Below are 49,427 nucleotides of genomic sequence, written 5' to 3' on the forward strand. Positions count from 1 at the left end.
GGACCAGGGTGCTGCTGTGCGCCAGCAGCGAGGCCAGGCCGCCATGCGGACGTGCCAGGCGGATGCGCACGGTGCGCTCGTCATCCACCTCGATGGCGTCCACCGGCGCCAGGCTCAGCATCGCCGGCGGGGTACAGGCCAGCTTCAGGCAGCGCACCACGGCCGCCGCATCGACCGCGGTGCCGTCATGGAAGCGCGCCCGCGGCCGCAGCACGAAACGCCAGGTGCGACCGTCGGCCGACACCGTCCAGCGCTCGGCCAGTCCGGGCAGCGGGGTGCCGTCGTCCTGCGCATCGGTCAGTGTCTCGGTGATCTGCAGCCGGGTGAACACGTGGCCGCTCTTGGCGGGTGCCAGGCCGGCCAGTTCCCACGGGCCGACGATCTGCAACGGCCGTTCGGGCTGGGCAGCGGTGGCCTGCGCCGTCCAGGCAGCGGCTGCCATCACAGCGCCGGTCTGCAGCAGACGCCGGCGACGGACAGGGACGGCGCCGGTGGTGGTGTCGAAAGAGGATGTGTCGGGCAAAGGGGGGATTCCGATCTCGTTGATGCGTGTCGCGTGTCCATCAGGGCCACCCGCCTCGGCGCGGCTGCGGGTGGCCTTGGCAGGGTCAGAACTTGGCCTGCAGCCCGACGGTGACCGAGCGTGCCGCGCCCGGCGTCACCCACACGCGGCTGTACGAGCTGCTGTAGTAGGTGGTGTCGAACAGGTTGTCCACGTCCAGCGTCAGGCGCAGGCGCGGGTTGAGGCGCCAGTAGGCCACCAGCTTGGCGGTGGTGTAGCTCGGCAGCTCGAATGCCGGTGCGCCGGCATTGGCCTCGGCCTGGGTGCGCGCTTGGCCCAGCCGGCGGCCGACATGGGTCAGCCCGCCGCCGATGCCATAGCGCTGCCCATTGGCCAAGGCGTCCTCGTAGACCGCCAGCACGCTGCCGTTGACCTTGGGCACGTTGAGCAGGCGACCGCCCACCTCCAGCGTGTTGTCGCGCGTGACCTCCACATCGCTCAGCACCAGGCTGGCATTGAGGCGCCAGTGGCGGCTCACCTGGCCGGTGAAGTCGAACTCGAGGCCGCGGCTGCGGATCTCGCCCGCCGCCACCGAGAAGCCGGTGTTCACCGGATCATTGGTCAGCACGTTGCGCTTGCGGATGTCGAACAGCGCGGCCGTCGCGCCCATGCGCCTGTCTTCGCTTTCCCACTTGGCGCCCAGTTCGGCGGCGCGGCCCGTCTCGGGCTCGAAGGCGCGCGAGGCCACGTCGGTGCCGGTGTTGGGCCGGAAGGAGCGGCCGACGTTGGCATAGACCGTCCACTGCGGCGACGGCAGCCAGGCGAGGCCGACGCGCGGCGAGGTCGCGCTCGGCGTCTGGGCGGTTGTCAGCCCCGTGCGGCGGTTGAGCAGCGACTGGTCGTAGCGATCGGCGCGCAGGCCGGCCACCAGGCGCCATTGCGGCGCCAGCCGGATGGCGTCCTGCACATAGACGGCGGTGTTGCGCTGGTGCTCCAGCGTGTCGGTGTTGGCCGTGGGCACCGGCGGCACCTGCCCGTACACCGGGGCGAAGATGTTGATCGCGTAGGGTCGTGCGGCGCTCGGATTGGCGCGCAGCATCAGGGTGTCCATGTCGAAGCGGTAGCGCTCCAGCCCGAACAGCAGTTCGTGCTCCACCGCGCCCGTGCGTACCGTTCCCTGCAGTTCGGCCTGCAGGGCCAGGTCGTTCGAGTCGTAATCGCGGAAGCGCCGCTGGCGGGTCAGCGTGCCATCGCTGCGCAAGGCCGTCGGCTCGGTCGAGAAGCCTTCGATGCCGGTGCCGCGATACGACAGGCCGATGCGGCTGCGCCAGTCCGCACTCCATTCGTGGGTCAGCATCAGCTGATGGGTGCTGTTGCGCACGGTCACGTCGCCATCGGCCGGCTCGCCCAGGAAGCGGCTGCGCGGGATGACGCCCAGCCGGTTGTCGACCGCCACCACGCCACGGTCCAGCGGCGTGCGGTGGCGCAGGTACTCGCCCACGTACTCCAACACCGTGTCGCGGCCCAGCTTCCAGGTGAAGGCCGGCGCCAGCACCTCGCGGCGCGCCTGCACGACGTCGCGGAAGCTGTCGCGGTCTTCCACCGCCACGTTCAGCCGGTATGCAAAGCGGTCGGTGAGCGGCCCGGTGATGTCGAAGGCGCCGCGGCGCAGGCCGTAGCTGCCCACATAGCCTTCGACCGCATGGGCAGGCTTCCACAGCGGCCGCTTGGACACGATGTTGAGCGTGCCGCCGGGCTCGCTGCTGCCATACAGCGAGGCGGCCGTTCCCTTGAGGAACTCGATGCGCTCCACCCCGGCCAGATCGCGCGGCGCATTGAAGCCGCGGTTGGAAGAGAAGCCGTTGAGCAGCGTCGCCATGCCCGTGTTCTCGTTGCCGGGCAGGCCACGGATGGCGATGTTGTCCCACAGCCCGCCGAAGTTGTTCTGGCGCGAGACGCCGCCCACGTAGTCGAGCACGTCGTCCAGCTTGGTGGCGCCCAGATCGTCGATGGCCTGGCGGGTGACGATGCGCACGGACTGCGGCAGCTCGCGCAAGGGCAGCTCGGTCTTGGCGCCCGCCGCTTCGTCGGCGTGGTAGGCGCCGGACTCGGTGCGGCCGACCACCTCGACCGCGTCGAGTTCGCCCACGGCGGGGCCAGTGGAGACCTGCGCATGCGCCGCGCCCAGGCCCAGCAGGGCCAGAGCCGCTGCGACAGGCCTCAGGGCGCGCGACGGCGAAACAGGGAAGACAGGCGCACGACGGGCGGCGGCGAAAGGAAAGTGCGAATGCATGGCGGAAAAAAAGGATCGCGGCCGCCGCAAGCAAAGCGGAAAGGCGCGCAACGAGACGTCGGGCAGGACAGCCGAACGCCGGGAACAGGAAAGTGAGAAGCCAGGACGACCCAGCTCCGCCGCCCGGCCGATGGCCGGGGGAGCGAGCGGGCAATGGCGCGAAGAGCGATCAGCCCCGCACGGGTGGATCGCGTGCGCTGTAACGCCAGGCGTTCGGCGCCGGCCTGGGCGGGTGAATGCGCAGCAGCGGCTGCGCCGTGCCGACAACGGCCACGCCCAGGATGGCCGGAGGCGGCCAGATCGCACTGGCCAGTTGCGCCCCGAGATGGCACCAGGCACAGACGGCGTCGGTCCTGGCCTCGCCGGGTTCATCGGCATCGCCCAGGTCGGCGGCCGAGGACAGCGCGGCACCGCCCTCCCGCAGATGCACGCCCTCATGCAGCCCATGGCCCACGGCCGTGTTGAACAACACGGCAATCAGCAGGAGGCGGAGAACGGCAAGCAGGCGCATGGCGGACGGCATTCTATTGAGAATGAAATCTCAAAGACGGCTTTTTTGTTTGACGCCTTGCCCCGCTACCCTCCTAACAGCCAAAGGCGGTACTGACGCCGCCTTCTGTCAGGGCGCTACCGAACCCACTCCTCCCCAATCCTCTCAGCCTGCTCCAGCACCAGCTCCACCGCCGAATCGGCCAGGTCGGGCGGGTACTTGTACTTGCGCAATATCCGCTTGACCATCAGCCGCAACCTGGCCCGGACGCTCTCGCGGTGTGCCCAGTCCACGCTGATGTTCTGGCGCAGGCTTTCGGTCAGCTCATGGGCGATCTTCTTCAGCGTCTCGTCGCTCAGTTCGCGCGCAGCCGATTCGTTGAGGAGCAGCGCGTCGTAGAACTTCACCTCGTCATCGCTCAGGCCCAGGCTCTCGCCGCGTGAGGCCGCCTCACGGAACTTCCTGGCCATCTCCACCAGCTCCTCCATCACCTGCGCGGTTTCGATGGATCGGTTCTGGTAGCGCCTGATCACGTTGCCCAGCAGTTCGGAGAACTTGCGCTCCTGCACCACGTTGGTGGCAAAGCGGCTCTTGATTTCGCCTTCCAGCAGGCGCTCCAGCAGTTCCACCGCCAGGTTGCGCTCGGGCAGGTTCTTCACCTGGGCCAGGAACTCGTCGTCCAGCAGGCCGATGTTGGGCTTGTCCAGGCCCACCGCATCGAAGATGTCCACCACGCTGTCGGACACTACGGCCGAGCCGATGATCTGACGGATGGCCAGCTCGCGTTGCTCATCGGTCTTCTTCTGCTGGGTGATGTCCTTCTTGGTCAGGATCACCTTCACCGCCTGCATGAAGGCCACTTCTTCGCGCACGGCCATGGCTTCGTCCAGCGTGCAGCACAGGGTGAAGGCCTTGCTCAGGGCCAAGGCCGTGTCGGCGAAGCGCTTCTTGCCGTCGCGCTGTCCTTCTCCCTTCAAGCCCAGCACGTGGTTGGCCGCGCCGGCCAGCACCTTGTGTCCGCCCGTGAGAAAGCCGCTGTAGTCGAAGCCGTGCAGCATGGCGCGAAGCACGTCGAGCTTTTCCTCCAGCACGGCGTAGGCCTCGTGGGCGTCCACCGTGGGCTTGCCCCGGCCCTTGCTGGCCGTGTACTCCTTCATCGCGGCCTTGAGCTCGTTGCCGATGCCGATGTAATCGACCACGAGGCCGCCCTGCTTGTCCTTGAACACGCGGTTCACGCGGGCGATGGCCTGCATGAGGTTGTGGCCCTTCATGGGCTTGTCCACATACAGGGTGTGCACGCAAGGGGCGTCGAAGCCGGTCAGCCACATATCGCGCACGATCACTAGGCGCAGCGGGTCCACCGGGTCCTTGAAGCGCTTCTCCAGCCGCTTCCTGACCTGGCCGTTGTAGATGTGCTGGCGCAGCAGGGCCTTGTCACTGGCCGAACCCGTCATCACGATCTTGACGGCGCCCTTCTCCGGATCCGCGTCGTGCCAGTCGGGGCGCAACCGGATGATCTCGTCGTACAGATGAACGCAGATGTCGCGGCTCATGGCCACGACCATGGCCTTGCCGTTCTGCGCCTTGTTGCGCTCTTCGAAGTGCCTGACCAGGTCCGCCGCCACGGCGGCCACGCGGGGCTCGGCGCCCACCACTTTTTCCAGCGCGGCCCAGCGGCTCTTGAGCCTGGCCTGGGCGCTCTCTTCTTCATCTTCGGCCAGCTCGTCCACCTCTTCGTCGAGGTGCGGCAGTTGGTCTTCCTTCAGGCTGAGCTTGGCCAGGCGGCTCTCGTAGTAGATGGCCACGGTGGCGCCATCTTCCTTGGCCTGCTGCATGTCATAGACATGGATGTAGTCGCCGAACACGGCGCGCGTGTCGCGGTCTTCGCTGGACACGGGCGTGCCGGTGAAGGCCACGAAGGTGGCATTGGGCAAGGCGTCGCGCAGGTGCTGGGCGTAGCCGGCCTGGTATTTGTGTTTGACCTCGTACGCCGGCGGAACAAAGTTGGCAGGCAGGGCCGAACTGACTTCGTCACCCGTGGTCAGAGCAGTCGCTGCGCCCTCCGGCGGGTCCGCCTTGCGCTTGACGGTCTTGAGCTTCGCCTCGAAGCCGTACTGCGTGCGATGCGCTTCGTCGGCGATCACGACGATGTTGCTGCGGCCCGATAGCACCGGGAAGGCGTCCTCATCCTCGCCCGGCATGAACTTCTGGATGGTGGCGAACACGATGCCGCCCGAGGGTCGGTTGGCGAGCTTGGCGCGCAGGTCCTGCCGCGACTCCACCTGCACGGGCTGCTCGCGCAGCAGGTCTTGCGCCAGGCTGAACACACCGAAGAGCTGGCCGTCCAGATCGTTGCGGTCGGTGATGACCACGATGGTCGGGTTCTGCATGGCGGGCTCTTGCATCACCCGTGCGGCAAAGCAGGTCATGGTGATGCTCTTGCCGCTGCCCTGGGTGTGCCACACCACCCCGCCCTTGTGCGAACCGCCCGGACGGGACGCGGCCACCACCTGCTCGATGGCCGCGCGCACGGCGTGGAACTGGTGGTAGCCGGCGATCTTCTTGATCAGCCCGCCGTCGTCCTCGAACAGCACGAAGTAGCGCAGGTAATCCAGCAGGCAGGCCGGTGCCAGCGCACCGCGCACCAGGGTCTCCAATTCGTTGAACTGGCCCAGCGGGTCGAGCGTGACACCGTCGATGGTGCGCCAGGCCATGTAGCGCTCGGCATCGCTGGAGAGCGAGCCCATCAGCGCCTCGGAGCCGTCCGACACCACCAGCACCTCGTTGTACTGGAATACGTCGGGGATCTGCGCCTTGTACGTCTGGATCTGCTCGTAGGCCTTCCAGATGTTGGCCTTCTCATCGGCCGGGTTCTTCAGCTCCAGCAGCACCACGGGCAGGCCGTTGAGGAACAGGATGATGTCGGGGCGGCGGGTGTGGTGCGGTCCCTTGAGCGAGAACTGGTTGATGGCCAGCCATTCGTTGGCCGCTGCATCGCCCCAGTCCACCAGGCGCACGAAGTCGCCTCGCGTCTCGCCATCCTGCTGGTACTGCACGGGCACGCCGCCCACCAGCAGCCGGTGGAAGTGCAGGTTGGCCGACAGCAGCACCGGGGTGCCCAGGTCTTGCACCTGCCTGAAGGCGTCTTCGCGCGCCGCGACGGGAAGGTGCGGGTTCAGACGGGCGATGGCATCGCGCAGGCGTTGGGCCAGCAGCACCTGGCGGAAGTTGTCGCGCGCCGGCGCCGGGCCATCGGGAGCGATGTCGTGGCCGCTCAGGTGGGTGTAGCCGACCTCCACGAGCCAGCTGAGCGCTTCCTGTTCGAGTTGATCTTCGGTCATGCCCTGCCCTGTACCTGGTCAAAGCGCCAGCAGCGCCACATAGGGTTGGTAGCTGAAGCTGCGGTTCGTCTTCTGGCCCGTCAATTCCGTCACGATGCCCAGTTCTTCCAACACCTTTACCGCCGCGGTGGCCGTAGGAAAGGTGGTGCCCAATGCCTGCCGCGCGCGCTCGATGGTGAAGCGCGGCATCATGGGCAGCATCTCGAACAGGCGGTAGCTGGCCGGGCCGGCCTTGGGCGCGGCCAGCAGGCGGCGCCTGTCCGCCGCGATCAAGCTCGCAAGAGCGACCACGCCCCGTTCGGCTTCAGCGGCGGCACTGGCCACTCCCTCCAGAAAGAAGGCCAGCCAGCCCTCCCAGTCGCCATCGGTGCGGATGGCGGACAGACGGCGGTAGTAGTCGGTCTGGTGCTGCTTGAGGTAGCCGCTGAGGTACATCAGCGGCTCGGGCAGCAGCCCCCAGTGCTCCAGCAAGGCGGCGATCAGCAGCCGTCCGATGCGCCCATTGCCGTCCAGAAATGGGTGAATGATTTCGAACTGGGCATGCACCAGGGCCACCTTCACCAAGGGCGGCAAGCCGGAATCCACGCCATGGATGAAGCGTTCCATGTCGGCCAGCAGGCCGGGCACCTGCTCCGGTGGGGGCGGCACAAACGCCGCATTGCCGGGGCGCGTGCCACCGATCCAGTTCTGCGAGCGGCGCAGTTCGCCCGGCTGCTTGCCTGCGCCCCGCACACCGTCCAGCAGCAGGCGGTGCGCGTCGCACAGCAGGCGCACGCTGATGGGCAAGCCTTGGGGGTCGCGCAACTGCCCCTGAACCAGACGGAAGGCACGCAGGTAGTTGGTGACTTCTTCGACGTCGTCGGTGTTGCTGATGGCAAGCCCTGCCTCGTCGTCGAACAGATCCACCAGCGTGGCCTGCGTGCCCTCGATCTGAGAAGTCAGCAAGGCCTCCTTACGGATGGCGCTGTAGAGCAGCCAGTCCACGGAAGGCGCCAGACCCGACACCCCCGACAGCCGCGCCAACGCCAACTCGGCCGCGTGGTTGAACCCGGCGAAAGCGTCCGGCGCCAAGGGCGGGTTGCCAGGCGGCAGCGCATGCGGCACGAATGCCCGGACGGATTCGCCCAGGGTCGTGGACATGGCGTAGGCGCCTGTGCTGCGCATCGTGTGAAAGCCCGCTTGAATGATTGCTCGGGGCATTAAAGCGCTCTTTAATGGCTGGAGCAAGGATGAAAGCAGGTGGTCATCCAGTTCAACGCAATGACTTGATCAGGGGCCCGCCAGACGTGAGACACGCCCAAGGACTCCAGCGCGCGGCCATGTGCTCGTGCGGAAGGCTTCGGCCGGCCAGATCACCTTGCGCGCGCCCACCTCTGCGGCATCGGTCCGGATCTCCAGTTCACGGAGACTCAAGGCTTCGGCCAGCAGCATGAGGTTGTCGGCCTGCGCTTGCCAGGGCGTGAACTCGCCGGCCTCGCTGGCTCAAGCCTGGCGCTGGGGTATGCGTTCGAATTTGCCGAGCGGGAATTTCAGGCGAGGGCTTCTTCTAGTTGACCTCGGGCTTCGGGCAGGCGGAGCTGGCCGGAGATCAGGCGGGGGAGCAATGTATCGCGTAGATTGGAGAGGGTCTGCACCATATCGGAGTTGTGACGCACCCGTGTGAATAACGGTCGCAGCATCTCCCCAAAAGCCACGCAAATCGAAGGCGGCGGCAACAAAAACTGGATGCGCCACATGTTTGACTGACTCAGCTTTGCCTGAACAGCACCAGTAATGAACGGTTGGATATTCGTATGCCGGAGCGACAACATCACGTGTTCAGTGGCCACGCCATTGCGCCCTTGCAATACATGAGCATGGTTGTTAACCCAGAACTTTCCCCACACATACTGTGTGATTGGAAAGCCCGCTTCGTCTGCAACTGAACCGTCCTCTCCCGTCAGCAGATAGACGCCGTTGAAGAGGTAATCATCAACATGGTCCATCAGCGCAGCTGCGCCGTAGTACGGATACGGTCCTCGTCGCTTTAATCGCTCTGCGCCGGACAATGGCACGCGCTTAGAGTCAAAAATTTCCACAACTTCTTTAAGGCTGCGATAGCGCCACCCCTCCGGCACAACCTGCAAATCCATTTCTTCCAACGCATCAGGGAACAGCCCGGCCGTGGCCTCGTCCATGCCTTCGGGGGCGCGGCCTGCCATCTTGGCGCGCACGGGGTCGAAATCGACGAACCATGACTTGAACAGCGCCTGGGCGATGGCTTCGAGGGTGGCGTTGGTATCGTGCAGGAGGGTGATGCGGTCGTCCAATGCCGACAACACGTCGGCCACTGCTCGCTGAGTATCTAAGTCCGGCAAAGCTGCGTGAAAGGCTTTGACCTCGGGGAAATAAATGGTCTGGTGAGTGGTCCCTGACGCGAAGCGCAAGAAACTGCTCCGCTCGCCCAACAGGATGTACTTGAGGAAGCGGTAGTCAAGCTCCGGCCCACAGACCCAGTTGACGAAGTCCTGGCTAGTCGCCATGGGGACACCCATGACCACAACATAGCCCACCGATGCTGTGCGAGACAGGCAGACGGTATGGGCCGGCAGGATGCGCGCGGACGAATTGCGGATACCAAGCTCATTGGTGTACTGGGCTGTCTTACGGATGGTTTGCCCATGGTTACCAGTAGCGTCCCGAATTCCAACCCAAGGCACATTTCCGCCCCAATACTCGGGGTGCTTACGGCTAGGGGTGTGTCCAGTTTCTAAGCGCGCAACATCCGTCAACAAAGTCCATGTCCAACCCTCAGCAAGAGCGGTTCCTGGATTACCGACAGAGATCGCGAAATCCCCGGGAATCACTCCAGTCGTCGCCGCACGACCGCCTGTCCTGGATTCAAGCGGCCGTTCAGAACTCATACCCCAGCCCCCTCAGCTTCTGCCGAATCAGCGCATCCAGCTCTGCCCCCTTCGCCATCTGCTCGCCCAACTTCTCGGTGAGCTTCTGCATCTTCTCGGCAAAGGCCTCGTCGTCGTCTTCCACTTCTTCGGCGCCCACATAGCGGCCCGGAGTCAGCACATGGCCGTGCTGGGCAATTTCGGCCAGGGGCACGCTGCGGCAGAAGCCCGGCACGTCGGCATAGGTGGTGATGGTGGCGCCCTCCTCCACCTCGCCACGCCAGGCGGCGACGGTCTCGGCAATGCGGGCAATGGCGGCATCGTCCAGCTCGGCCTGCACGCGTGAAATCATCTTGCCGAGCTTGCGGGCGTCGATGAACAGCACTTCGCCCTTGCGCTGCTTCTGCTTGGCCAGAAACCACAGACAGGCCGGGATCTGGGTGTTGAAGAACAGCTGCCCCGGCAGGGCCACCATGACCTCGACCACGTCGGCATCGACCATGGCGGCGCGGATCACGCCTTCGTTGTTCTGGCTGCTGGACATCGAGCCATTGGCCAGCACGATGCCGGCGCGGCCGGTGGGCTTCATGTGGTGCAGCATGTGCTGCAGCCAGGCGTAGTTGGCATTGCCCTGCGGCGGGTCGCCGTACTGCCAGCGGGCATCGCCTTCCAGGCTGCCGTGCCACCAGTCGCTGATGTTGAACGGCGGGTTGGCCAGGATGTAGTCGGCCCGCAGGTCGGGGTGCTGGTTGTGGGTGAAGGTGTCGGCGGGCTCGCGGCCCAGGTTGAAGTCGATGCCGCGAATGGCCAGGTTCATCGCCGCCAGGCGCCAGGTGGTGGGGTTGGCCTCCTGCCCGTAGATGGACACGTCGCCTTTTCTGCCACCGTGGGCTTCAATGAACTTCTCGCTCTGAACGAACATGCCGCCCGAGCCGCAGCAGGGGTCGTACACCTTGCCTTGGTGCGGGGCCAGCACGGCCACCAGGGTCTTGACGATGCTGGCGGGCGTGTAGAACTGCCCGCCCCGCTTGCCTTCGGCGCTGGCGAACATGCCCAGGAAGTATTCGTACACCTGCCCCAGCACGTCGCGGGCCACGGCGGGGTCGGTGCCGAAGCCGATGGTCGAAACCAGGTCCACCAATTCGCCCAGCTTGCCGCTGGGCAACTGCGCGCGGGCATAGCGCTTGTCGAGGATGCCTTTGAGCTTGGGGTTCTCGGCTTCGATCAGACCCAGGGCGTCGTCGATGTGCTTGCCGATGGCGGGCTGCTTGGCGGCGGCGCGGATGGCCTCCCATCGGGCGGCTTCGGGCACCCAGAACACGTTGGCCGAGGTGTAGTAGTCGCGGTCTTCCAGTTCGGCGGCAATGTCTTCGTCGCTGGCGTCGGCGTAGAAATATTCGTCGTCGGGGTCACGCAGACGCGCGGCCAGCTCGGCAGTGCGGGCGGTGAAGGTGTCCGAGATGTACTTGAGGAAGATGAGGCCGAGCACCAGGTGCTTGTATTCGGCCGCGTCCATGTTGGCGCGCAGCTTGTCGGCCGTGGCCCAGAGGGTCTTCTTGATGTCGTCGAGCATGGGTCCCGTGAGCTGGATCTTTTGTTGACTGCTGGGGAAGCGCCTCAGGCATCGCGCAGCGACTGGGCGCTGCGCAAGGGCACCGTTGCCGAGGACCCCGGTTTCACTCCCACTCGATCGTCGCCGGCGGCTTGCTCGACACGTCGTAGGTGACGCGGTTGATGCCACGCACCTCGTTGATGATCCGGCTCGACACCTTCTTGAGCAGCGCATAGGGCAGCTCGGCCCAGTCGGCGGTCATGAAGTCGCTGGTCTGCACGGCACGCAGGGCCACGACGTAGTCGTAGGTGCGGCCATCGCCCATCACGCCCACGCTCTTGACCGGCAGGAAGACGGTGAAGGCCTGGCTGGTGAGGTCGTACCAGCTCTTGCCTGTCGACTCGTCGCGGAAGTTGCGCAGTTCCTCGATGAAGATGGCATCGGCTCGGCGCAGCAGGTCGGCGTAGTCCTTCTTCACCTCGCCCAGGATGCGCACGCCCAGGCCTGGGCCCGGGAAGGGATGGCGGTACACCATCTCGGGCGGCAGGCCCAGGGCCACGCCCAGTTCGCGCACCTCGTCCTTGAACAGGTCGCGCAGCGGCTCCAGCAGCTTCAGGCCCAGCTGTTCGGGCAGGCCGCCCACGTTGTGGTGGCTCTTGATGGTGACGGCCTTCTTGCTCTTGGCGCCGCCGGACTCGATCACGTCGGGATAGATGGTGCCCTGGGCCAGAAAGGTGGCGCCCTTGTGGCCGCCGGTGCCGGCCTTGAGCTTGGCGGCCTCGGCCTTGAACACCTCGACGAACTCACGGCCGATGATCTTGCGCTTCTGCTCGGGGTCGCTCACGCCCTTCAGATGACCGAGGAACTGCTCGCTGGCGTCGACATGGATGACGCGCGCATGCAGCTTGCCGGCAAACATCTCCATCACCATCTTGCCCTCGTCCAGGCGCAGCAGGCCGTGGTCGACGAACACGCAGGTCAGCTGGTCGCCGATGGCGCGGTGGATCAGGGCCGCGGCCACGGACGAATCGACACCGCCCGACAGGCCGAGGATCACCTCTTCGTCGCCGACCTGCTGGCGGATGGCCTCCACCGCCTCGGCGATGTGATCCTTCATGACCCAGTCGGGCTGGGCCTGGCAGATGCCGAGCACGAAGCGCTCGAGGATGGCCTTGCCCTGCTGCGTGTGCGTGACTTCGGGGTGGAACTGCACGGCGTAGAACTTGCGCGCCTCGTCGGCCATGCCGGCAATGGGGCAGCTGTCGGTGCTGGCCATCAGCTTGAAGCCGGGCGGCAGCTCGCTCACCTTGTCGCCGTGGCTCATCCAGACGTTGAGCATGCCGTGGCCTTCGTCAGTCGTGAAGTCGGCGATGTCGCGCAGCAGCTCGGTGTGGCCGCGGGCACGCACGGACGCGAAGCCGAACTCGCGCTTGTGGCCACTCTCGACCTTGCCGCCCAGCTGGTGCGCCATGGTCTGCATGCCGTAGCAGATGCCCAGCACCGGCACGCCCAGCTCGAAGACGGCCTGGGGCGCCTTGTCGGTGCTCTCCTCGTACACGCTGGCATGGCTGCCGGACAGGATCACGCCCTTGAGCGACCCATCGGCCGCGTATTGACGAACCCAGTCATCGGTCACGTCGCAGGGATGCACTTCGCTCAGCACATGGGCTTCGCGCACGCGGCGGGCAATCAGCTGCGTGACCTGCGAGCCGAAGTCGAGGATGAGGATCTTGTCGTGTTGCATGGAGGGCTCCGAAAGAATGAAGACAGGGACCGCTCAGCACCGTCTCAGGCGAGATCGGTGATCACGGGATGGTCCAGTTGAAGACAGGCACGGTGCAGCGCGGGCGCCATGGTCACCAGCGGCGCCTTGAGGTCGACGGCCAGCTTGAGGTAGGCCGCGTCATGTGGACCGAGCTGCAGCGACCGCGCCCAGGTCCAGAACTCCAGCGGCGAGATGCGCATGGGCGCCAGGGCCACCGGCAAGCGGCTCAGCAGCCGCAGCACATGCTGGTGGACGGCGGTGGTGAAGCGGCCGGTGGCCAGCGCGCAGCCGGTGGCATGGAGCACGTCCAGCGGAAAGGTCGCGGCACTGGTCGCGCTCTCTTCTTCGGTCATGACGCGGATCAGCGCCTGCGACACGCGGTCGCTGCCTTCGGCCGGGAAGGCCCAGCGCGTGAAGGCAGAGGCGTCAATGACCAGCATCGTCTCGCTCCGGGTACACGGCTGCTGGGCCATCGCTCGTCACCCATGCCTCCGTCCGCCCCGCCTGGGCGGCCTCGTGCTGCTGCCACAGCAGGTCGAAGCCCCCACCCTGCTCCGCGGCCGTCGCGGCGACCTTGGCGCGCAGGGCCTGCAACTCCGCCACGATGGCCTGCCGACGCGCCTCGATGCTGGGTTGCACCGACTCGGGCTCCTTGATCAGCCGGATCACCCGTTTGCCGTGGCGCGTCAGCACGACCTCTTCGCCGTTTTCGACGGCGCGGATCAGTTCGGACAACTGGCTCTTGGCTTGGTGGATGGGGACGGTGTGCATCGGAAATCTGGCCCGTCTGTTGGCGATTCGGACCATATTCTAGTCCAGCATAAAAAAATGGCCAGAAGAATCTGGCCATTTTTAGTCTGATGAGGATCACTCGGCCCGATAGTTGGGCGCTTCCTTGGTGATCTGCACATCGTGGACGTGGCTTTCGCGGATGCCTGCTGCCGTGATTTCCACGAACTCGGCATTCGCCTTCATCTCTTCGATGGTGGCGCAGCCGCAATAGCCCATGGACGCGCGCAGGCCGCCGGCCATCTGGTACACGATGGAGATCATCGAGCCCTTGTACGGCACGCGGCCTTCGATGCCCTCGGGCACCAGCTTGTCGGCATTGGGGTTGCCGGTGCTCGACTCCTGGAAGTAGCGGTCCGCGCTGCCCTGCTGCATCGCTCCGATGGAACCCATGCCCCGGTAGCTCTTGTAGCTGCGGCCCTGGTACAGGATGACCTCGCCGGGCGCCTCTTCGGTGCCGGCGAACATGCCGCCCATCATGACCGTGCTCGCGCCCGCAGCGATGGCCTTGGCGATGTCGCCCGAGTAACGGATGCCGCCGTCGGCAATCAGCGGAATCGTGCCGCCCAGCGCGGTGGCCACGTTGTCGATCGCCATGATCTGCGGCACACCCACGCCCGCCACGATCCGGGTGGTGCAGATGGAGCCTGGTCCGATGCCCACCTTGACCGCATCCGCGCCCACGTCCGCCAGGGCCTTGGCGGCCGCACCTGTGGCGATGTTGCCGCCGATCACGTCGACCTGCGGATAGTGCTGCTTGACCCAACGCACGCGCTCGATCACCCCCCTGCTGTGGCCGTGGGCGGTGTCCACCACGATGGCGTCGACACCGGCCTTGACCAGCGCCTCGACCCGCTCTTCGGTGCCGTCGCCCACCCCCACCGCCGCGCCCACGCGCAGCCGGCCGGCAGCATCGCGCGCGGCATTCGGAAAGCTCGTCTGCTTGGTGATGTCCTTGACGGTGATCAGGCCCTTGAGCTCGAACTCGTCATCGACCACGAGCAAGCGCTCCAGCTTGTGCTTGTTGAGCAGCGCCTTCGCCTCGGCCGGGGAGGTGCCTTCGCTCACGGTGATCAACTTGGCGCGCGGCGTCATGATCTCGGTGACCGGCACGTCGTAGCGGGTCTCGAAGCGCAGATCACGGCCGGTGACGATGCCGACGACCTTGCCGCCATCGATCACGGGGAATCCGGAAATGCCCAGCTCTTCCGAGAGTTGCAGGACTTGCAGCACCGTGTGCTGCGGCGTGATGACGACCGGGTCGCGCAGCACGCCGGATTCGTAACGCTTGACCTTCGCCACCTCGGCTGCCTGCTGCTGGGCGGTGAGGTTCTTGTGCACGATGCCGATGCCGCCTTCCTGGGCGATGGCGATCGCCAGGCGGGCTTCGGTCACGGTGTCCATCGCCGCCGAAACCAGGGGAAGATTCAGCTCGATGTTGCGGGAAAGGCGGGTCTTGAGGGAGGCGTCCTTGGGCAGGACCTGGGAGAACGCAGGCACCAGCAACACATCGTCGAAGGTGAGCGCTTTGCCGAGAAGGCGCATGGTGAAGCTCCAAAAGATGGATTGTAACGAGCTGCCACGGCAGCCACTACACTGGGCGGATGAGACCCGCAACCTGCGTCCTGTTGGCCTTGCTGGCACTGCCGCTGGCCGCCCAAGCCCAGTGGCAATGGATCGATGGCAACGGCCGCAAGGTGTTCAGCGACCGCCCGCCACCCACGGACGTTCCGGCGCGCAACATCATTGGCCGCCCCAACGGCAGCACGGTACCTCCGCCTGCAGCGCCAGCGCCAGCGCCGACGCCGGCAGTTGCCGCATCCGCGCCTCGCGTGGACAAGGCTCTGGAAGAGAAGGCGCGCCAGGCCGAAGACGCCGAAAAGGCCAAGCGGGCCGAGGCGGAAGCCAAGGCCGCCAAGGCCAAACAGGAGAACTGCGCACGCGCCCGTCAGGGCCTGGCCACACTGGACAGCGGCATCCGGATCGCCCGGGTCAATGGCCAAGGCGAGCGCGAGATCATGGATGATGGCGCACGTGCGGCCGAGCAGCGGCGGCTGCAGGGTGTCGTCCAGAGCGATTGCGCGGCGCGTTGAAGCCCGCGTGAAAGCGTTAACTCGCTGGCCGCTCCGCCAGACCCGCTCACCCGCGAATCAATAGCCCGCCTTGGCGCCCTGACGACGCTTGGCGAACAGCCCCGCCGTTCGCGATCCCTGCCGCTGGAAGCGCTCCCTGCGCGCCACCTTGGGATCGACCTTCAACGGGCGACACAACTCGATCCGATCGCCGTCGTGAACCGGCGCGTCCCACGCAACAGCACGCCCCCACACACCGGGGCTCGCTTCTTCGGCCCAGGCCGGCCACTGCTCGCACACGCCACTCGCCTGCACTGCCTGGCGGACGCTGGATCCCTCTGCGAGCTGAATCGCCTGCTCGCCGACCTGTCGCGGCGCTATCGACCAGCACACGACGACCCCGATCATGCGGCGGGACCGCCCTCGCCGTAGACCTGCTCGGCCCGCTTGACGAAAGCTTCGACCAGCGAAGAGGCCACTTTGTCGAAGACGGGGCCGACCAGGGCCTGCAGTGCGAAGTTGTCGAAGCCGTAGTTCAGGTCCAGCGTTACGCGGCAGGCGCGTTCGCCCTCCTGGCCGACGGGGGCGAACTTCCAGATGCCCTCCAACTGCGAGAACGGCCCCTTCACGAGCTTGAGCTGCACCTCGCGGCCGGGCACATGCGTGTTGCGCGTGGTGGAGCTCTGGCGCATGCCGCCGAACGCCAGGCCGACTTCCGCGGTCATGCCGGCATCGTCCTGCTCGATCACCTGGGCCCGGTCACACCATGGAAGGAACTCGGGATAGCGGGCCACATCGGTCACCAGGTCATACATCTCGGTGGCGCTGTACCAGATCAGGACGGACTTATGGACACTTTTCATAGAATCTGCACGTGTGTGCGAGCCGATTGTAGGAATGCCATGCGCCCCCAAATGGAATCCACATGGCCAACAAAAAGCAGGACAACACCAACCCCCGCATCGCCGACAACAAGAAGGCGGCATTCAACTATTTCTTCGAGGAACGTTACGAGGCCGGCATGGTGCTCGAGGGCTGGGAGGTCAAGGCACTGCGCGAGGGCAAGGTGCAGCTGACCGACGGCTACGTGATGATCCGCGACGGCGAGATGTTCATCGTCGGCTGTCAGATCAACCCGCTCAAGAGCGCGTCGACCCACGTCAACCCCGACGCCATCCGGACCAAGAAGCTCCTGCTGCACAAGGAAGAGATCCGGCGCCTGATCGGCAAGGTGGAGCAGAAGGGCTACACCCTGGTGCCGCTCAACCTGCACTGGAAGGCCGGCAAGGTCAAATGCGAGATCGCCTTGGCCAAGGGCAAGGCCGAGCACGACAAGCGCGACACCATCAAGGACCGCGAGGGCAAGCGCGAGGTCGAGCGCGCGCTCAAGACCCACAACCGCTGAGCCTGTCGGAGAGGGCGCCTTTCTTTGCCTGTTGCGCGGAAGTCTGCGCATGCTGGCCACGGCGCTTGTAGCGGACCGCCCCGGTTTTTTTGGCGATGCGTGGAATAAATCGCCACGCCCAGGCGTTCATCCAATCAATGAGCGCTTCCCACGCCATCGTCGGCCACATCCCCGCACTGCGACGCTACGCGCGGGCGTTGACGGGCGACGCCTGGGCGGCGGACGATCTGGTGCAGGACACGCTGGAGCGTGCCTGCCACAAATGGTCGCTGTGGACACCGGGGACCGACCTGCGGGCCTGGCTGTTCACGCTCATGCACAACCTCCATGCCAGTCAGGTGCGCAGGACGCCGACGCCTGCCGAGGACATCGACACGCTGGATGCAGAGCCGACGGCCCGCGTCGCCACGCCTGACGGCCACCTCGACCTTCAGCGCTGCCTGCTTCTGCTGCCGGAAGAGCAGCGCGCCGTGCTGCTGCTGGCCGCGCTGGAAGACCTCTCCTATGCCGAGATCGCCCGCGTGCTCGGCGTACCCCTCGGGACGGTGATGTCGCGCCTGTCCCGCGCGCGCGACCGGCTGCGCCAGTTGATGGACGGCGCACCGCCGCAACGCACGGGCAGCGGCAGCCGGCCTGCCCTGCGCCGCCTCAAGTGAGCCAGCCCCGCGCCATGAACCGCCCACCCTCCCCGCCGTCGCACCCCGCCTCCGATGAGAACTGGGAACGCCTGCGTCAGCAGTTGCGCCAATTGCACGCGCATGTGCTCGACGAACCCGCGCCCCCCGGTCTGCAGGCAGCGGCCCTGGCGCTGGCAACGGCGCTGCGACGCAAGCGCCGGCAGGCGCTCGCTCTTCGCTGGATGGGCATGGCTGCTGCGGTGGTGCTGGCATTCGGCACGGGCTGGTGGACCAGCGGTCTGCATGGCAGCAGCGGTCGCGGGATGGCCAGAGTGCAGGCGCCGCCCTTGCATGGCTTCGTCCGCGAAGCCGCCGTGGCGTACAGCCTTTACGCGCCCGAGAAGCGCCATCCGGTGGAGGTCGGCGCTTCCGAGGAACAGCACCTGGTCCAATGGCTGTCGCGACGGCTGGATCGGCCGCTCAAGCTGCCGGATCTGGCGTCGCAAGGCTACGCGCTGGTCGGTGGCCGCCTGCTGCCGGGTTCGGCAGGTGCACGGGCGCAGTTCATGTACCAGAACGCCGAGGGCCAGCGCCTGACGCTCTACCTTGGGCAACTCGATGCCAACACACCCGAAGCCAGGGGCGCCGCCTTCCGGTTCGAAGCCGGCCCGCAACTGTCGACCTTCTACTGGGTGGACGACGGCTTCGGCTACGCACTGAGCGCCCCCCTGGGCCGCGAACGCCTGCTTGCCCTGGCGCAAACCGTCCATGGGCAGCTGTGAGGCACGACACCGAATTCGCCCTGCGCCTACGTGGCCGGCCCCGACCCTCTTCCTACACTCGTCCCGCTGTCTTTCGTTCAACCAGGAGAACCGCATGATTGCCATGAAAAAGACCACCCTGATCGGCGTCCCCGCCCTCGCACTCGCTGCGTTGATGGCCGGCTGTGCCACCACGCCCGCGCCCGATGCGCCCACGCGCACCGTCGATGGCGTGCTGATCGGCCCGAACGGCAAGACGCTCTACACCTTCGCCCGCGATGCGCAGAACAGCGGCAAGTCGATGTGCAATGGCCAGTGCGCCACGAACTGGCCGCCGCTGATGGCGCCCGCCAACCCCAAGCCCATGGGAGGCTACACCATCGTGACGCGCGATGACGGCAGCAAGCAGTGGGCCTACAACGGCTGGCCGCTGTACTACTGGTCCAAGGATGCCAAGGCGGGCGACCGCACTGGCGAGGGCATGCTCAACGGCGCCTGGAAGGTCGCCCGTCCCTGAGCGTTCCGAGGCAGGGACCTCGGCCCGCCTTGTGCGTGGCACCGGTCTCACAAGCACCAAGGGGGCGTAACGCCCCCTTTTAGTTTTTTCGCCACCGGGCGCCTGCCCCGCGGGTCAGGTTGGTGGACGAGCCGCGCGCCACCCCAGCCATTCGTTGGCCACGAGCGCACCGATCACCAGCAGACCGCCGCTGAACACCGTCGACGCCGGAACCTCACCCGCTCCGACCCAGGCGAGCGCGATGCCGAACAGCACTTCCAGCAGGGCCAGCAGCGCCACCTCGGGCGCCTTGAGCACGCCTGCGGCGACCATCGACAGCATGCAGGGAATGGCGAGCTGGAACACGCCCAGGAAGCCCAGCAGCGCCAGGTCCCGTCCGCTGGCCGTGAACGGCCACGCGAGCGGCAGCATGCAGGCCGCCGACACGGCCGCTCCGATGAGCACGGCAGGCAGGAGATCGACCTCGGCCCCGCTGGCATGCGCCTGCTGCACGTTCGTCCAGTGGCAGGCGCCCGCAATGGGCACACACAGGGCCACCAGCGTGCCCGCCAGGGCGCCCTGGTCGCCAATCAGCGCGCCATACATCCAGGCGATGCCAGCGCCGGCCACGGCGATGGCCGCCCAGGTGCGCGGTGGCAGACGGTGACCGATGAAGAGGCGAGCGGCCAGGGCCGCCAGCAGCGGTCCGGTGGCCAGTGTGACCAGCACGTTGGCCGTCGTGGTCAGGGTGAGCGCCACCATGAAGGCGGTGAACATCACGCTCCAGCACAAGCCGGAAACCCAGAGATGAAGCCCACCTTCGCGCAGGCTGCGCCAGAGGCCGCGGCCGCGTAGGACGCCGAGGATCAGCACCATCGCCAGCAGCGTGAAGAAGCTGCGCCAGAAGGTGACCTCGAAGCTGGCGGCCCGCTCCAGCTGGCGGGTGACGACGCCGGCCGTCGCCCACATGAGCGTGACCAGCACCATCAATGCGACGGCGCGGCCATGCGTCAGGCCGCGCCGCGCCGGGGGCGCAGGATCAGGCTTCGCGGCTGGCGCGCTTGCGCTCATGTTCCTTCAGGAAGCGCTTGCGCAGGCGGATGCTCTTGGGCGTGATCTCGACCAGCTCGTCGTCCTCGATGAACTCGACGCCGTATTCCAGCGTGAGGTCGATGGGCGGCGTGATCTTGATCGCGTCTTCCTTGCCGCTGACGCGGAAGTTGGTCAGCTGCTTGGTGCGCGTGGCGTTGACCACGAGGTCGTTGTCGCGGCTGTGGATGCCGACGATCATGCCTTCGTACACCGGGTCGTTCGCCTTCACGAACATGCGGCCGCGGTCGTCGAGCTTGCCCAGGGCGTAGGTGAAGATTTCACCGTCGTCCATGGAGATCAGAACGCCGTTCTTGCGGCCACCGATGTCGCCCTTGTGCGGCTCGTAGCTGTCGAAGATGTTGCTGATGAGGCCCGAGCCGCGGGTCAGGTTCAGGAACTCGTTGGTGAAGCCGATCAGGCCGCGCGCCGGGATGCGGTACTCCAGGCGCACGCGGCCGCGACCGTCCGGTTCCATGTTGACCAGCTCGCCCTTGCGCTCACCCAGGGCCTGCATCACGCCGCCCTGGTGCTGTTCCTCGATGTCGGCCGTCACCAGCTCGATCGGCTCGTGCTTCTCGCCGTCGACGGTGCGGAACACCACGCGCGGCTTGGACACGGCCATTTCATAGCCTTCGCGGCGCATGTTCTCCAGCAGGATGGTCAGGTGCAGTTCGCCGCGGCCCATGACCTCGAACACGCCTTCCTCGTCCGTCTCGTTCACGCGCAGCGCAACGTTGTGCTGCAGTTCCTTCTGCAGTCGGTCCCAGATCTGGCGGCTGGTCACGAACTTGCCTTCGCGGCCGGCCAGCGGGCTGGTGTTGACGCAGAAGTTCATGGTCAGGGTGGGCTCGTCCACCTTGAGCATCGGCAGCGGCATCGGGTTGGCCGGGTCGGTCACCGTGACGCCGATGCCGATGTCGGCGATGCCGTTGATCAGCACGATGTCGCCGGGGCCGGCTTCGGTGGCCTGCACGCGGTCCAGGCCCTGGAAGGTCAGCACCTGGTTGACGCGGCCCTTGTAGGTCTTGCCCTCCGGGCCTTCGCACACCAGCACGTCCTGCATGGGCTTGAGCGTGCCCTGGCTGATGCGGCCGACGCCGATGCGGCCCACGAAAGTGGAGAAGTCCAGCGCCGAGATCTGCAGCTGCAGCGGTGCGGCGGGGTCGCCCTTCTGCGAGGGCACGTACTTCAGCACGGTGTCGAACAGGGCCGACATGTCGGGGCCCCACTGCTCGCCCGGCGCGCCCTCTTCCAGCGAGGACCAGCCGTTGATGCCCGAGGCGTAGACCACCGGGAAGTCCAACTGCTCGTCCGTCGCGCCCAGCTTGTCGAACAGGTCGAAGGCGGCGTTCACCACCTTGTCGGGGTTGGCACCGGGCTTGTCCACCTTGTTGACCACCACGATGGGCTTGAGGCCCAGGGCCAGCGCCTTCTTGGTCACGAAGCGCGTCTGCGGCATCGGGCCTTCCTGCGCGTCGATCAGCAGCAGCACGCCGTCCACCATCGAGAGCGCCCGCTCCACCTCGCCGCCGAAGTCCGCGTGGCCGGGGGTGTCGACGATGTTGATGTGCGTGCCCTTCCAGCTCACGGCGCAGTTCTTCGCCAGGATGGTGATGCCCCGCTCTTTTTCGATGGCGTTGTTGTCCATCACTGTGTCGACCACCTTCTCGTGGTCGGCGAAGGTGCCGGACTGGCGCAGCAGCTGGTCCACCATGGTGGTCTTGCCGTGGTCGACGTGGGCGATGATGGCGATGTTGCGGATCTGTCGGGTCATGGTGTCGTTACCTCCTGCGAGGGCTCAAGTGACTTTGAATGGGTTTGCAATAGGGTCTGCTGGATTTCGAGCGGGCTCAGCAGTCGCCCGGGAATCAATTCGCCCGCCTTCACATGGGCACTGCCCAGGAAGGCTTCGGGCTGTGCGCCGAAGACGGCGACCGCCTCGGCATCGGGCCAGTGGCCACGCCGGCGCATGCCGGAAAGGAATCGACCCGCATCCTCGGCCGCCAGCGTGACGGGCACATGGCCGTCCACGAGCGCGTCGGTGGGCAGAAGCGCATTGAGGCGCTGCGCGTCGTCCATGGCCTCCAGCGTCTGCAGCGACACGCACTGATCGGCCGCAAACGGCCCCGTGCGCGTTCGGCGCAAAGCTGTCAGATGGCCGCCGCAGCCCAGCGCCGCGCCGATGTCGGTGCCCAGCGTACGGATGTAGGTGCCTTTGGAACACTGCACCGCGAGACGCAGGAAGGGCTCCGGCCCTTCCAGTTGCGCCGCGAGAAGCGTCAGCGCATGGATCACGACCGCACGCGGCTCACGCTCCAGCACGATGCCTTCACGGGCGTATTCGTAGAGCGCCTTGCCGTCCTTCTTGAGCGCACTGTGCATGGGCGGCACTTGCGAAATGGGACCGCGGAACCGCGCCAGCACCTCGTGCACCTGCTCGGGCGTGCAATCGACCGGCTGCTCACTGGTCACCTCGCCCTCGGCGTCGCCGGTGCTCGTCGTACGGCCCAGGCGCACCGTGGTCTCGTAGCACTTGTCAGCGTCCAGGTGCAGCTGGCTGAACTTGGTGGCGGCGCCGAAGCACAGCGGCAGCACGCCGGTCGCGAGCGGATCCAGCGTGCCGGTGTGGCCGGCCTTCTCGGCGCGCATCAGCCATTTGGCCTTCTGCAGCGCCTGGTTGCTGGACAGGCCCAGCGGCTTGTCGAGCAGCAACACCCCATGCACAGGGCGCCGCTGCACCCTGACACGGGATGGCGACGTCATCGGTCTACTCTTCTTTCGAGCGCGAGGACACCGCCTTGGCGATCAAGGCGTTCATGTCCGCCGCACGCTCGGTCGTGCGGTCGAACACGAAATGCAGCGTCGGCACGGTGTGGATGTGCAGCCGCTTGAACAGGCCGTTGCGCAGGAAGCCGGCGGCCTGGTTCAAGGCCTCCTGCGTCTCCTGCGGATCGCCCACCAGCAGGCTGAAGAACACCTTCGCGTGGGCATAGTCGGGCGTGACCTCGACGGCCTGCAGGGTGACCATGCCCACGCGCGGATCCTTCAGCTCGCGGGCGATCAGCTCCGACAGATCGCGTTGGATCTGATCCGCGACCTTGAAGCCGCGATTGGGGACGGATGACTTCTTCGCTGGCATGGCGTAGGGACGTCTGACCGGCGCTTACAGCGTCCGGGCGATTTCCTTGATCTCGAAGAGCTCCAGCTGATCACCCTCGCGGATGTCGTTGTAGTTCCTGAGCTTGATACCGCACTCGAAGCCTTCGCGCACTTCCTTGACGTCGTCCTTCATCCGCTTGAGCGAATCGAGCTCGCCGGTGTAGATCACGACGTTGTCGCGCAGCAGTCGGAAGTGGGCGTCGCGCTTGACCACGCCGTCCAGCACGTACGAGCCGGCCACCGTGCCGATCTTCGTGGCCACGAACACCGTGCGGATCTCGGCATGGCCGATGATCTCTTCGCGCCGCTCGGGCGCCAGCATGCCGGCCATCGCCGTCTTCAGCTCGTCCACGGCGTCGTAGATGATGCTGTAGTACTTGATGTCCACGCCATTGCCTTCGGCCAGCTTGCGCGCGCCGGAATCGGCACGCACGTTGAAGCCGATGACGATGCCCTTGGAGGCGATCGCCAGGTTGACGTCCGACTCGCTGATGCCGCCGACGCCGGCGTACACCACCTGCACCCGCACCTCTTCGTTGCTGAGCTTGAGCAGCGACTGCGACAGCGCTTCCTGCGAGCCCTGCACGTCCGCCTTGATGATGATCGGCAGCGTCTTGACCTCGCCGGCCGTCATCTCGGAGAACATGTTCTCCAGCTTGGCGGCCTGCTGACGGGCCAGCTTGGTGTTGCGGAACTTGCCCGCACGGTAGGTCGCGATCTCGCGGGCGCGGCGCTCGTCGGCCATGACCATGAAATCGTCGCCGGCCTGCGGCACCTCGGTCAGACCCTGGATCTCCACCGGGATGGAGGGGCCGGCCGACTTGGTGTTCTTGCCGTCTTCGTCGGTCATGGCGCGGACGCGGCCGAAGGTCGCGCCGGCCAGCACCACGTCGCCCACCTTCAGCGTGCCGGACTGCACCAGCACCGTGGCCACGGGGCCGCGGCCCTTGTCCAGCTGGGCTTCGATCACCAGACCCTTGGCGGCGGCATCCACCGGCGCCTTGAGTTCCAGCACTTCGGCCTGCAGCAGCACCTGCTCCAGCAGCTCGTCGATGCCCTTGCCCGTCTTGGCCGAAACCTCGACGAAAGGCGAATCACCGCCGAATTCTTCCGGCACCACCTCTTCGGCCACCAGCTCGCTGCGCACGCGCTCGGAATTGGCATCGGGCTTGTCGATCTTGTTGATCGCGACCACGATCGGCACCTTGGCCGCCTTGGCGTGCTTGATGGCTTCCTTGGTCTGGGGCATGACGCCGTCGTCCGCCGCCACCACCAGGATGACGATGTCGGTCGCCTGTGCACCGCGGGCACGCATGGCCGTGAAGGCTTCGTGGCCCGGGGTGTCCAGGAAGGAGATCATGCCGCGCGGCGTCTCGACGTGGTAGGCGCCGATGTGCTGCGTGATGCCGCCGGCCTCGCCCGCCGCCACCTTGGTGGTGCGGATGCGGTCCAGCAGCGAGGTCTTGCCGTGGTCGACGTGGCCCATGACGGTGACCACGGGTGCGCGCGGCAGGGCATCGGCCGCTGCGGCTTGCACTTCTTCCTCGGTGAAGGCTTCGGGATCGTCCAGCGCGGCCACGACGGCCTTGTGACCCATTTCCTCGACGAGGATCATGGCCGTGTCCTGGTCCAGCGACTGGTTGATTGTCGCCATCTGGCCCAGCTTCATCAGCTGCTTGATCACCTCGGAGGCCTTGATGGCCATCTTGTGCGCGAGTTCGGAGACGGTGATCGTCTCGGGCACGTGCACTTCAATGATGCGCTGCTCGACCGGCGCCGATTGTTGCGGCGAGTCATCGCGATCACCGCCGCCACGGCGGCTGCGGGGGCCGCTGCGCCAGTTGTTGCGGCCCACGCCGCCGCTGGCGTCGCCACGGGTCTTGATCTCTTTCTTCTTGGCGTTGTCATTGGCCCAGCTGGAAGACAGCTTGGCCGACTTGACTTCCTTGCCGGCGGTGCCCGGTGCAGCGGCCGGCGCGGCGGTCGTGCCAGCCGGACGCGTCCCGGTGCCCGTCGCAGGCTTGTGCAACGTGCCCTTGACTGCCGGCTTGGCCTCGACAGGCTTCGGCTCTTCCTTCTTGGCGACGAGCACGCGCTTGGGCGCGTTCATCATCTGGCGGATGGCCTCGGCCTCGGCCAGCGCCTTGCGGCGGCGCTCGTCCAGGTCGCGGGCACGGGCGGCTTCGGCGTCAGCGGCAGCCTTGGAGTCGGCAGCGGCCTTGGCGCGGGCCTCCTCGCGGGCCTTCTCGACCGCCGCCCGGTCGGCAGCGACCTTGTCGGCGGCAGCCTTGGCTGCGGCAGCGGCATCGCTCTCGGCCTGCGCACGGGCGGCCGGCGACGATGCGACGCGTGCCTGGTGTGCGGCCGCATTCAGGGCGGCGGCCTCGGCGCGGGCACGCTCGGCCTGCGCCTCGCGGTCGCGGCGGGTGCGGTCCACGGCGTCCTCTGCATCGGCCTTCGCACGGGCGGCGGCCTCTTCCGCGTCCTCGCGGGCCTGGCGCTCACGCTCGGCGGCCTCGGCCGCTTCGCGCTCGGCACGCTGGCGCGCGAGTTCCTCTTCCTGTCGACGCAGGGCCTCGGCGGCCTCGCGTGCCTCTTCCTCGCGGCGGGCGAGTTCGGCGGCGCGGCGGGCGAGTTCGGCCTCGTCCTCCTGCGGCGTCGAAGGCGCTTCAGCCGGCGCGTCGTCTCGCTGGATGAAGGTGCGCTTCTTGCGCACCTCCACCTGGATCGTGCGCGCACGTCCCAGGGCATCCGCCTGCTTGATCTCGGTCGTCGACTTCTTGGTCAACGTGATCTTCTTGCGTTCGGCAGGTGCGGCAGTGCCATGGCTCGCCTTGAGATGGCTGAGCAGGCGCTGCTTGTCGCCCTCGGTGAGGGCATCCGAAGCGGCAGACTTGGCCACGCCGGCGCTGCGGAGTTGGTCAAGCAAGGTTTCGGGCGTCTTCTTGAGTTCTTGTGCGAACTCTGCAACGGTGGTGCTGGACATAGGATCTGGTGCCTCCCATCACATCACTCTTGTGCGCCGTCGAACCAATGTTCGCGCGCCTTGAGGATGAGGGACTTTGCTTCGTCGGCACTCTGGCCGGTGATTTCGGTGAGTTCGTCGACGGCGAGGTCGGCCAGGTCGTCGCGGGTGTGGACGCCGGCTTCCGCCAGCTTGCCGATCAGTTCGGGCGTCAGGCCTTCCAGGTCGCGCAGGTTCTGCGACACGGCCTCCACCTTCTCCTCGCGGGCGATCTCCATCGTGAGCAGCACGTCCTTGGCGCGGGCACGCAGCTCGTTGACGGTGTCTTCGTCGAAGGCCTCGATCTCGAGCATCTCGGCGATGGGCACATAGGCCACTTCTTCCAGGCTGGTGAAACCTTCCTGGATGAGGATGTCGGCGATTTCTTCATCGACGTCCAGCTTCTCCATGAAGAGCTGGCGCGTGACGGCGGTTTCCTCGGCCTGCTTCTGGGCCGATTCATTCGCGTCCATGATGTTGATCTTCCAGCCCGTGAGCTCGGAGGCGAGCCGCACGTTCTGGCCACCGCGGCCGATGGCGATGGCGAGGTTCTCCTCGTCCACCACCACGTCCATGGCGTGCTTCTCTTCGTCGACCACGATCGACTGCACGTTGGCCGGGGCCAGCGCGCCGATGACGAACTGGGCCGGATCGTCCGACCACAGCACGATGTCCACGCGCTCGCCGGCGAGCTCGTTGGTCACCGCATTGACGCGGGTGCCGCGCACGCCGACACAGGTGCCGATGGGGTCGACCCGCTTGTCGTGGCTCAGCACGGCGATCTTGGCGCGACTGCCGGGGTCCCGGGCGCAGCTCTTGATCTCGAGAAGGCCCTGCTCGATCTCGGGCACCTCGTTGCGGAAGAGCTCCATCATGAACTCCGGCGCCGAGCGCGACAGGATGATCGGCGCGCCGCGCAGCGTCAGGTCGACCTCCATGATCATCGCCCGCACGCGGTCGCCGTTGCGCAGGTTTTCCTTGGGGATCATCTCGCCGCGGCGCAGGCGACCTTCGACGCGGCCCGACTCGACAATGATGTCGCCCTTGTCCATGCGCTTGACGGTGCCGGTGAAGATCTTCTCGCCGCGCGACATGAAGTCGTTGAGCAGCATCTCGCGCTCGGCGTCACGGATCTTCTGCAGGATCACCTGCTTGGCGGCCATGGCGCCGATGCGGCCGATGGGCAGCGACTCGACCGGCTCCTCGATGTATTCGTCGACCTGGATGTCGGCCACTTCTTCCTTGGCTTCGAACAGCAGGATTTCCTGGTCGGGCAGCTGCAGGCCGGCCTCGTCGGGCACGACGTGCCAGCGGCGGAAGGTTTCATAGGCGCCGGTGTCGCGGTCGATGGCCACACGGATGTCCACATCGCCCGGATACAGCTTCTTGGTCGCCTGTGCCAGGGCGGATTCCACGGCGGCGAAGACGACGTCGCGCTCGACGTTCTTCTCGCGCGAGATCGCATCCACCAGCATCAACATTTCGCGATTCATTCGATGACCCTACTGTTCGTTCTTGTCACTGCGGCGTCGCCGCGCCGCTCTTGGGCTTGCGCCCCTTGAAATCCACGAGGGGAGCGAGTCGCGCCTCGCGCAACTCGTCCAAGGTAAAGCCGAGCGCCTGCAGCGTGGCGGGCGCGCGCTTCTTGCTGATCTTCTGGCCGGGCTTGGCAGGCGCGGGCTCGTCGCTCCAGACGATCTGCCAGCCATGGGTGCCGTCGGCCGCCTCGACGCGCTCGAGCGTGCCGCGGAACTTCTTGCGGTTGGCGCTGACCTGGCCGGCCGCGGCTTGGCCCATGGGCGCCTTGAGCACGATGTCGATGACCTCGCCCGCGAAACGCTCGAAATCTCGTTCATGGCGCAGGGGCCGGTCGATGCCGGGCGAGGAGACTTCCAGCCGCTGGTAGTCGACGCCTTCGACCTCGAGGGTGTATTGCAGCTGGCGGGTCACCTTTTCGCAGTCTTCGACGGTCACGAAGGCTTCCTCAACGCCTTCGGCGATGGGGCCGGCCCAGGGCAGATCGATCGTGACACGCAGCAGCCCACCGGCCGAGCGCTCGATCTCGACCAGGTCGTAACCCAGCCCAGTCACTGTCTGGGCTACCGTTTTTTCTACCGTCTGCTGCAATGCCACCGTTCGCGTGCGTCCTTCTGACTGAGTGCCCTGGCCGATCTTTGCTGCCGCACCAGAACCGAAGGCCTGCCGGACGGCAGTGCATCCGGCGGGCCTGAAAATCAAGTACCCGAGGCGGCGAAGAAGGGGGGACAACCAAAAAAAAAGGGCGGTGAGTACCCGCCCGTTTGGTCGTGAGCCTTCGATTATAGGGAATTTGTGTCGCAATTGCACATGCAGCGGGACGGACATGCCGATATGCGCAGAGAAAACACGAATTTCCGCCCACAGGGCCGCGCCTTCTCTGAGCATTCGCCTTCCCGCACGGCGCAGCGAACTCAGCGGCCCCGCCGATTGGACGCCGACCGGCGCCAGACGACCACGAACAGCACCGCCCCCACCAGCAGCGCGGCCGCAGCCACCCAGAGCGCCGGTGCGAAGCTGCCCCACCGGTGGGCCACCGGCGCAGCGAAGAGGGGCCCCACGATCTGTCCCAGCCCGTAGGACGCCGTTGCGTAGCCGATCAGTCCTGCCGCGGCGTTGCCACGCAGCCGCCGCGCCTCCCGCACCGCGAACAAGGTGACGGCGGTGAAGGGCAGCCCCAGAAGCACACTGCCGATCGCGAAACCCGTGATCGTGGGCCACGCCACCGACAGCAGCACACCCAGCGCCTGCATGACGTAGCCGCCGGCAAGCAGCAACCGGTTGTCCCAGTGCTGGGGCGCCCGGCCGCCGATCAGCACGCCCGGCACCACGGCCAGACCGAACAGCGGCCAGAACAGGTCGGGCCAGGTGGAGCCCGGCAGCGCCTGCCTCGCGATGACCGGCAGAAAGGTGGCCGTGATGATGTAGCCGAAGCCGGCCACCCCATAGAGGCCGACCAGCCAGGCTGCCTCAGCGCCGCCGCCTTCGGCAGCGGGCGCCGGCCGGGTCGACGCGGCTGCGGCAGCCGGCGCCGCCTCCCGCCCATCGTCGAAGACGCGCCAGACCAGCGCAATCAAGGCGAGGGCCAGGACGCCATACACGCACCAGGCCACCGATGCGCCCCACCGCCCCGCCGGCCCACCGAGGAAGCCCGTCACGGCAATGCCCAGGCCCGGCCCGGCGTAGATGACACCACCCAGTCCGGGCGCATGCGCCTCGGCCAGCCGGCGCGCGCCCCATCCGCTGGCAAAGACGAAGACCCAGGCACTCGCGAGCCCGGCCGCCGTGCGCAAGGTGGCCCAGGCGGCAAAGCCGTTCAGCAGCCCCATGCCGACCAGCAGCGCGGCCGTGGCCACCAGACCTGCGCGCACGAGGGTGCGGGCAGGTGCACGCAGCCAGGCACTGGACAGCGCTCCCAGGAAATAGCCGAGATAGTTGAGCGAGGCCAGCACGCCACCCGCCTGCAGATCAATCTGTCCCTCGCCGAGCATGACCGGCAGCATTGGCGTGAAGGCGAAGCGGCCCAGACCCATGGCCACCGCCAGCGCCACCATGCATGCGAGGGCGGCACGCCAGGCCTGGGCGCCTTCGGATCGGGCGCCGCCCTGACCGACGCCGTTCACGCGGGCTCACCCGCCAGCGCCGCGGCGACGAGCTGACGGGTGTAGGCATGCGAAGGCGCACCCAGTACCGCATCGACCGGCCCCTGCTCGACGATGTGCCCGTCCTTCATGACGACCACCCGATGCGCCATCGCCCGGACGACCTCCACATCGTGCGTGATGAGCAGGTAGGCCAGACCCTGCTCACGCTGCAGCCGCTGCAGCAGGGCCAGCACCTGCTTCTGGATGGTGACGTCGAGCGCGCTGGTGGGCTCGTCGAGCACCAGCAGACGCGGTTGCACGACCAGCGCGCGCGCAATGGCGATGCGCTGGCGCTGTCCGCCCGAGAACTCGTGCGGATAGCGGGACAGCAACTGTGGAAACTGCGCTTCGTCGAGCCCGACTTCCACCAGCGCCTGCACGACCCGCGCATGCCGTTGCGGCGCCTGCAGTTCGGGGGCGTGGACCGACAGGCCCTCGCCCACGATCTGCGCCACCGTCATGCGCGGCGACAGCGAAGAAAAGGGATCCTGGAACACGGCCTGCACCTGCCGCCGAAGCGCCCGGTCGGCCCTGGCGCCGCGGCGCCACGCCTGCCCGGCCACGCGCATCTCGCCCGCAAAGGGCAGCAAGCCCAGTGCAGCCAACGCCAAGGTCGACTTGCCGGATCCGGACTCGCCGACGACGCCGAGTGTCTCGCCGGGTCGGATCAGAAGGTCGGCGTCCTGCACCGCCACGAACCGGTCGCGGCCGAACCAGCCGCGAACGCCCGGACGCGGCACCGGATAGCTGACCGCGACCTCGCGGGCCGACAGCACCGGCGCTTCATCACCCTGCGCCGGCACCTCGGCCACGCGCCGCTCGGGGCGGCTGTCGATCAGCTTGCAGGTATAGGGATGCCGGGGCGCGTCGAAGACCTGCCGCACGCTGCCCTGCTCCACCATGCGCCCATGTTCCATCACGGCCACACGGTCGGCAAAGCGCCGCACGAGGTTGAGGTCGTGCGTGATCATCAGCACCGCCATGCCATGGCGCTGCTGAAGGGTGTCGAGCAGGTCGAGGATCTGCACGCGCAAGGTGACGTCCAGTGCCGTGGTGGGCTCGTCGGCGAGCAGCAGCCGCGGCTTGCAGGCCAGCGCCATGGCGATCATGGCGCGCTGGCGCTGCCCGCCCGATAGCTGATGCGGAAAGGCGCGCGCGCGGCGCGCTGGCTCCGGCACGCCGGTGTCGGCCAGCAGCTGCACGGCCGCCTCATGGGCGGTGCGGGCGCCGAGGCCCTCGTGCAGCCGCAGCACCTCGGCGATCTGGTCGCCCACGGGGTAGAGCGGGTTCAAGGCCGTCATCGGCTCCTGGAAGATCATGGCGATCTCGCGGCCACGGATGCCGCGCAACGCGCGTTCGGGCAGCGCCAGCAGATCGCGCGGCGTATCTCCCGCCAGCCGGGCCTCGCCGCTGACCTGCGCATCGGGCAGCAGCCGCAGCAGACTGAGCGCCGTGACGGTCTTGCCCGAACCGGACTCGCCCACCAGCGCCAGCTTCTCGCCCGGCGCCAGATCGAAGTCGACGCCATGCACCACCGGCTTCCCGTCGAAGGCGATGCGCAGGTTCTTCACACGCAGAAGAGCTTCGGTCATGAATCAGGCCTTCCGCGGATCCATGGCGTCGCGCAACGCGTCGCCCATGAAGGTGAGCAACATCAGCGTCACCACCAGCACGCCGAAGGTGGACAGCGAGATCCACCAGGCATCGATGTTGGCCTTGCCCTGGTTGAGCAGTTCGCCCAGCGAGGGCGTGCCCGGCGGCACCCCGAGGCCGAGGAAGTCCAGCGAGGTCAGCGCCAGGATGGCCGCGCTCATGCGAAAGGGCAGAAAGGTCACCACCGGCACCAGGCTATTGGGCAGGATGTGCCGCCACATGATGGCCAAGTTGCCCACGCCCAGGGCGCGCGCTGCGCGCACATAGTCCATCTGCCGGTTGCGCAGGAACTCGGCCCGCACGTAGTCCGACATCCCCATCCAGCCGAAGAGCGACAACAGCACCAGCAGCAGCGCCACGCTGGGCGCGAAGATCGCGCTGAAGATGATGAGCAGGTAGAGCTCGGGCATGGAGCCCCAGATCTCGATGAAGCGCTGGAAGGCCAGGTCGGTCTTGCCGCCGAAGAAGCCCTGGATGGCACCGGTGATCACGCCCAGCACCACGCCGATGGCGGTCAGCGCCAGCGCGAACAGCACGCTCACCCTGAAGCCGTAGATGAGCTGCGCCAAGAGGTCTCGGCCGCGGTCGTCGGTGCCCAGCAGGTTCTCGGACGACGGTGCGGCCGGGTTCGGCCGGCTGGCGAAGTAGTTCAGGGTGCGGGGCCCGTACGGGTTCGGCGCGTACAACGCCCAGTTGCCACCCTGGGTAATGCGCTCACGGATGAATGGGTCGAGGTAATCGGCCGGCGTCTCGAAGTCGCCGCCGAAGGTCTTCTCGGAGTAGTCCGTCAGCACCGGGAAGTAGAAGCGCCCCTCGTAGCGCACCACGAGCGGCCGGTCGGACGACAGCACTTCTGCAAAGAGGCTGAGCACCACCAGCACGGTGAAGAGCACGAGGCTCACGAAGCCCAGCCGGTTGCGACGGAATCGCCGCCAGGCACGGCGCCCTGGGGACAGAGGAACGGAAGGCGCGGAGGTGTCGCTCATGCTCAGTCGAACTTCACGCGCGGATCCACCCACACGTAGCAGAGGTCGCTGATCAGCTTGGTCACCAGGCCGATCAGCGTGAATAGATAGAGCGTGCCCAATACCACGGGATAGTCGCGTCGGATCACGCTCTCGTAACTGAGCAGGCCCAGACCGTCGAGCGAGAACAGCGTCTCGATCAACAGCGAGCCAGTGAAGAAAGCGCCGATGAAGGCGGCCGGAAAGCCGGTAATGATGGGGATCAGCGCATTGCGCATCACGTGCTTCCAGAGGATCTGCTTCTCTCGCAGGCCCTTGGCCCGAGCAGTCAACACGTACTGTTTGCGGATCTCTTCAAGGAAGGCGTTTTTGGTCAGCATGGCCGTGACGGCAAAGCTGCCCAGCACCATGGCCGTGATGGGCAGTGCGATGTGCCAAAGGTAGTCGACGATGCGCGCACCCCATGACATCTGCTCCCAGTTGGCCGAGGTCAGCCCCCGCAGCGGGAACCATTGCAGCTGACCACCGAACACCACCAGCAGCGCCACGCCCAGCACGAAGCCCGGGATGGCATAGCCCACCAGCACGAGCAGCGTGGTGACGAAGTCGAAGCGCGTGCCCGCCCGCACCGCCTTGGCGACGCCCAGCGGCACGGCGATGAGGTAGCTGATGAAGAAGGTCCACAGGCCCAGGCTGACGGACACCGGCAGCTTCTCCTTGACCAGGTCCCATACGGCCTTGCGCTGGTAGAAGCTCTGGCCGAGGTCGAAGCGCACGAAGGCCTTGAGCATCTGCCAGAAACGCTCGGGCGCCGGCTTGTCGAAGCCGTACAGGGCCTTGATCTCGGCCACCTGCTGCGCGCTGAGTCCTTGCCGGCCACGGTAGGCAGACCCACCTGCCGAAGGCCCCTCGCCCCCGGCCGAGCGGCCCTGCAGTTGCGACACCATCTGCTCCACCGGACCGCCCGGCACGAACTGGATCACCGCGAAGCTCACCAGCAGCACGCCCAGCAGGGTCGGCACCATCAGCAGCAGACGTTTGAGGATGTAGAGGGCCATGCCGCGCTATTTGTTGCTGGAGGACGCCCACCACGTTGCCGCGGCCCAGCTGTCCGGTTCGTAGTAGGGCGGAACGCTCGGCGGCAGCACGAAACCGGCGGGCCGGTAGCCCACCAGGAAGCCACTGCTGTACCACTGCGGGATGCCGTAGTAGCCGTTGGTGAGCACGCGGTCGAGCGCGCGCATGGCGGCGCCCAGCTCGTCGCGCGTGGTGGCGGCCAGCACGCGGCGAATGATGGCGTCCACCGCCGGATCCTTCAGGCCCCAATAGTTGGCCGACCCATGCGTGCCGGCTGCTTCGGAGCCGAAGTATTCGAGCAGCTCGCTGCCCGGCGTGGTGCGGGCCGGAATGCGGATGCTGCCGAGCTCGAAATCGAAGTCGTCCATGCGCTGCTGGTACAGCGCACCGTCGACGTTGCGCACCGTCATCTGGATGCCCAGCTTGGCCATGGCGGCCTGCATCGGCAGCACCAGCCGCACGCCCGAAGGCTGGGCGTTCAGGTATTCCAGCGTGAAGGCTTCGCCCTTGGCATTGCGCAGCGCGCCGTCGCGATAGGTCCAGCCCGCTTGGGCAAGCAGATCGCGGGCCTTGCGCAGGTTCTCGCGCAGGCTGGAAGGCGGCACGGTGCTGGGAGACAGCGGCACCGGGCCGAAGACCTCGGGCCGAAGTTGGGCGCGCAGCGGCTCCAGCAAGGCCAGTTCATCGGCGCCCGGCAGCCCTTTGGCCTGGAAGGGGCTGTTGGGAAACCAGCCCTGCACCCGCGTATAGATGCCATAGAACATCTGGCGGTTGAGCCATTCGAAGTCCATGGTCAGGGCCAGCGCCTGGCGCACGCGCACGTCCTGCAGCTTGGGATTGCGCAGGTTGAAGATGTAGCCCTGGTAGTCACCCGGCGCGCCGCTGGGAAAGACCTGCTTCTTCACCTCGCCGCGGTCGAAGGCGCGGCCTGTGTACTGGCGGGCCCAGTTGCGCGAGATGAACTCGCGCTTGAGGTCGTACTCGCCCGCCTTCAGACCCTCGAAGCGGGCCGTGTCGTCCAGGTAGAGCTTGTAGGTGATGCGGTCGAAGTTGTACTGGCCCCGGCGCACCGCCAGGTCACGCCCCCAGTAGTTCTTGTCGCGCACGTAGGTGATGTCGCGGCCCAGCCGGGCGCTGGAGGGCCGGTACGGACCGGAGCCGATGGGCAGTTCGGTGATGACCTGGTCGAAGGGCTTGCCCTGACCCCAGCGCTGGCTGAAGACCGGGATGCCACCGGCCAGCAGCGGCAGTTCGCGGTTGTCCGAATCGAAGTCGAAGCGCACCACGCGCTCGCTCACGGCCTTGACGCTGCGAATGCCCGCCAGCAGCGTTCGGTACTGCGGCGCCGCCTGCTTGCTGATGAGTGTTCGCCATGAGTACACGACGTCTTCGGCAAGCACCGGCGCGCCGTCACTGAAGCGCGCTTCGGGCCGCAGGCGGAACACGGCGGAGCGATGGTCGGGCGCCACCTCCACATCCTCGGCCAGCAGGCCGTAGGCGGTCGAGGGCTCTTGCAGATTGCCCACCAGCAGCGACTCGAACACCAGGTCCGTGAGCCCGGCGGGCGCGGTGCCCTTGAGCGTGAACGGGTTGAACTTGTCGAACTGCGTGACGGCGATCGGTGGCACCAGCCGGATCTCGCCGCCCTTGGGCGCGTCCGGGTTCACATAGTCGAAGTGGGTGAAGCCGACGGGGTACCTGATGTCGCCGAACTGGGCATACGCGTGCGCACCCCAGGCGGGCAGCGCCGCAACCAGAAGGGCCGGGAGCAGCCAGAGTCGCATGCGAGAATTCTGCCCAAGTTTTTCTCAAGGCAGACCCATGGGCTTTCTCAGCGGCAAGAAACTTCTGATCACCGGCGTCCTTTCCAATCGTTCCATCGCCTACGGCATCGCCAAGGCCTGCCACGCGCAAGGCGCCGAGCTCGCCTTCAGTTACGTGGGCGAGCGCTTCAAGGACCGCATCACCGAGTTCGCCGCCGACTTCGATTCCAAGCTGGTGTTCGACTGCGACGTGGGCGACGACGCCCAGATCGCCAAGCTGTTCGAAGACCTGTCGCAGACCTGGCCCAAGTTCGACGGCTTCGTCCACAGCATCGGCTTCGCGCCGCGCGAGGCCATCGCCGGCGACTTTCTCGAAGGGCTGTCGCGCGAAGCGTTCAAGATCGCGCACGACATCAGCGCCTACAGCTTCCCGGCCATGGCCAAGGCCGCCCTGCCCTACCTCAACGACCAGGCCGCGCTGCTCACGCTGACCTACCTGGGTGCGGTGCGCGTGGTGCCCAACTACAACACCATGGGCCTGGCCAAGGCCAGCCTCGAAGCTTCGGTGCGCTACCTGGCCGGCTCGCTGGGCCCCAAGGGCGTGCGCGTCAACGGCATCAGCGCCGGGCCCATCAAGACGCTGGCCGCCAGCGGCATCAAGGGCTTCGGCAAGCTGCTGCCCGCCGTGGCCGCGGTCTCGCCGATCCGCCGCAACGTGACCATCGACGACGTGGGCAATGTGGCGGCCTTCCTGCTGTCCGACCTGGCCGGTGGCGTGACCGCCGAGATCACCTACGTGGACGGCGGCTTCAGCAACGTGGTCGGAGGCATCGACGAGCCGGCCGAGGGCTGATCGCCCTTCTTCTCGCGTGACAGGCATGCGGCGTCGCGGTCTTCTGCTGGCGGCGCTGTCGGTCGCCTTGTGCGCACCGGTCTGGGCCGCGCCGCCGGCTCTGATGCTGGCGGAGGTCTGGCGCGCCGGTATGCCGCTCGACGGCTACTGGGTCAGCGAGAAGTACGACGGCGTGCGCGGCTACTGGGACGGACAGGCCCTGTGGACGCGCGGCGGCGAACGCGTCGCCGCACCGGCCTGGTTCACCGCGAATTGGCCCAGGCAGCCCATGGATGGCGAACTCTGGGCCGGCCGCGGTCTCTTCGAGCATGCTTCGGGCACCGTCCGCAGCCAGACGCCGGACGATGCCGCCTGGCGCGCCATGCGCTTCATGGTCTTCGACCTGCCCGCCGAGCCCGGCGACTTCGACCATCGGCTGCAGGTGCTGCAGCGGCTGCTGCCGATTGCGGCCATCCCCTGGCTGGAGCCCGTCGCTCAGGAACGTGCGACCACGGCCGATGCGCTCAAGCGACGCCTCGATGCCACGGTGCGCGGCGGTGGCGAGGGGCTGATGCTGCATCGGGGCAGCTCGCTCTATGGTGCGGGCCGCAGTGCGGATCTGCTCAAGGTCAAGCCCTATGACGATGCCGAGGCGGTGGTGCTCGCCCATCTGCCCGGGCAAGGCCGGCATGCGGGGCGGCTGGGTGCGCTGCAGGTCCGCACGTCGGAAGGCCTCGTCTTCAAACTGGGCGGCGGCTTCACCGATGCGCAGCGTGACGATCCGCCGCCCATCGGCAGCACCGTCACCTACCGCTACAACGGGCTCACGGCGCAGGGCCTTCCGCGCTTCGCGCGCTTCATGCGCGTGCGCACGGACCGCTGAGCGCCGTGCAGCAACGCCGCCCCCCACGCCCGCCCGAGAGGACGAGGCACCGCGTCATCTGCGCGGTCCGGCGCGGTGGCTGATGATGGCGCTGGCCGTGGTGGCACTCGCGCTGGCGGTGGCCGGCGTCGTCCTGCCGGGCCTGCCGACCATGCCGTTCGTGCTGCTAGCCGCCTGGGCTGCGGCCCGAAGCTCGCCGCGGCTCGCGGCCTGGCTGGAAAGGCATCCGCTGTTCGGGCCGCTGATCCTCGATTGGCGTGCCGGCGGGCGCGTCAGCCGCCGCGCCAAGCGCAGCGCCGCGGCCGCCATGGGCGCGTGCGCCATCGTGCTGATCTGGCTGTCGCCCTCGCGCTGGGGTGCCGCTGCGGGAATCGGTGCCATGGCCTGCGTGCTGGTATGGCTCTGGCGGCGGCCCGAGCCATGACGTTTCCCGCGTTGGCTGCCGCTGAGCTGGAACGCTGCCTTCCCTCCGCGACCATGCGCCGTCAGCGCATCGCCCCCCGAGCCGGCGCTCAGATCGCCGGCCGCTCCCCGCGTGCCATCCGCGCCTCGATTTCGTCCAGCACCGGCAGCAGGTCTGCCACGCTGTCGATCACGTAATGCGCGCCGGCACCTTGCAGCTCCGCGGTGGCGCGGGCGCGCACCTGGGCTTGGCCCTCGACATCGAGCGCCTGCCACTCGGCCAGCGTGAGACCCGCCGCATTGCCGCTGATCGCCAAACCGACCGCCCATGTGCCCGCATTCAGGCCCTCCTGCACGCCGACACCGGTGTCGTCCACCTTCACGACCGTATGCGCTGGCCACACGCCCAGATCGGCGAAGCAGCGGTACATCATCAGCGGCGATGGCCGACCGGCCGCCAGGTCGCCCGCGCAGACGAGGTTGTCGGGCACATAACCGCCCTTCGCGGCGATGGGCGTCACCACCTCCATGATCGGGCGGTTGTAGCCCGTGGTGGAGCCGATGCGCAGCCCGCGGGCGCGCACCGCCGCCACGGTGCCCAAGGCACCGGGGATGAAGTCGCAGAAGTCGGGCACCACGGCCGCATTCATCGGCGTGAAGACCTCGTAGAGCTCGTCGATGTCGGCGCGGGTGAAGCCGCGGCCGAAGCGTGCCTCCCATTGCGCCGCCACGCGCGGCAGCTGGCTCAGTGCATGGATGTGGTCCCACTTGGCCACGCCCATGGGGCCGCGTGCCTCGGCGATGCTGAGGTCGATGCCGTAACGCTCGAACAGGCGCACGAAGGCCCCCATGGGCGCGCAGGAGCCGAAGTCGATGATGGTGCCGGCCCAGTCGAAGACGACGGCCTGGAGTTTGTTTTGGTCGTTCATGGGATGTGCAGCGGGCCCGGCCTACCAGCCGGCGAAGACCTCTTCGGCGATGCCGAAGGCGGTGCTGGCGCCGGTGCCGCTGGTGACGATCACCAGCCGCGTAGCGTCGTCGGGTGCGTCGATCAGGCAGTCGGTCACGGGCGATGAGGGATAGGTGCCGACCCAGCGCTGTGTGACGGTGTAGTCGGGCAGGTGAAGCGCCTCCTGCATGTGGCGCAGCATCAGCGCATCCACATGCGTGTCGGCGAAGGGCTCGAGTACCGGGCCGTAGTGGTGGGAGTCGCCTACCACGAGCGTGCCGTCGGCGCTCTGCACCACGATCAGATGGATGCCATGCGCCAGCGACTCGCCCTCCTCCGCCTCCAGCTGGGCAAGCAGCGCCTGTGCGGCCGGCAGTCGGCTGTAGCCGTGGTAGCGCACAAGGCTGAGGTCGGCCATGACCGAGCCCGGCAGCTTGAAGCCTTCTGGCGGCCGAACCCGCAGCATGTGGAGCTGGCACAGCTGCAGGCGATGCGGCGCCAGCCGTTCGGCGAACAGACCGTTCAATTCGATGTTGGTGCAGACGGCCACGCGCTCAGCATGCAGCATGGCGCGGGAGGTGCGCACGCGCGGCGTCGCCACCTCCAGCACCTGCTCTCCAAAGCGGAAGACCACGCCATGCGCCTCGGCCAGCCAGGCCGCCAGCAGGCCGATGGCGGTGCGCGACTCGACGCGCGCCTCGTGCGGGCTGTAGAGCACGGCACGGGCGGGCCCATGCGCGCCCTCCACCCGCAATGCGGGCGCGCGCCGTGCGGCCTCGGCGAGGTCCAGCAGTTCGCAGCCCTCGGCCATCTCGGTATCCATGAACTGCTCCAGCACCGCAAGCGCCTTGTCGCGGAAGGCTGTGAGGTACAGGCCCTGGTGGACCACGTCGATGCCGGCCTGTGGCGCCACCTCGCCCCACACCTCGCGGGCGCGGCGGGCCCGGCGCCAGGTGTCGCCGGCGCCCTGCCCGGTCACGGTCACGAAGCCGAAGTTGCGGATCGAGGCGCCGATGCAGGCCGCGTCCTTCTCGATGACGCAGACCTTGAGGCCGCGGCGGGCAGCGGTGTAGGCATGGGCCAGGCCGACGATGCCGGCACCGACCACGATCAGGTCGAAAGAGGTGTTGCTCATACGGTCAGGTTCCTGCTCATCGCGCGCGCCAGCGCTGGGTGCGGCGGTCGGCCCAGCGGCCGAGCAGCAGATAAAGCACGGTCACCGCCGCCGAGCTGCCGGCGATCAGGACGGCCATGGCAGCGGCGGCACCGATCTCACCGGCTTCGTCCAGGTTGAGGATGGCGACCGAAGCGAGGCGGGTTTCCGGCGAGTAGAGAAAGACGACCGCCGAGATGGTGGTCATCGCGTTGATGAAGAAGTAGCGCGACACGTCGAGCAGCACCGGCAGGCAGATCGGCAGCGTCACGCGGCGCACGGTGGTGAACATCGTCACCTTGAGCGAGGCGGCCACCGCCTCGAACTCACCATCGATGGCCTTCAGGGCCGTCACCATCGTCAGGTGCCCCGTCGTGTAGAAGTGCACCACGGTGCACAGCACCAGCAGCCCCATCGTCTGATAAAGGCCGTTCAGCGGGTTCCACGGTGCGTTGAAGAAGAAGATGTAACCCAGGCCCAGCACCAGCCCGGGCACGGCCATGGGCAGCATGGCCATCAGCCGGATCGCCGGACACAGCGCATCGAGGCCGCGCGTCTTCTCCAGCAGGTAGGCACCACAGAACACCACCGCCGGACCGGCCACGGCCGTGCAGGCCGCCAGCAGCAGGCTGTTGAGCACCGCACCGCCCAGCTCGGCATCGACGATGCCGGCGATGTAGTGATCCAGACTGGGCGTGAGGTTGTAGGGCCACAGCTTGGCAAAGGACGCGAACACCGCCATGCCGAACATCGCCAGCATCAGAGCGCAGACGAGCAGGCAGTAGGCCGTCATGGCCGCATCGAAAGCCCTCGCCGGACGCGGCACGAGCGCGACCGCACGCGCGGTGAGCATCGCCGTCTGCTTGCGCTGGACGACGTGATCGACCACGAAGGTCAGCAGCGCGGGCGCCAGCAGCAGCAGCGCGACGACCGCCCCGCGCTGGAAGTCCTGCTGGCCGATCACCAGCTTGAACACGTCGGTGGCCAGCACGTTGAAGTTGCCGCCGACCACCTTGGGGATGCCGAAATCGGTGATGACCAGCGTGAACACCACCAGCGCGGCGGAGATCATTCCGTATTTGGCGCCCGGCAGGGTGATGGTGAAGAAGCGCCGCAGCGTGCGTGTGCCCATCGCGTCGGCCGCTTCATAGAGTCGCGCATCGGCCAGCGACAGCGCCGTCACCAAAATCATCAGCGCATGCGGAAAGGTGGCGAAGCATTCCGCGAGCACGATGCCGGGCGCACCGTAGATGCTGTCGAAGCCCAACGCCTGCCACAGACCCTTCGCCGCGCCCTGGTTGCCGAACCAGTAGATCAGCGAGATGGCGGAGAGAAGCGAAGGCGCAAGCAACGGCAGCAGCGTGATGCTTCGCAGCAGGCCCCTGGCGGGCATGCAGCTGCGCGTGAGCGCATAGGCGAAGCCGAAGGCCAGCGGTATGACGATGGCCGTCACCAGCGCCGATACCCACAGGCTGTTCCAGAGGCTGCCCAGCAGCGCAGGCGACGCCAGGTAGGTGCGGAAGTGGTCCCAGCCCGAGCGTTCCTCGGTTTGCTGCAGCGCCTGCGACAGGATGGCGCCCAGCGGCAGCAGCAGGCCCACCACCAGCAGCAGTGCCACAGCGAGCAGCAGCAGTTGGGCGACGCGGTCGCTCCAATGGACCTGCTGCCGCACGGCCGGCAGGCGGATCGCGGTCTGCATGCTCAGGCCTCCGCAGCGGGGAAGGCCCGCAGCCGATCCAGCCGCAGCGCGAAGCGCAGGCGCCGCCCCTCCTGCACGCCGAACTCGTCCATCTGGCTGAGCGAAAACTGCAGCTGCAGCGGCGTGGGCAGCCCCTCGACCACCAGTTCGGCCAGGCAGTTGCCGCCCAGGAATTCGATGTGCGCGACGGTGCCTGTGCACGGGCCCAGATGGTCCGCGTCGAAGCCCGTCATTGCCCTGTCTTCCGGACGCAGGTAGAGCATCACGTCGCGGCCCGGGCGATAGTCGGCGCCGTGGCCGGCCTCTACCTGCCAGCGCCGGTCCCCACAGCGGAACCAGCGCCCGCCCTCGGCCACGGCTGGCAGCCGGTTGACCTTGCCGACGAACTCGGCCACGAAGGGCGTGGCCGGTTCACGATAGACCTGCAGCGGCGTGCCCACCTGCTCGATCACGCCGTGGTTCATCACCACGATCCGGTCGGCGATCGACAGCGCCTCTTCCTGATCGTGCGTGACCATGATGGTGGTCACGCCGAGCCGACGCTGCAGCGCGCGGATCTCGTTGCGCAGGTGCACGCGCACGATGGCATCGAGCGCCGACAGAGGCTCGTCCAGCAGCAACAGGCCCGGCGATGCCGCCAGCGCGCGCGCGAGCGCCACCCGCTGCTGCTGGCCGCCGGACATCTGCGCCGGATATTTGCTGCCACTGCCGGGCAGGCCCACGAGCTGGAGCAGCTCATCGACGCGCGCAGCAATCTGCTTGCGGGGGCGCCGCTGGTTGACGAGGCCATAGGCCACGTTGTCCGCGATGCTCAGATTGGGAAAGAGCGCATAGGACTGGAAGACGATGCCGTAGTCGCGCTGCGCGGGCGGCAGGCGAGAGATGTCGGCACCGGCCTGCCACAGCTGGCCGCCCGTCTGCGTCTCCAGCCCCGCGATGATGCGCAGCAGCGTGGTCTTGCCGCAGCCCGAAGGGCCGAGAAAGCACACCAGCTCGCCCTGCGGAATGCTCAGGTCGATCGACTCCAGCGCCGTGAAGGCACCGAAGCGCTTGTGCACGCCTTGCAGCCGCAGGTAGTCGGGCTGGGGCACGCTTTCGACCAGGGTCAGCGACGCCGGCGCAGCACCCACGCTGCGTTCGGCCGCATGGGCACGCGCCGGCGCGTTCATCACTTCTTCGCCTCGCTCTTGGCGTCGTAGCGACGCGTCCACTCGGCCAGGGTGCGCTCGCGGTTGGTGGCGGACTTCTCGAAGTCCATCTTGATCAGGCGGGCCTCGTAGTCGTCAGGAATACCGGCCAGCTTAGGTGCCACGCCCGGCTGGGCAGTCACGGCAAAGTTCTTGCCGTAGAGCAGCATGGCGTCCTTCGACGTCGCCCAGTTCGCCAGCTTCTTCGCGGCGTCCAGCTTCTTGGTGCCCTTGTAGATGCCGACGGCCTCCAGGTCCCAGCCCAGGCCCTCCTTGGGGAACACCAGTTCGATGGGTGCCCCCTTGGCCTTGTTGGTGTAGCCGCGGTACTCGAAGGAGATGCCGGCCACGTATTCGCCCGCAGCCGCCATGTTGCAGGGCTTGGAGCCGGAGTGCGTGTACTGGGCGATGTTCTCGTGCAGCGCGTCCATGTACTTCCAGCCACCACCCTTGCCGGCGTCGTCCCCCCACAGCTGGAGCCAGGCCGCGACGTCGAAATAGCCCGTACCCGACGATGCCGGGTTGGGCATGACCACCTGGCCCTTGTACTCGGGCTTGGTCAGGTCCTTCCAGGTGGTGGGGACGGGGATGTTCTTCTTCTTGGCCTCGACCGTGTTGAAGCACACGACGGCACCGAACACGTCCATGCCAACCCAGGCGGGCGGGTTCTTCTTGTCGCGGTACTGCGGCATCACCGCATCCAGGTTCAATGGCGCATAGGGCTCGAGCATGCCCTGCTTGTCGAACAGCGCCATGCTGGAGGCGGCCACGCCCCAGACGACGTCTGCCTGGGGATTGGCCTTCTCGGCCAGCAACTTGGCGGTGATCACGCCGGTGGAGTCGCGCACCCATTTGATCTCGATGTCGGGCTCGACCTTGTTGAAGGCACTCTGGTAGGCCTTGAGCTGATCGGTCTCCAGCGCGGTGTAGACGGTCAGCTGGGTCTTCTGCGCGAAGGCCGCGCCGGCGGCTGCCACGCCGATGAGGGCGGTCGCAATGGTCTTGACGGAAAAGTGCATGGGCAGGCTCCTCGAGGAAATGACCGGGCGAATGTGCCGCCGCGAAACGACATCTTCGTGACATGCTCGCCAAGCAAAATCGGGGCCTGCTCCAGCATTTTGTCTATTGTTCTTTGTAGATCGTAGACAATCTACGCTCTCGAACCTACCATCGCGCCATGCCCGCCGCTCCCGCCAAGAAGGTCTCCACCCATCCCGTCATCGCACAGCTTCAGTGCCATTCGCTGGCGAATGTGGTGCAGGCGGAGATCGAACGCATGATCCTGGACGGTGAGCTCGGCCCCGGCGCCAAGCTCACCGAGGCCACGCTGGCCGATCAGCTGGGCGTCTCGCGCGGGCCGGTGCGCGAGGCCTTCCGCATGCTGGAGGAAGGCGGGCTGGTGCGCACCGAAAAGAACCGCGGTGTCTTCGTGCGCGATGTGCCCATCGAGGAAGCGCTGGAGATCTTCGAGGTGCGTGCCGTGATGGACCTGTACGTCGGGCGCAAGCTGGCCGAGACGGCCACGCCGACGCAGGTGCGCGAGTTGCGCCAACTGGTCGAGGCCATGGAGCAGGCCGTGAAGGCCGGCAATGCCAAGGACTATCACCGCTTCAATCTCGCTTTCCACGACCGCCTGCTGGAACTCGCGGGCAACGTCAAGCTCGTGGCCACCTACCGCAAGCTGGTGAACGAGCTCTCGCTGTTCCGCCGGCAGAACCTCACCGACGAGTCCATGGCCGTGTACTCGCGCGAGCACCGCGCCATCCTCAAGGCCATCGCCTCCGGCGATCCGGAGGCCGCGGGCCAGGCCATGTACCAGCATGTGATGAACAGCCGCGAGCGCACCCGCCTGAACTGGGAGAAGCACCGCGGCTCAACGGCCGCCAGCGGAGCCGCCTCCGTTGCCACGCCCTGAGGCCCGCCATGCTGACGCTGCACGACATCGAGAACCTGTTCGCACGCCGCGGCGCCGAGCAATACAGCGGCGAGCCGGTCACCCAGCTGGAACACGCGCTGCAAAGTGCCCACCTGGCCGAGCAGGACGGTGCCGACGACGCGCTCGTCACGGCCGCCCTGCTGCACGACATCGGCCATCTGCTCAACGACCAGGGCGAAACGCCCACGCTTCGCGGCATCGACGACCGGCACCAGTTTCATGCCCTGCCCTTCCTGCGGGGGCTCTTTCCGGATCGCGTCCTGGACGCCATTGCCTGGCACGTCGACGCCAAGCGCTACCTGTGCGCGACCCGTCCGGACTACTGGGCCGCCCTCTCGGACGACTCCAAGCGCAGCCTGGTTCTGCAGGGCGGCGTATTCAGCGACGAAGAAGCCATGCGCTTCATGCAGCGCCCCCATGCGCAGGAGGCGATCCGCCTGCGGCTGTGGGACGACACGGCCAAACAGGCCGACCTTGCCACTCCCGACCTGGCGCACTATCTGGCGCGCGCGCGTCGCTGCATGCTGGCCCCAGGCGCATGACGCTGACGGGCCCCGTCGCACTGGCCGTGCTGTTCGGCGCGGTGCTCCATGCCAGCTGGAACGCGCTCATCAAGTCAGCGTCGGACAAGTCGCTGGACACGGCACTGATCCACAGTCTTGGACTGTTCATCGCGTTGCCCATCCTGGCCTTCACCGGTCTGCCGGCCGCCGCTTCGTGGCCCTATCTGGCCGCCTCGGTCGTGATCCATGTGGGCTACTACGTGGCGCTGGCCGGCGCGTACAAGCACGGCGACCTGGCACTGGCCTATCCGGTGATGCGCGGCAGCGCGCCACTAATGGTGGCCCTCAGCAGCCTCGCGGTGATGGGCGAGCGCCTCTCGGGGCTCGCATGGTTCGGTGTAGCCGGCATCTGTGCTGGCGTGCTCACGCTCGGTCTCTCGCCGGGTCATCTGCACACGTCCGGACACCGCGGCAAGGCCCTGGGCTTCGCGCTAGCCAACGCCTGCATCATCGCGCTCTACACCGTGGTGGACGGCCTCGGCGTGCGGGCCAGCGGCAATGCCGCCGCCTACGTTGCCCTGCTCTTCGTCTTCGACGGCCTGCCCTTCATGCTGCTGGTGCTGTGGCGGCGCGGCCCGCAGGGGCGGCGTGCCGCACTCGCCTACATGCGGGGCCGCCTGGGCGTGGCGTGGCTGGGCACGGCGGCCTCGCTGGCCAGCTATGGCATCGCGCTGTGGGCCATGACCCGGGCACCCGTGGCGGTGGTGGCGGCACTGCGCGAGACCTCGGTGCTTTTCGCCGCGCTCATCGGCACGCTGTGGCTGCGGGAGCGTTTCGGCCTGCAGCGCGCCCTCGGTACCGCCGTGGTGGTCAGCGGCGTGATGGCACTGCGATTCGGGTGATGCGGCCGCGCAGCGCACCAGGGCTGCGCGCCGTCGAGTGCAGGCTCAGCGCTTGACGCAGTCCGCGTAGTAGCGCTTCTTGCCCTTCTCGTCCACGCGGGCCACCAGACCGTGGATGTCGGTCTCGAAGCCCGGGCACTCCAGGTTGAACTGGCGCGCGAACTTGAGGTAGTCCACGATCTTCTTGTTGAAGACCTCGCCCGGAATCAGCAACGGAATGCCCGGCGGGTACGGCGTGATCAGGCTGGTGGTGATGCGGCCTTCGAGGTGGTCGATCTCCACCCGCTCGGTCTTGCGGTGCGCGATGTGGGCGAAGGCCTCGCTGGGTTTCATGGCCGGCTCCAGGTCCGAAAGGTACATCTCGGTGGTCAGGCGGGCGATGCCGTACTTGGCATACAGCTCGTGCACGCGCTGGCACAGGTCGCGCAGGCCCATGCGCTCGTAGATGGGATGCTGCTGGCAGAACTCCGGCAGGATGCGCCACATCGGCTGGTTGCGGGCGTAGTCGTCCTTGAACTGCTGCAGCGCCGTCAGCAGCGTGTTCCAGCGGCCCTTGGTGATGCCGATGGTGAACATGATGAAGAAGCTATAGAGGCCCGTCTTCTCCACGATCACGCCATGCTCGGCCAGGAACTTGGTGACGATGCTCGCCGGGATGCCCGTGGGCGCGAACTTGCCGTCCAGATCCAGACCGGGCGTGACGATGGTCGACTTGATGGGGTCGAGCATGTTGAAGCCGTCGGCCAGCTTGCCGAAGCCGTGCCAATTGCGCGCGCCGTTCTTCTTGCCGCCGTTGCCGGCGCGGGTCTCGCCCTTGATGATCCAGTCGTCCGCGCGGCCGATGCCTTCCTCGACCAGGTGCTCCGGGCCCCAGACCTTAAACCACCATTCGTCCTTGCCGAACTCCTCCTCCACCTTGCGCATGGCGCGGCGGAAGTCCAGGGCCTCGAGGATGCTCTCTTCCACCAGCGCCGTGCCGCCGGGCGGCTCCATCATGGCGGCCGCCACGTCACAGCTCGCGATGATGGCGTACTGCGGGCTGGTGGACGAATGCATCAGGTAGGCCTCGTTGAAGAGGTCACGGTCCAGCTGGCGGTTCTGCGAGTCCTGCACCAGCACATGGCTGGCCTGGCTGATGCCGGCCAGCAGCTTGTGCGTCGACTGGGTGGCGAACACCAGCGACTCCTTCGGCCGCGCGCGCCGCTTGCCCATGGCGTGGTACGGCCCGTAGAAGGGATGGAAGGCCGCGTGCGGCAACCAGGCTTCGTCGAAGTGCAGCGTGTCGACGTAGCCATCGAGCATGCTCTTGATGGTCTCGGTGTTGTAGATCACGCCGTCATAAGTGGACTGCGTGAGCGTGAGCACGCGCGGCTTGACCGTGTCGGCGTCGACGTCCTTGAGCAGCGGGTTGGCGCGGATCTTGGCCTTGATCGCCTCGGGCTCGAACTCGCTCTTGGGGATCGGGCCGATGATGCCGTAGTGGTTGCGCGTGGGCTTCATGAAGACCGGGATCGCGCCGGTCATGATGATCGCGTGCAGGATGGACTTGTGGCAGTTGCGGTCCACCACCACCACATCGTCCGGCGCCACCGTGTGGTGCCACACCATCTTGTTGGATGTGGACGTGCCGTTGGTGACGAAGAAGCAGTGGTCGGCATTGAAGATGCGCGCCGCATTGCGCTCGCTGGCAGCCACGGGGCCGGTGTGGTCGAGCAGCTGGCCCAACTCTTCCACCGCGTTGCAAACGTCGGCGCGCAGCATGTTCTCGCCGAAGAACTGGTGGAACATCTGGCCGATGGGACTCTTGAGGAAAGCCACGCCGCCCGAGTGGCCCGGGCAATGCCACGAATAGGAGCCGTCTTCCGCGTAGTCGATCAGTGCCTTGAAGAACGGCGGCTGCACCGTCTCGAGGTAGCTCTTGGCCTCGCGGATGATGTGCTTGGCCACGAACTCCGGCGTGTCCTCGAACATGTGGATGAAGCCATGCAGCTCGCGCAGGATGTCGTTGGGCAGGTGCCGGCTGGTCTTGGTCTCGCCGTAGATGTAGATCGGCACATCGGTGTTCTTGCGCCGCACTTCGCCGATGAAGGTGCGCAGGTTCAGCACGGCGGGGTCGAGGTCCGGACCGATGCTGAACTCCTCGTCGTCGATCGACAGGATGAAGGCGCTCGCCCGGCTTTGCTGCTGCGCGAACTGCGACAGGTCGCCATAGCTGGTCACGCCCAGCACCTCGAAGCCCTCGCTCTCGATGGCCTGTGCCAGGGCGCGGATGCCCAGTCCGGAGGTGTTCTCGGAGCGGAAGTCCTCGTCGATGATGACGATGGGAAAGCGGAATTTCATGGGCTGTCGGGCTCCGGCTTTTTGGGGGGTGCGCAAAGAAGGCGCGAAGTGTAAGGAATCCAGATGACGGTCGCGTCACGCTGTGTGCCCCAGAATGTGGGGCTTCCCGCCACCCCTTTGCTGTAGGAACTCGTCCATGGCTCAATCGACGCTCTGGTGGCTGCTGGCCGGTGCAGCCGTCGCATTCGAACTGGTCACCGGCACCATCTACCTCCTCCTGACGGCGGTCGCCTTCGCCGCTGCGGCTGTGGCAGCGCACTTGGGTGCCGCGCTGCCCGTCCAACTGGTCGTCGCCGCCGTAGTCGGCGTCGCCACGGTGGGCGCCTGGTATCTGAAGCAGCGCGCACGCCCGGCCGGTCCGCCGCCGCAGGCCAGTCCCGACATGAACCTCGACATCGGCGAGCGCGTACAGGTCGACGCGTGGCTCGCGGATGGCACGGCCCTCGTGCGCCACAGGGGCGCCCAATGGACGGCCGTGCTTCGTGCGGGCAGCCACGGCCAACCTGGTGCACATCGCGTTGTCGAGTTGCAAGGCAACCGTCTTGTGCTCGAGCCGCTCTGATAGGCGGAACTCACCGTACCTCGCGGAACCTTTCACCCACCACCCATCGAACTGCCATGGAAATTGCCATCGTCATCCTGGTCATCGCCGTCATCTTCATCTGGCAGTCCATCAAGTTCGTGCCGCAGCAGAACGCCTGGGTCCGAGAACGCCTGGGCAAGTACCACAGCACGATGACGCCGGGGCCCAACTTCCTGATCCCATTCATCGACCGCGTCGCCTACAAGCACAGCTTGAAGGAAATTCCGCTCGATGTACCCAGCCAGATCTGCATCACGCGGGACAACACGCAGCTGCAGGTGGACGGCATCCTGTACTTCCAGGTCACCGATCCGATGCGCGCGAGCTACGGCTCGTCCAACTACATCGTTGCCGTCACCCAGTTGGCGCAGACCTCTCTGCGCAGCGTGATCGGCAAGCTCGAGCTGGACAAGACCTTCGAGGAACGCGACATCATCAATGCGCAAGTGGTGGCGGCCATCGACGAGGCCGCGCTCAACTGGGGCGTGAAGGTGCTCCGCTACGAAATCAAGGACCTGACGCCGCCCGCCGAGATCCTGCGCGCCATGCAGGCGCAGATCACGGCCGAACGCGAAAAACGCGCCCTGATCGCTGCTTCAGAGGGCCGCCGCCAGGAGCAGATCAACATTGCCACAGGCGAGCGCGAGGCCTACATCGCCCGCTCCGAAGGCGAAAAGCAGGCAGCCATCAACAACGCACA

45 protein-coding genes are annotated in these 49,427 nt (G+C 66.9%); 13 read left to right on the forward strand and 32 right to left on the reverse strand.

What is annotated here, in order from left to right; genetic code table 11:
* The 12 genes from QZ772_RS01535 to guaB form a co-directional block, all read right to left on the reverse strand.
* On the reverse strand, positions 1-523 hold a 523-nt coding region (locus tag QZ772_RS01535; protein WP_295522364.1), incomplete at its 3' end, for an ABC transporter substrate-binding protein.
* An 85-nt stretch (positions 524-608) separates the two neighbouring features.
* Entirely contained in the window at positions 609-2,795 is a 2,187-nt protein-coding gene (locus tag QZ772_RS01540; protein ID WP_295522366.1) for a TonB-dependent receptor, read from the reverse strand.
* Positions 2,796-2,964: 169 nt separating this feature from the next.
* Positions 2,965-3,306 (reverse strand): DUF2946 family protein, encoded by a 342-nt coding sequence (locus QZ772_RS01545; RefSeq protein ID WP_295522368.1) that lies wholly within the window; start codon positions 3,304-3,306, stop codon positions 2,965-2,967.
* A 116-nt stretch (positions 3,307-3,422) separates the two neighbouring features.
* Positions 3,423-6,626: a type I restriction endonuclease subunit R gene (locus QZ772_RS01550; protein WP_295522370.1), complete on the reverse strand. Its 3,204-nt coding sequence runs from the start codon at positions 6,624-6,626 to the stop codon at positions 3,423-3,425.
* Between the two features lie 18 nt (positions 6,627-6,644).
* Positions 6,645-7,766 carry a Fic family protein gene (locus QZ772_RS01555; RefSeq protein ID WP_295522372.1) on the reverse strand — a complete coding sequence of 374 codons (1,122 nt, stop codon included), beginning with the start codon at positions 7,764-7,766 and terminating at the stop codon, positions 6,645-6,647.
* A 129-nt stretch (positions 7,767-7,895) separates the two neighbouring features.
* Complete coding sequence (locus tag QZ772_RS01560) at positions 7,896-8,057, reverse strand: hypothetical protein (RefSeq protein WP_295522374.1); 162 nt, start codon at positions 8,055-8,057, stop codon at positions 7,896-7,898.
* A 98-nt stretch (positions 8,058-8,155) separates the two neighbouring features.
* Positions 8,156-9,529 carry a restriction endonuclease subunit S gene (locus QZ772_RS01565; protein ID WP_295522376.1) on the reverse strand — a complete coding sequence of 458 codons (1,374 nt, stop codon included), beginning with the start codon at positions 9,527-9,529 and terminating at the stop codon, positions 8,156-8,158.
* Complete coding sequence (locus QZ772_RS01570) at positions 9,519-11,081, reverse strand: class I SAM-dependent DNA methyltransferase (protein ID WP_295522378.1); 1,563 nt, start codon at positions 11,079-11,081, stop codon at positions 9,519-9,521. The genes QZ772_RS01565 and QZ772_RS01570 overlap by 11 nt, the downstream gene beginning before the upstream one ends.
* Before the next feature lie 103 nt (positions 11,082-11,184).
* The gene (guaA, locus tag QZ772_RS01575) at positions 11,185-12,804 is read right to left on the reverse strand and encodes a glutamine-hydrolyzing GMP synthase (protein ID WP_295522380.1); all 1,620 of its coding nucleotides are present in this window, start codon (positions 12,802-12,804) and stop codon (positions 11,185-11,187) included.
* A 44-nt stretch (positions 12,805-12,848) separates the two neighbouring features.
* Positions 12,849-13,265 (reverse strand): type II toxin-antitoxin system VapC family toxin, encoded by a 417-nt coding sequence (locus tag QZ772_RS01580; protein ID WP_295522382.1) that lies wholly within the window; start codon positions 13,263-13,265, stop codon positions 12,849-12,851.
* Positions 13,252-13,596, reverse strand: coding sequence for a type II toxin-antitoxin system Phd/YefM family antitoxin (locus tag QZ772_RS01585; protein ID WP_295522384.1), 345 nt, complete (start codon positions 13,594-13,596; stop codon positions 13,252-13,254). The genes QZ772_RS01580 and QZ772_RS01585 overlap by 14 nt, the downstream gene beginning before the upstream one ends.
* A 96-nt stretch (positions 13,597-13,692) precedes the next feature.
* Positions 13,693-15,159, reverse strand: coding sequence for an IMP dehydrogenase (gene guaB / locus QZ772_RS01590; RefSeq protein ID WP_295522386.1), 1,467 nt, complete (start codon positions 15,157-15,159; stop codon positions 13,693-13,695).
* 59 nt (positions 15,160-15,218) lie between these two features.
* Here guaB and QZ772_RS01595 point away from each other — a divergent pair, with 59 nt between their 5' ends.
* Positions 15,219-15,707 carry a DUF4124 domain-containing protein gene (locus QZ772_RS01595; protein ID WP_295522388.1) on the forward strand — a complete coding sequence of 163 codons (489 nt, stop codon included), beginning with the start codon at positions 15,219-15,221 and terminating at the stop codon, positions 15,705-15,707.
* A 57-nt stretch (positions 15,708-15,764) separates the two neighbouring features.
* Here QZ772_RS01595 and QZ772_RS01600 read toward each other — a convergent pair whose 3' ends face one another.
* Positions 15,765-16,094, reverse strand: coding sequence for an RnfH family protein (locus QZ772_RS01600; protein ID WP_295522390.1), 330 nt, complete (start codon positions 16,092-16,094; stop codon positions 15,765-15,767).
* Positions 16,091-16,549, reverse strand: a complete 459-nt coding sequence (locus QZ772_RS01605) for a type II toxin-antitoxin system RatA family toxin (protein ID WP_295522392.1) — start codon at positions 16,547-16,549, stop codon at positions 16,091-16,093. Before QZ772_RS01605 ends, QZ772_RS01600 begins: the two co-directional genes overlap by 4 nt.
* Before the next feature lie 62 nt (positions 16,550-16,611).
* Here QZ772_RS01605 and smpB point away from each other — a divergent pair, with 62 nt between their 5' ends.
* The 4 genes from smpB (at position 16,612) to QZ772_RS01625 (ending at position 18,986) form a co-directional block, all read left to right on the forward strand.
* Positions 16,612-17,091, forward strand: coding sequence for an SsrA-binding protein SmpB (gene smpB / locus QZ772_RS01610; RefSeq protein WP_295522394.1), 480 nt, complete (start codon positions 16,612-16,614; stop codon positions 17,089-17,091).
* Between the two features lie 137 nt (positions 17,092-17,228).
* The gene (locus QZ772_RS01615) at positions 17,229-17,747 is read left to right on the forward strand and encodes a sigma-70 family RNA polymerase sigma factor (protein ID WP_295522396.1); all 519 of its coding nucleotides are present in this window, start codon (positions 17,229-17,231) and stop codon (positions 17,745-17,747) included.
* Between the two features lie 14 nt (positions 17,748-17,761).
* Complete coding sequence (locus tag QZ772_RS01620; RefSeq protein WP_295522398.1) at positions 17,762-18,490, forward strand: anti-sigma factor; 729 nt, start codon at positions 17,762-17,764, stop codon at positions 18,488-18,490.
* A gap of 94 nt (positions 18,491-18,584) precedes the next feature.
* Positions 18,585-18,986 carry an ATP-binding protein gene (locus QZ772_RS01625; RefSeq protein ID WP_295522400.1) on the forward strand — a complete coding sequence of 134 codons (402 nt, stop codon included), beginning with the start codon at positions 18,585-18,587 and terminating at the stop codon, positions 18,984-18,986.
* Between the two features lie 114 nt (positions 18,987-19,100).
* Here QZ772_RS01625 and QZ772_RS01630 read toward each other — a convergent pair whose 3' ends face one another.
* The 12 genes from QZ772_RS01630 to QZ772_RS01685 all read right to left on the reverse strand — a co-directional run bounded on the left by QZ772_RS01630 (position 19,101) and on the right by QZ772_RS01685 (position 35,379).
* Entirely contained in the window at positions 19,101-20,036 is a 936-nt protein-coding gene (locus QZ772_RS01630) for a DMT family transporter (protein ID WP_366510517.1), read from the reverse strand.
* Positions 20,005-21,831, reverse strand: a complete 1,827-nt coding sequence (typA, locus tag QZ772_RS01635; RefSeq protein WP_295522401.1) for a translational GTPase TypA — start codon at positions 21,829-21,831, stop codon at positions 20,005-20,007. Before typA ends, QZ772_RS01630 begins: the two co-directional genes overlap by 32 nt.
* Positions 21,828-22,820 (reverse strand): tRNA pseudouridine(55) synthase TruB, encoded by a 993-nt coding sequence (gene truB / locus QZ772_RS01640; protein WP_295522403.1) that lies wholly within the window; start codon positions 22,818-22,820, stop codon positions 21,828-21,830. Before truB ends, typA begins: the two co-directional genes overlap by 4 nt.
* Positions 22,821-22,824: 4 nt before the next feature.
* Positions 22,825-23,196 (reverse strand): 30S ribosome-binding factor RbfA, encoded by a 372-nt coding sequence (gene rbfA, locus QZ772_RS01645; RefSeq protein WP_114804132.1) that lies wholly within the window; start codon positions 23,194-23,196, stop codon positions 22,825-22,827.
* A gap of 24 nt (positions 23,197-23,220) precedes the next feature.
* On the reverse strand, positions 23,221-26,202 hold the full coding sequence (infB, locus tag QZ772_RS01650) for a translation initiation factor IF-2 (protein WP_295522405.1): 2,982 nt from the start codon (positions 26,200-26,202) through the stop codon (positions 23,221-23,223).
* Positions 26,203-26,225: 23 nt separating this feature from the next.
* Positions 26,226-27,713 (reverse strand): transcription termination factor NusA, encoded by a 1,488-nt coding sequence (gene nusA, locus QZ772_RS01655; RefSeq protein WP_295522407.1) that lies wholly within the window; start codon positions 27,711-27,713, stop codon positions 26,226-26,228.
* A gap of 25 nt (positions 27,714-27,738) precedes the next feature.
* On the reverse strand, positions 27,739-28,353 hold the full coding sequence (gene rimP / locus QZ772_RS01660; RefSeq protein WP_295522444.1) for a ribosome maturation factor RimP: 615 nt from the start codon (positions 28,351-28,353) through the stop codon (positions 27,739-27,741).
* 317 nt (positions 28,354-28,670) lie between these two features.
* Positions 28,671-29,810 carry a YbfB/YjiJ family MFS transporter gene (locus tag QZ772_RS01665; protein WP_295522446.1) on the reverse strand — a complete coding sequence of 380 codons (1,140 nt, stop codon included), beginning with the start codon at positions 29,808-29,810 and terminating at the stop codon, positions 28,671-28,673.
* Positions 29,811-29,875: 65 nt separating this feature from the next.
* Positions 29,876-31,492, reverse strand: coding sequence for an ABC transporter ATP-binding protein (locus QZ772_RS01670; protein WP_295522409.1), 1,617 nt, complete (start codon positions 31,490-31,492; stop codon positions 29,876-29,878).
* A 3-nt stretch (positions 31,493-31,495) separates the two neighbouring features.
* Entirely contained in the window at positions 31,496-32,539 is a 1,044-nt protein-coding gene (locus QZ772_RS01675) for an ABC transporter permease (RefSeq protein ID WP_295522411.1), read from the reverse strand.
* A 2-nt stretch (positions 32,540-32,541) separates the two neighbouring features.
* Positions 32,542-33,576, reverse strand: coding sequence for a microcin C ABC transporter permease YejB (locus QZ772_RS01680; protein WP_295522413.1), 1,035 nt, complete (start codon positions 33,574-33,576; stop codon positions 32,542-32,544).
* A gap of 6 nt (positions 33,577-33,582) precedes the next feature.
* On the reverse strand, positions 33,583-35,379 hold the full coding sequence (locus tag QZ772_RS01685; RefSeq protein WP_295522415.1) for an extracellular solute-binding protein: 1,797 nt from the start codon (positions 35,377-35,379) through the stop codon (positions 33,583-33,585).
* Between the two features lie 37 nt (positions 35,380-35,416).
* Between QZ772_RS01685 and fabI the strand changes: the two genes are divergently transcribed.
* The 3 genes from fabI (at position 35,417) to QZ772_RS01700 (ending at position 37,497) form a co-directional block, all read left to right on the forward strand.
* The gene (fabI, locus tag QZ772_RS01690) at positions 35,417-36,211 is read left to right on the forward strand and encodes an enoyl-ACP reductase FabI (protein ID WP_076504461.1); all 795 of its coding nucleotides are present in this window, start codon (positions 35,417-35,419) and stop codon (positions 36,209-36,211) included.
* A 25-nt stretch (positions 36,212-36,236) separates the two neighbouring features.
* Entirely contained in the window at positions 36,237-37,073 is an 837-nt protein-coding gene (locus tag QZ772_RS01695; protein ID WP_295522418.1) for a DNA ligase, read from the forward strand.
* 82 nt (positions 37,074-37,155) lie between these two features.
* Positions 37,156-37,497, forward strand: a complete 342-nt coding sequence (locus QZ772_RS01700) for a YbaN family protein (RefSeq protein ID WP_295522420.1) — start codon at positions 37,156-37,158, stop codon at positions 37,495-37,497.
* Positions 37,498-37,585: 88 nt separating this feature from the next.
* On the opposite strand, the gene phnX is transcribed toward QZ772_RS01700, so the two are convergent.
* The 5 genes from phnX to QZ772_RS01725 form a co-directional block, all read right to left on the reverse strand.
* Positions 37,586-38,404: a phosphonoacetaldehyde hydrolase gene (gene phnX, locus QZ772_RS01705; protein ID WP_295522422.1), complete on the reverse strand. Its 819-nt coding sequence runs from the start codon at positions 38,402-38,404 to the stop codon at positions 37,586-37,588.
* Between the two features lie 21 nt (positions 38,405-38,425).
* The gene (locus QZ772_RS01710) at positions 38,426-39,559 is read right to left on the reverse strand and encodes a TIGR03364 family FAD-dependent oxidoreductase (protein ID WP_295522424.1); all 1,134 of its coding nucleotides are present in this window, start codon (positions 39,557-39,559) and stop codon (positions 38,426-38,428) included.
* A gap of 16 nt (positions 39,560-39,575) precedes the next feature.
* Complete coding sequence (locus QZ772_RS01715; protein ID WP_295522426.1) at positions 39,576-41,276, reverse strand: putative 2-aminoethylphosphonate ABC transporter permease subunit; 1,701 nt, start codon at positions 41,274-41,276, stop codon at positions 39,576-39,578.
* 2 nt (positions 41,277-41,278) lie between these two features.
* A complete protein-coding gene (locus QZ772_RS01720; protein WP_295522448.1) occupies positions 41,279-42,367 on the reverse strand; it encodes a putative 2-aminoethylphosphonate ABC transporter ATP-binding protein in 1,089 nt (362 codons plus the stop codon).
* Positions 42,368-42,444: 77 nt separating this feature from the next.
* On the reverse strand, positions 42,445-43,482 hold the full coding sequence (locus QZ772_RS01725; protein ID WP_295522428.1) for a putative 2-aminoethylphosphonate ABC transporter substrate-binding protein: 1,038 nt from the start codon (positions 43,480-43,482) through the stop codon (positions 42,445-42,447).
* A 158-nt stretch (positions 43,483-43,640) separates the two neighbouring features.
* Between QZ772_RS01725 and QZ772_RS01730 the strand changes: the two genes are divergently transcribed.
* The 3 genes from QZ772_RS01730 to QZ772_RS01740 are packed head-to-tail and all read left to right on the forward strand — an operon-like array spanning position 43,641 to position 45,804.
* A complete protein-coding gene (locus QZ772_RS01730) occupies positions 43,641-44,378 on the forward strand; it encodes a phosphonate utilization associated transcriptional regulator (RefSeq protein ID WP_295522430.1) in 738 nt (245 codons plus the stop codon).
* Positions 44,379-44,386: 8 nt separating this feature from the next.
* Complete coding sequence (locus tag QZ772_RS01735; protein ID WP_295522432.1) at positions 44,387-44,941, forward strand: phosphonate degradation HD-domain oxygenase; 555 nt, start codon at positions 44,387-44,389, stop codon at positions 44,939-44,941.
* Positions 44,938-45,804, forward strand: a complete 867-nt coding sequence (locus QZ772_RS01740; RefSeq protein WP_295522434.1) for an EamA family transporter — start codon at positions 44,938-44,940, stop codon at positions 45,802-45,804. Before QZ772_RS01735 ends, QZ772_RS01740 begins: the two co-directional genes overlap by 4 nt.
* Before the next feature lie 45 nt (positions 45,805-45,849).
* Here QZ772_RS01740 and QZ772_RS01745 read toward each other — a convergent pair whose 3' ends face one another.
* Entirely contained in the window at positions 45,850-48,144 is a 2,295-nt protein-coding gene (locus tag QZ772_RS01745; protein WP_295522436.1) for an arginine/lysine/ornithine decarboxylase, read from the reverse strand.
* A 136-nt stretch (positions 48,145-48,280) separates the two neighbouring features.
* Here QZ772_RS01745 and QZ772_RS01750 point away from each other — a divergent pair, with 136 nt between their 5' ends.
* On the forward strand, positions 48,281-48,706 hold the full coding sequence (locus QZ772_RS01750; RefSeq protein ID WP_295522438.1) for an NfeD family protein: 426 nt from the start codon (positions 48,281-48,283) through the stop codon (positions 48,704-48,706).
* Between the two features lie 56 nt (positions 48,707-48,762).
* Positions 48,763-49,427, forward strand: a 665-nt coding sequence (locus QZ772_RS01755; protein ID WP_295522440.1) for a paraslipin, incomplete at its 3' end; no start/stop codon positions are given.

Origin of the sequence: uncultured Pseudacidovorax sp. (assembly GCF_913773995.1) — a bacterium.
Taxonomy (GTDB): domain Bacteria; phylum Pseudomonadota; class Gammaproteobacteria; order Burkholderiales; family Burkholderiaceae_C; genus Xenophilus.

Excerpts from the sequence above, each read along its gene's own strand:
- QZ772_RS01540 (WP_295522366.1), bottom strand. The coding sequence starts at position 2,795 with ATGCATTCGCACTTTCCTTTCGCCGCCGCCCGTCGTGCGCCTGTCTTC.
- QZ772_RS01545 (WP_295522368.1), bottom strand. The coding sequence starts at position 3,306 with ATGCGCCTGCTTGCCGTTCTCCGCCTCCTGCTGATTGCCGTGTTGTTC.
- QZ772_RS01550 (WP_295522370.1), bottom strand. The coding sequence starts at position 6,626 with ATGACCGAAGATCAACTCGAACAGGAAGCGCTCAGCTGGCTCGTGGAG.
- QZ772_RS01555 (WP_295522372.1), bottom strand. The coding sequence starts at position 7,766 with ATGTCCACGACCCTGGGCGAATCCGTCCGGGCATTCGTGCCGCATGCG.
- QZ772_RS01560 (WP_295522374.1), bottom strand. The coding sequence starts at position 8,057 with ATGCTGCTGGCCGAAGCCTTGAGTCTCCGTGAACTGGAGATCCGGACC.
- QZ772_RS01565 (WP_295522376.1), bottom strand. The coding sequence starts at position 9,529 with ATGAGTTCTGAACGGCCGCTTGAATCCAGGACAGGCGGTCGTGCGGCG.
- QZ772_RS01570 (WP_295522378.1), bottom strand. The coding sequence starts at position 11,081 with ATGCTCGACGACATCAAGAAGACCCTCTGGGCCACGGCCGACAAGCTG.
- guaA (WP_295522380.1), bottom strand. The coding sequence starts at position 12,804 with ATGCAACACGACAAGATCCTCATCCTCGACTTCGGCTCGCAGGTCACG.
- QZ772_RS01580 (WP_295522382.1), bottom strand. The coding sequence starts at position 13,265 with ATGCTGGTCATTGACGCCTCTGCCTTCACGCGCTGGGCCTTCCCGGCC.
- QZ772_RS01585 (WP_295522384.1), bottom strand. The coding sequence starts at position 13,596 with ATGCACACCGTCCCCATCCACCAAGCCAAGAGCCAGTTGTCCGAACTG.
- guaB (WP_295522386.1), bottom strand. The coding sequence starts at position 15,159 with ATGCGCCTTCTCGGCAAAGCGCTCACCTTCGACGATGTGTTGCTGGTG.
- QZ772_RS01595 (WP_295522388.1), top strand. The coding sequence starts at position 15,219 with ATGAGACCCGCAACCTGCGTCCTGTTGGCCTTGCTGGCACTGCCGCTG.
- QZ772_RS01600 (WP_295522390.1), bottom strand. The coding sequence starts at position 16,094 with ATGATCGGGGTCGTCGTGTGCTGGTCGATAGCGCCGCGACAGGTCGGC.
- QZ772_RS01605 (WP_295522392.1), bottom strand. The coding sequence starts at position 16,549 with ATGAAAAGTGTCCATAAGTCCGTCCTGATCTGGTACAGCGCCACCGAG.
- smpB (WP_295522394.1), top strand. The coding sequence starts at position 16,612 with ATGGCCAACAAAAAGCAGGACAACACCAACCCCCGCATCGCCGACAAC.
- QZ772_RS01615 (WP_295522396.1), top strand. The coding sequence starts at position 17,229 with ATGAGCGCTTCCCACGCCATCGTCGGCCACATCCCCGCACTGCGACGC.
- QZ772_RS01620 (WP_295522398.1), top strand. The coding sequence starts at position 17,762 with ATGAACCGCCCACCCTCCCCGCCGTCGCACCCCGCCTCCGATGAGAAC.
- QZ772_RS01625 (WP_295522400.1), top strand. The coding sequence starts at position 18,585 with ATGATTGCCATGAAAAAGACCACCCTGATCGGCGTCCCCGCCCTCGCA.
- QZ772_RS01630 (WP_366510517.1), bottom strand. The coding sequence starts at position 20,036 with ATGAGCGCAAGCGCGCCAGCCGCGAAGCCTGATCCTGCGCCCCCGGCG.
- typA (WP_295522401.1), bottom strand. The coding sequence starts at position 21,831 with ATGACCCGACAGATCCGCAACATCGCCATCATCGCCCACGTCGACCAC.
- truB (WP_295522403.1), bottom strand. The coding sequence starts at position 22,820 with ATGACGTCGCCATCCCGTGTCAGGGTGCAGCGGCGCCCTGTGCATGGG.
- rbfA (WP_114804132.1), bottom strand. The coding sequence starts at position 23,196 with ATGCCAGCGAAGAAGTCATCCGTCCCCAATCGCGGCTTCAAGGTCGCG.
- infB (WP_295522405.1), bottom strand. The coding sequence starts at position 26,202 with ATGTCCAGCACCACCGTTGCAGAGTTCGCACAAGAACTCAAGAAGACG.
- nusA (WP_295522407.1), bottom strand. The coding sequence starts at position 27,713 with ATGAATCGCGAAATGTTGATGCTGGTGGATGCGATCTCGCGCGAGAAG.
- QZ772_RS01665 (WP_295522446.1), bottom strand. The coding sequence starts at position 29,810 with ATGGTGGCGCTGGCGGTGGCCATGGGTCTGGGCCGCTTCGCCTTCACG.
- QZ772_RS01670 (WP_295522409.1), bottom strand. The coding sequence starts at position 31,492 with ATGACCGAAGCTCTTCTGCGTGTGAAGAACCTGCGCATCGCCTTCGAC.
- QZ772_RS01675 (WP_295522411.1), bottom strand. The coding sequence starts at position 32,539 with ATGAGCGACACCTCCGCGCCTTCCGTTCCTCTGTCCCCAGGGCGCCGT.
- QZ772_RS01680 (WP_295522413.1), bottom strand. The coding sequence starts at position 33,576 with ATGGCCCTCTACATCCTCAAACGTCTGCTGCTGATGGTGCCGACCCTG.
- QZ772_RS01685 (WP_295522415.1), bottom strand. The coding sequence starts at position 35,379 with ATGCGACTCTGGCTGCTCCCGGCCCTTCTGGTTGCGGCGCTGCCCGCC.
- fabI (WP_076504461.1), top strand. The coding sequence starts at position 35,417 with ATGGGCTTTCTCAGCGGCAAGAAACTTCTGATCACCGGCGTCCTTTCC.
- QZ772_RS01695 (WP_295522418.1), top strand. The coding sequence starts at position 36,237 with ATGCGGCGTCGCGGTCTTCTGCTGGCGGCGCTGTCGGTCGCCTTGTGC.
- QZ772_RS01700 (WP_295522420.1), top strand. The coding sequence starts at position 37,156 with ATGATGGCGCTGGCCGTGGTGGCACTCGCGCTGGCGGTGGCCGGCGTC.
- phnX (WP_295522422.1), bottom strand. The coding sequence starts at position 38,404 with ATGAACGACCAAAACAAACTCCAGGCCGTCGTCTTCGACTGGGCCGGC.
- QZ772_RS01710 (WP_295522424.1), bottom strand. The coding sequence starts at position 39,559 with ATGAGCAACACCTCTTTCGACCTGATCGTGGTCGGTGCCGGCATCGTC.
- QZ772_RS01715 (WP_295522426.1), bottom strand. The coding sequence starts at position 41,276 with ATGCAGACCGCGATCCGCCTGCCGGCCGTGCGGCAGCAGGTCCATTGG.
- QZ772_RS01725 (WP_295522428.1), bottom strand. The coding sequence starts at position 43,482 with ATGCACTTTTCCGTCAAGACCATTGCGACCGCCCTCATCGGCGTGGCA.
- QZ772_RS01730 (WP_295522430.1), top strand. The coding sequence starts at position 43,641 with ATGCCCGCCGCTCCCGCCAAGAAGGTCTCCACCCATCCCGTCATCGCA.
- QZ772_RS01735 (WP_295522432.1), top strand. The coding sequence starts at position 44,387 with ATGCTGACGCTGCACGACATCGAGAACCTGTTCGCACGCCGCGGCGCC.
- QZ772_RS01740 (WP_295522434.1), top strand. The coding sequence starts at position 44,938 with ATGACGCTGACGGGCCCCGTCGCACTGGCCGTGCTGTTCGGCGCGGTG.
- QZ772_RS01745 (WP_295522436.1), bottom strand. The coding sequence starts at position 48,144 with ATGAAATTCCGCTTTCCCATCGTCATCATCGACGAGGACTTCCGCTCC.
- QZ772_RS01750 (WP_295522438.1), top strand. The coding sequence starts at position 48,281 with ATGGCTCAATCGACGCTCTGGTGGCTGCTGGCCGGTGCAGCCGTCGCA.